This is a genomic window from Eleftheria terrae (assembly GCF_030419005.1).
Taxonomy (GTDB): domain Bacteria; phylum Pseudomonadota; class Gammaproteobacteria; order Burkholderiales; family Burkholderiaceae_C; genus Caldimonas; species Caldimonas terrae.
Genome location: NZ_CP106951.1, coordinates 3,960,387 through 4,018,057, shown reverse-complemented (window position 1 = coordinate 4,018,057; position 57,671 = coordinate 3,960,387). Strand labels below are relative to the sequence as shown.

Below are 57,671 nucleotides of genomic sequence, written 5' to 3'. Positions count from 1 at the left end.
TTGCGGGCCGGGGCCTTGAAGGGGTCGACCTGGATGTTCAGGCCGGTCGAGCGGCCGGCCGAGGAATCGGCCGCGGTCGAGGCGCTGGCGTTTTCCTGGATCACCACGGTCAACAGGTCGCCGGCCTTGAAGGCCTTGTGGTCGGCCACCAGCGGGCGGTAGGTCTTGGGGTCGTACAGCGACTGGCTGTCGTTCGCCGCGGCCGGCCCGGCCAGGCACAGGCCGAGCGCCAGGGCGAGGCCGCTGGCCCGAAGTGTGAAGCCACGTGTCGTCGTCATTGCATCGTTCCTGATTCGAGCACCACGGCCTGCGGCCCGACCACGCGGGCATCCACGGCCTGGCGCGAGATATTGGGCCGCACCCGCACGGTGTCGCCGACTTCGGCGTCGGCCAGCGCCAGGCCGGCGGATTCGAGCACCACCGCGCCGGCCACCACGCGGATGGTCACCGGCTGCATCTGGGCCACCGCCGGCCGCGCGCCGGCATCCGAGCGCCGCAGCACGTCGCCCTCGTTGAGCGGGCGGCGCAGCACGGTGCCGGCCGGCAGGCTGCACGGCAGCGGCCAGAGGTCGGCACGGGCCATCTCGACCGGTCGGCGCTGCACCGACACATCGGCGCAGCCCAGCGCCGCGCCGCGCGCCAGCGGGCGGTTCAGCACCGGCATGTCCTGCTGCAGCCGGCCGTACACCACCGCCTGCATGTCGGGCTGACCGGCAGCGCCACGCAAGGCCAGCCGCAGCGGCAGGCGCAGTGCACCACGCGCGGCCGGCGGAGACCACACCACTTCCACCGGTGCTCCGGTGGCCACCGGCCCGGTGCCGGTGAAGCGCACCGAGCCCTCCTGCAGGGCCAGGCCCTGGCGCGCCAGCAGGTCGCCGGCCAGGCGAAGCACGGCCGCCGCGAGTTCGGGCTCGCCGGCATGGCTTGCCGTGCCGAGCACCACAGGCGCGGCCGCCGCCTCGCTGGCGGCCCCGGCCAGCGGTGCGGTGGCCGGGCCCAGCAGGGCCGCGGCAAGGACAAGGCTCGGCCAGGCCGAGGCGGCAGGCTTCATGGCTGGGTCACCGGCGCAGGGAATTGGTGAGGCCCATCATCTCGTCGGCCGCCTGCGCCACCTTGGCGTTCAGCTCATAGACCCGCTGAGCCAGCATGAGGTGGACCATCTCGTCGACCATGCGCACGTTGGACGCCTCCACCGCACCCACCGACAGCTCGCCCGCCCATTCCTCGCCCGGCCACGCGCGGGCCGGCTCGGTGTTGGCGTCGCGCAGCTCGAAGAGGCCGGCGCCCAGGGGCACCAGCGCGTCGGAGCTGGTGAAGTTGACGAGTTCGATCTGGCCCAGCACCGACGGGGCCGCGTCGCCCTTGAGCTGGGCGCGCACGCTGCCGTCGGGCATCACCTCGACGCCGGTGGCGCCGGTGGGGATGCGGATGTCGGCCTTCAGCACCTGGCCGCTCGGCAGGCTCAGCAGGCCGTCGGCATTGACCTGCAGCGAGCCGCCGCGGGAGTAGCCGATGCGGCCGTCACGCAGGTTCACCTCGATGAAGCCGGGGCCGGTGATGGCAATGTCCAGCGGCCGGCCGGTGGTGCGCACCTCGCCCTGCACCATGTCGACCCGGATGCCGCTCGGGCGCGCGGCCTCGGCCGTCTGGGCCGAGGCGCCGGCCGGCGCGGCAGTGCGGTCGAGCAGGCCGCTGAAGTCCACGGTGCGCCGCTTGTAGGCCACGGTGTTGGTGTTGGCCAGGTTGTTGGCGATGGTGTCGAGCTGGTCCTTCTGCGCCTGCAGGCCGACGGCCGACACCAGGAATGCGTCCAACATGGTTTAGATCTCCCCGAGTTTCTGGATGGCCCTGCCGAGGACCTCGTCATAGCCTTGCGTCACCTTGACCAGGCTTTCGAACTGCCGCGTGAGCGCCATCAGCGCCAGCATGTCCTGCGGGCCACCGGCGTTGGAGCCCTCGAGAAAGCCCGAGCGCACCGCGGCGCGGCCGCTGTCCACCGGTTGCAGCGCGCCGTCCACCGCCAGCAGCGAGCCCTTGTCCGGCGAGAGCTGGGCGCCCTCGGCGAGCGTGAACAGCTGCAGCACGGCCTGCACTTCCTCGCGCTGCACGATCTCGCCGGTTTCGCGCACCGAGACATCGGCGCTGCCCAGGCGGATGTCGCCGTTGCTGCCTTGCACACGCAGGCCGCGCTCGCCGACCAGGTAGCCTTCGGCGTCGACCCGGAAGGACCCGGCACGGGTGAGGAAGGTGCGCTGGCCATCGGACAGCGCGAAAAAGCCCTGGGCACCGTCGATGGCCACGTCCAGCGGCTTGCCGGTGGCCATCATCTGGCCGGCCCGCAGGTCCACGCCGCGGCGCAGCACCGGCTCGGCCGGCGCGGCCGCGGCTTGCGCCGTGGCGGGCGCGAAGTGGCCGGCGAAGCTGTTGAGCGCCGCCACCTGGCGGCGATAGCCCGGCAGCGTGGCACTGGCGGCATTGCCGCTGACGGCGTTCAACCGCTCCTGCCCAGCCAGCAGGCCGACCTGCACGATCGCGAAGACATCGCTCATGGCGTTCGCACTCCCTCAGTTTCTTTCTTGTCTTGGTGTAGTCAGTGGGGGGACTTGGCGCCCTGCCCCGCTGGCGGTGCGGCGGTGATCGCCGCGAACGCCCGCAACTCGTACCCCGGCGGCACCTCGGCCATCGACAGCACCCGCAGGTGCGGCGTGGCGCGCTCGCACAGCGCCCGCAGCTGGCGGCGCAGCTCCGGCGCACACAACACCACCGGGATCAGGTTGGATTTCATCATGCGTTCGGCACTGGCCGCAATGCGCAGGAGCAAGCCATCGATCAGCCGCGGGTCGCTGCCGGTGGCCTGCCCTGCTGCCTGGCGCAGCAGGCCGTCTTCCAGCTCCGGGTCGAGCGTCATCACGTGCAGCGTCTTGCGGTCGGCGCTCAGGCTGTTGCAGATGCTGGTGGCCAGCCGCTGGCGCACCGCCTCGGTGAGCACGGCCGGGTCCTTGCTGGCGCGGCCGGCGTCGATGAGGCATTCGACGATGGCCTGGATGTTGCGGATGGGCACCTTCTCGCGCATGAGGTTCTGCAGCACCTTCTGCACGTCGCTCACGGCCAGCTGGGTGGGTACCAGTTCTTCCACCAGGCCCGGCTGGGCGGTGCGCAGGCGGGCCAGCAGCTTGTCGGTCTCGGTGCGGGTGAGCAGCTCGGCGGCACGCTGGCGCATCACCTCGCACAGATGGGTGAAGAGCACGTTGACCGCATCCACCAGGGTGTAGCGGGCGGCCCGGGCGGCGTCGCGGTCGGCCGGCTCGATCCACAGCGCGGGCAGGCCGTAGGTGGGCTCGCGGGTCTCGATGCCGCGCACCAGCGTCAGGTCGCCGCTGGGGTGGATGGCCAGCGTCTTGCCCACCATCACCTGCCCGGCCGCCACCGGATCGCCAAAGATGGCGATGGCATAGGCCTCGCCACCGATGGCCGAGGACTCGCGGAAGCGCACCTTCGGGATGACAAAGCCCATCTCGCCGGCAAACTGGGTGCGGAAGGCCGCCACCCGTTCCATCAGGATGCCCTGCTCGCCACCCAGGTGCTGCGCCAGGGCCGCGCCCAGCTCGACCTCGACCGGCTCGACGTCGTAGACCGCATAGGGATCGTCGGCGGCAGCTTGCTCCTTGGAGGCCTTGTCGGCTTCGGCCTGCTGCGCCTCGGGCGAGGCGGCCTTGGCCTGGCGCGCCAGGAAGTAGGCCACGCCGACGCCGGCCGCCAGGGCCAGCACCGGCACCAGTGGCATGCCCGGCAGCAGGCCCACGCCGAGCAACACCACGCCAACGATGGCCAGCGTGCGCGGGAAGGCGCTGAGCTGGCGCAGCACCTCGGCGCTGAGCTGGCTGTCGGACGAGGAGCGGGTGACGATGAGGCCGGTGCCCACCGAGATGACCAGCGCCGGGATCTGCGTGACGATGCCGTCGCCGATGGTCAGCAGCGTGAAGTGGCGCAGCGCTTCGCCCCAGGGCATGCCCTGCTGCAGCACGCCGATGACGAGTCCGCCGACGATGTTGATCAGCATGATGACGATGCCCGCGATCGCGTCGCCCTTGACGAACTTGCTGGCGCCGTCCATCGCGCCATAGAAGGCCGCCTCGCGCTCCAGCGTCTTGCGGCGGCGCTTGGCTTCGTCCTGGTCGATGAAGCCCATGTTGAGGTCGGCATCGATGCTCATCTGCTGGCCCGGCATGCTGTCCAGCGTGAAGCGGGCTGCCACTTCCGAGACGCGCTGCGCACCGTTGGTGACCACCACGTACTGCACCACCACCAGGATCAGGAAGACGATCATCCCGATGACGTAGTTGCCGCCGACCACGTAGGTGCCCACCGCACCGATGACGCGGCCGGCCTCCCCGTCCGTCAGGATGAGCCGGGTGGCCGAGACGTTGAGCGCCAGCCGGAACAGCGTGGCAATGAGCAGGATGGCCGGGAAGGTGGAGAACTCCACCGGCCGCGGCGCATAGAACGTCATCAGCAGCACCAGCAGGGCGAGCGAGAAGTTCAGCAGGATGAGGAAGTCCAGCAGCGGCGACGGGATGGGGGCGAACAGGACCAGCAGCACGCCCATGACGAGGGCGATGAGGGCCAGGTCGGTATTGCGGCCGAGGATGGCTTTGAGCGAGTTCACGGGTCAGTGGGCCTTTGCCGGCTGGGGCGCCGAGGGGCGCGCTGCATACACCCAGCGCAGGATGCGGGCGATCTGGGCGAAGTGCTGCTCGGGCACGAAGTGGTCCTGGGCCACTTCGGCGAACAGCGCGCGGGCCAGCGGCCGGTTCTCGACGATGGGCACGCCGCGGCGCGAGGCTTCGCGGCGCATGCGCAGCGCCAGGTCGCCGGCGCCCTTGGCGATGACGCGGGGGGCCGGCATCTCGCCGTGGCGGTATTCGACCGCCACCGCGTAGTGGGTGGGGTTGGTGAGCAGCACATCGGCCTCGCCGACGCGCTTGACCGAGCGGGCGCGCTTGGCCCATTCGGCACGCAGCTCGCGCAGGCGGGCCTTGATGCGGGGGTCGCCTTCGCGCTCCTTGTGTTCTTCCTTGATCTCGCGCTTGGACATGCGCATCTGCCGCATGAAGTCCCAGCGGGTGTAGAGCCAGTCGACATAGGCAAAAGCCACGAACAGCACGGCGACCAGGGCCAGCGCCTCACCCAGCAGGGCGAGCGAGCGGCGCAGGAGGCCGCCGGCCGGCAGCGCGAGCAGGCCCACCACCTCGTCCACCTGCGCCAGGCCCCAGGCCGCGACCACGGCGGCCATGACGGCCAGCTTGAGGCTGGTGCGGCCGGCCTCGAACAGCGTCTTCACCGAGAACAGGCGCTTGAAGTTGGCGGCCGGGTTGATGCGATCGAAGTTGGGCTTGAGCGGCTCGGCGGTGAAGACGCCGCGCGCCTGCGCCGCGCCGAATGCCAGCGCGGTGAGCCACAGCACGAAGAGCACCGCGGCGACGGCCTGCAGCGTGAACAGGCCCAGCTCCGACACCAGCCGCAGCGCAACGGCGTGGTTGAGCGCGGCATGCTGCGAATGGGCGAAGGCACGCGGGATGAGCGTGGCCAGCTCGCGCAGCGTGGCTTCGCCCAGGCCCCAGAGGCAGGCGGTGGCGGCGAGCAACACGCAGGCGAAGGTGACTTCCTGGCTCTTGGCAATGGAGCCACGGCGATGGGCTTTTTCCAGCTTGAAGCTGGTGGCCTGCTCGTTGCGGTCGAGGTCTTGCTGCTGGCTCACGGGCGGGCTCCGAGCACGTCGGCGCTGAGGCCGAAGAGCCGCTCGATGAGCGGCGCCCAGGCCGGGATGGAGAGCGTGAGCACCAGCAGGCCGACCAGGATCTTGACCGGGATGGCGAGCAGCAGCACGTTGATCTGCGGCGAGTTGCGCGAGATCAGGCCCAGGGTGAGGTCGGTGACAAGCAGCGCCAGCACGGCCGGCGCGGCGAGCGCAAGGCCAAAGCTGAACAGCGCGCCGGCCGCGGAGGCCACGCGCATCGGGTCGGCCACTTGCGGGAAGGCACCGAGCGGAAAGACCGAGAAGGAGCTGGCCAGCATGGAGGCCAGGGCCAGGTGGGCATCGGCCAGCACGAAGAGCGCGACGCCGAGCAGGCTGAGCAGCGACGTCAGCACGTTGGCGCTGGCGCGGGTGACGGGGTCGAACACCGAGCCGATGCCGAAGCCGATCTGCACATCGAGCAGCCGGCCGGCGACGGCGAAGGCGGCGAGGACGACGTGGACGCCCAGGCCGAGCAAGGCGCCGGAGACGCCCTCGGCGGCGACGGCGAGCATCAGGCGGCCCCCGTCGTCGATGAGTTCAGGCGGGGCGGTGATGCCGCCGGCGGCGCAAACGAGGGCCGACAGCGCGACGACCAGGGCCAGCCGCACGAGGCCGGGCAGGCCGAAGGCGGTGAAGACCGGGGAGAGGCCGAGCGCGATGGAGAAGCGCACCGAGACGAGCATCACGGCGGTTCCCCAGGTGATGAGGGCGTCGGGAGACATGGTCTGGTCGCTGGCTTACTGACTTGCTTGTCTGCTCGGGACGACCGATCAGCCGAGTTGGGCGAGGCGGCCGTAGAGCTCGGTGGCGTAGGCGGTGAGCTTGCCGAGCATCCAGGGCGCCATGAGGATAAGCGCGATGACGAAGATGATCAGCTTGGGCACGAAGGCCAACGACGGGTCCTGCACCTGGGTGACGACCTGCAGCACGCTGATGACCACGCCCGTCACCAGGATGACGACCAGGAGCGGGCTGCACAGGAGCAGGCCGATCTTGAGGAGGTCGCTGGTGAGGTGGAGGGCGAGAGCGGGGGTCATGGGTGGCGCGGTGGGACGGGGCGAGGGCTGGCAGGGGTCTTAATTTGCACACTGCCCAGCCAGTGACGGGTGGTTGTGAGTGCACACCCTCGGGAGAAGGCCGAAGAACAGGACCGTTTGCTTGCCCTGGACTGGGCCTTCTCAGAGGCTGCCGCTTATGTTAAGCGGGCAACGTACTGTAACTTGGAGGGAGAGCAGGCGGCACCCCCTGGGAGGGGGAAACGGGGGGAGAAGAGTGATGTGGTACGCAGGGGCGGGGGAAGTTACACCTGAGTGGGGGCGTGGGAATTGGGCCTTGTGGCTGCACACCATTCCTGGGCGGCGCGGCCCCAGCATGAATGCCAAGCAAGACCAGGTTGAAGAACGCGGCGATTGCCGCTAAGACTGAATCGCCCCGGGATTTGTGGAGGCTCCAACTCTTGAGAAGATGGAGCCATGAAGAAGTCGAACAAGTTCTCACCTGAGGTTCGCGAGCGCGCAGTGCGGATGGTGCAGGAAGCGCGCGGGGAGTACCCGTCGCTATGGGGCGCAGTCGAATCGATCGCGCCGAAGATCGGCTGCGTGCCGCAGACGCTGCTGGATTGGGTCAAGCAGTCAGAGGTAGAGGCCGGTACGCGCGCGGGCACGACGACCGCGGAGGCGCAACGCGTGAGAGAGCTGGAGCGCGAGGTCAAGGAGCTGCGCCGGGCCAACGAGATCCTGAAGCTGGCCAGCGCGTTTTTCGCCCAGGCGGAGCTCGACCGCCGTACGAAGTCTTGAAGGCGTTCGTCGACGCGCATCGGAATGACTTCGGGGTCGAGCCGATCTGCCGGGTGCTGCAGATCGCCCCGTCGGGATACCGACGCCATGCGATGCGCCGGCGCGAGCCGGGCCGCTGCTGCGCACGCACGCAGCGCGATGCGCAGTTGATGTCGGAGATCGATCGGGTCTGGCAATCCAACCGGCAGGTCTACGGTGCCGACAAGGTCTGGCGCCAGCTCGGGCGTGAAGGCATGAAGGTGGCGCGCTGCACCGTCGAGCGCCTGATGCGCAGGCTGGGTCTTCGCGGCGTGATTCGAGGCAAGCGCGTTCGCACCACGGCGGCCGATGCCAAGGCGCCGTGCCCGTTCGACAAGGTCAACAGGGTGTTCCGGGCGGACCGGCCCAACCAGCTGTGGGTGAGCGACTTCACCTACGTGTCGACCTGGCAGGGCTTCGCCTACGTCGCCTTCGTCGTCGATGTCTTCGCACGGCGCATCGTGGGCTGGCGCGTGAGCCACTCGATGCGCACCGACTTCGTCCTGGATGCGCTGGAGCAGGCGCTGTACGCCCGCCAGCCCGAAGCCGAAGACGGGTTGATCTGCCACTCGGACAGGGGCTCGCAATACGTCAGCATTCGCTACACCGAGCGGCTTGCCGAGGCCGGGATCGAGCCCTCGGTTGGCAGCAAGGGCGACAGCTATGACAACGCCCTGGCCGAGACCATCAACGGGCTGTACAAGGCCGAGGTGATCCACCGGCGCACTTGGAAGACCCGCGAGGCCGTCGAGCTTGCCACGCTCGAATGGGTCGCCTGGTTCAACCATCATCGATTGATGGCACCGCTGGGCTACATCCCGCCGGCCGAGGCCGAGGCAAACTACCACCGCCAACTCGCCGAGCGATCGGCCGTGACGGCGTGACCACTTAAACCAGCCAGCCTCCACGAAACCCGGGGCGATTCAGGGCTCTAGTGACCCACCGAATCAGGTTGCACGGATGGCCTCGCGTTGCTGCGGAGGTGTCCTGCGAGGTATAGGCACCGCTTTTTTAAACGCGGGCGCCGAGGCTGAGCGGTGTTTCGGTGCAGCCACGCCACACCAGCGGCAGGCCGATGTCGGCGGCGGCCAGCGTCACGCACGAGGCCAGCAGCGCCTGGTCGGCCGCGCTTAAGCTGTCCTAGTCGAGACTTGATCTGACAGACAAGCCGTCAAGCGACGGCCGTATCGGTGTGAGGTGTCTGCTTGATCTGATCCAGCTGTTTATCGTACGCCAGCGTTGCACTCTCGATAAAGGTCTGCAGCGGCGTTTTACCGTAGCAGTACTTGCCCGAGTGCGTCCGCTCGGCGTTGTAGCTCTGCATCCACTCGTCAACGTCCACCTGCAGTTCGTCCAGCGAGTTGTACAGCTTGCGCCGGAAGGCGCTGGCGTAGAACTCGTTCTGGATGGTCTGATGGAAGCGCTCGCAGATCCCGTTGGTCTGAGGCCTCTTCGTGCGCGTGCGCGTGTGCTCGATGTTCTCCAGGTCCAGATACAGCGCGAACTCGTGCGTCTCCCGGTTGCCGCAGTACTCGCTGCCACGGTCGGTCAGGATGCGCAGCAGCGGCACCCCGTGTTCCTCGAAGAACGGCAGCACCCGGTCGTTGAGCATATCCGCCGCCGTGATCGCATGCTTGCGGTCGTAGAGTTTGACGAACGCGAGCTTGCTGTACGTGTCGATGAAGGTCTGCTGGTAGATGCGCCCTACGCCTTTGAGATTGCCCACGTAGTAGGTGTCCTGCGAGCCGAGGTAGCCCGGGTGCTCGGTCTCGATCTCGCCGTCTCGCCGTGCGCTTCCTTCTCCTGCTTGGCCTTCTCCAGCGCACGGACCTGATCCTCTGTGAGAATCACGCCCTCCTGCGCCACCTTGGCCGACAGCGCCTTCAGGCGCAGTTGGAAGGTCTGCAAGTCATGGCGCAGCCAGATAGTGCGCACGCCGGCGGGCGATACGCTGATGGCGCGCTTTCTCAACTCGTTGGCAACGCGCACCTGGCCGTATGCCGGCTGCTCCAGCGCGAAGTCGATCACCGCTCGCTCGATGATGGGGTCCGCCCGGTTCTTCAGGTTGGGCTTCTTGCGGGAGATCTCTGCGAGCGCCGTTTCTCCGCCCGTCTCGTACAGTTCCTTGAAGCGGTAGAAGCTGTCTCGGCTGAAACCCAGCACCTTGCATGCTTCTGATACGCTGCCCAGCGTCTGCGCCAGCTTCAATAGCCCGATCTTGTTGCGAATGATCTTCTGATCTTGTGTCATCTGACTTCCTTGAACGCCCTGTCGGGCAAGGGTAATGTCAGATCAAGTCGTAGCTATGACACTTAAGCTGCCCCAGCGTTCGCGCGCCGCCTTCGACACCCTCGCCGCGTGGTTCAGCGTCGCGTCGAACAACACGACGACGCCGGCCAGCGTGTAGGGCAGCTCGGGGTGGACCTTGCGGCCGACGTGCTCGGCCAGGCTCACGATGCGCACGAGTTCAGCCGTTGCCTTCGGTGCGGACTCGGTTTCGACGAGCCACAGCCGCGTGCCCTTCACGAGCACGGCGTCGGGCATCTTGCGCAGGCGCGAGCGCAGCTGCTGCGCGCTCACGGGCGCCTGGCCCGTGAGCAAGGCGTACTCGCTCCAGGCTTCGAAGCCCTGCGCTTGCTTGTGGATGCACCACCTTGCCGTGAGCGCGAAGTGCGCGTGGGTTGGGCCACTCACGCTCGCCAAGTCGAGCCCGTGCCGCGCGGCCACGCCGTGCAGCTCCAGTGCCGCCACACCCTTGCGGGTGAGCACCACGCTGGTTCCGCCGTGGCAGTTCCGCCTGGCCAGCAGCTCCCCGGTCTGCTCGACCAGCACGCGCACGGTCCTCTGCGCCATCTGCAGGCCGTAGTGCGCGCCCGGCCAGCAGGCCGCCGCCAGGTCGGCGCAGCGCAGGTGGCCGTGCGCGGCGACCGCACGCAGCACCGCCAGGCGGTTGGCCGCCGCGCGTTCGCGCGAGGTGGGCTGCTTGGGCTTCGGGGGCGGCGGGCGCAGCAGGCCCGCCAGGGCATCAGGGGACAGTCGCATGGTCTACACCTCGCATCGGGGATGCGACGTGTAGCGATGACGCATCTGCGGATGCGTCTGCAGCCCCAGCACGCTCGCAGCAGACGCTGCCAGCGCGCAGGGACTGCGGGCGGTCGAACAGGTGCTCTTCGGCGGCTAGGGCCGCACGCACCTTCTGCGGGCTGGACGCCCTTCGTCTCCCGTCATGGGCGCCGCTGCCTGCCCTCCACACCGCCTGTCGTCGGCGTTCCGCGCAGGAAGCCACCCCGCGATGCGAGCAGCGTTCTCCGTGGCCGTCGTTCGCTTCGAGGCTGGACGCCTCGTCGCACCCCAGGGTGGCTTCCTGCGCTTGCGCTTCGTCAGCGTCGGGCTTCGGTCGCTGCTCGCTTCCTGCACCCCAACCTCATGCGTCCGCGTGGGCGCGGACCCGGCGCTTGGACCGCGCCTGCACGAGGTCGGCCCCCGCAGCGCTGCGGCAACCCGCCTGGGGGCGAGTGCGCCTTCGCGTCAGCACCGGCGCCAGCCGGTGCTGCCCGCTGTCCTCTCGGCAGCGGCCCCAACCCATCCCCCCGCCCTTCCCAAGAAGAGCGCGAGTCGCCCTCGGCCGTCAGCGGTGCTAGGCCATCAACGGCCAGGCACCGCACACGGCGAGCGTCGGGTGGCGCGCCATCGCGTCAAGGCCATGCCCTCACGGGCGGCCGGTGGCCGGCCTGGACTCGGATGCTTGCCGTAGGGTCAGTCATGCGTAGTCAATGCGCTGCTCGTCACGCTTGCCGAAGTTCACCATGCGCGCCACGCGGAAGCCCGCAGCGAGAAGCCGCTCTCGAACTACACGGCTCAATGCATCATCCAAGGCACCGTCCGCGTCCAGATTGGCAGCGACTTGCACCCACACGGGCAAGTCCTCGTTGCCTTCCTCGTCCGACAGCGACACCGTGAACTCGGCTCCATCGCGAGAACCCTTGAAGTAGCGACCCTCAACGTAGTTCGAACTCTCCCGCTCCTGGCCATCCACGATGCCTGCGGCATCGAAGAAGGCCTCCGCGAACTCGCGCAGGCTCGGCTTGGCGGCGTGCGCGCATAGCAAGTTGACGTACTGCAAGTCTTTATCCCCCAGTGGTAGGCGTGACGGGGCCAATCGGCCTCACCACGATGGACGGCTGCGAAGGCAACGTTCCCGGCACAAACGCCCCCGGCGTCACGTCGCGACCCAGCGTGTTCGTCCAGGTCGTTGACCAGTCCTGAAGCAGCGGGTAGTCGGGCAGTATCTTGCCCGGGTGAACGAAGCCAGGGATGTTCTTCGAGGTCTTGTAGCCCTCCGTGAGCTGTCCGCTTTCAATGAAGAAGTCGATGTCGCTCTGTGGGCCGAATGGAGTGCACTTGGTGAGGCTCACCCCAGTGACCGAGCTTCCACGTACACCCACGCTCGCATCCGTGACACCGCTTCGGACCAGCGCGTCTTGAAGCTGCTGGGCAGCGGTCGTGAACTGCTCTGGAGGATTGAAGCCGAGCGGTACTGTGCGAGTCGCCCCGTTAATCGGCACGCCCTCAAGGCCTGCATTTCCTACATTGCCAAATTAAATCGCCCGCAGCAGCGGGCGACTGTCAGTCATTCTGTTAGCTCACGACTTCTGATAGAACGAGTCGCGATACTGCGCCATTCCCTTCTGAATGTAGCTTGAGAATGTCTCAGCCACCATTTCGGGGGCGCCACCACCATCATCCATTTGATAGACCGCCGGGTCGGTGTGACCGTCGCAAATGAAGTAGTGGAACTGAAAGCCTTGGTAAGCACCAAAAACAAAGGCATTTTCGGGTACGGTAAATTCGATGTCTTCGTCCTCGAGCATCTCTAGAAGGCGGCGCTTTAGGTCTTTGACTTCGGGAAAGAAAAAGGCAGCATCGCGCTGAAACAGCCCAGCACTTTTCCCGCAGTCTTCTAGAAATTCCTCATAAACCGAAGGAAATACTATTTTCCCTTGTGCAGCAGCCAGCTCGTCGATTTCTTTTTTCGAAATTCCGGCGATAGGCCGCTCTTCGTCCAGCTTAGCGGCTTTCAGCCAATCAAAGAATTTGCCCACAATAGCTCCTCAGCGAAAAAATGGCTTGCTAGCATTCGCCCCAGATTGAACGCCCAACCTCACATTCGGGAACATTTCTTGGAACTGCCCGATGACGCGGGAGCATGAGTAGCACACCGTAAGCTCCGAATACAAATTTACAGAACCGGAGAGGCCTGGAACCACATCAAGGCGTTGCGGATTATATCGTTGGGCGATAGATTCCAAAAGCTTAACCTCTGTGTCATAAGCCCTGCTCCAGCCGACATCCATCGTACTGAACATTCGATTCTCCGGAACTCCAACGGTTCCGGCCGGCGAGTTTTTCCCGCTCAACGCAAAATCTTTACCCAATTCGCCGTTAAGTTGATATTCGCTGTAGGCGAAGTTTCTCTGCATTTTAGCGTTAGACGTCAAGCCTAGGTCGATACGCTTGTTGAGCAGGTCTTCGACAGTCGAATGGAGTTCGAATTGACTGGAAGCGTTGCCGACTCTGGTTGCTTCGATATTCGCCAAGACCCGCTCTCGCATCGACAACTGAGAGATGCTGGCCGCCGACGTGTCGACATTGCCAAATACTATTCCTGGCTGCGAATACCTCTTCTAATGAAGTCGCCTGTACTAATTGGACAGGTGCCGCCTCTGTGATAAAGGCGGTGCTCTGCACAGAACGGTGTTTTTGGGCCGGGGAAAAGGTCCGTCTCGGAGACTTTTTCGCTGCCAGGCTCTACAAAGGTAGGCAATGACTCCAACAGCGGAGCCACCTCTTCCCACCCGATTCCCGAATACAACTGAACTGGTTCGCGCATCTTCAGAGCTTGACCGTATATCTGATGGATGGAAAGTTCGGTTGTTTTCTTTCGCAAAGCCATCCAGCGCCGAAATTCACCAACCTTTCCGGAAGAAATTACAGCCCAAACCGCGAATTCTGCAGGGTCATCGAGTTTCATAGTTTTTCCTTTCCATGCAACTCAGGGTAGATAACCACGAGGGCCGGCACTCATATCATATCGAGAGCTATGCGGAAGCACCCTGCCGCCTACGACGGAATAGTCCAGGTTCTTACTATCCACGGAGAATCTGAAAGGTGGCTGATAGAGTCCTTCGGGACTTGCGGCGGGCACAATGCGTGAAACCCGTTGCGGAGACCCCGCATCTATCAAAGCTTGAAGCGCTGCTTGGTCGCCGCGAAACGACAAGGCACCGGATTCGATGTCCCGTGCAGCCCAATTGATGACCTCCTTCCCGGTAGTAGAGTTAACGTAGTATCCGCTCGCGTTGGGTGTGCCACGCGGGTGCACATGGTCCAGCAAAATGGTGTTCGAGGATACCTCCCCGAAGCTCACCCTGCCGGCGTCTCCAGAGTAGAGGGTGATGTGGCCTCCTCCGCCATTCTTTCCTGCACCCAGCGTATATGTTGTTGAGAATTCAACGCGATGCTTTTCACTAAGGTTCAACAGTTCGTTAGCGGTGGGGCGATACGGAACAACGACACCTTGAGCTCCTGGCAAACCCTCGCCTGACCTAGCACCGTAGAGCAAATCAGCAACAACGCCTTGAGGCTCTTGTAGTAGAGGGGTTTTAGTATTGCCAAAATTTTTAACATCCTGACCAACTTCCCCCGCAACTCTCGCACCTCTGCGCACGCCCCCAACTATTCCAAGCCCCGGAATGGCCCCTGCAAGAGAGTAGGTCGCCTCCTGCTTCTTCCCCTCATAGAAATAATAAATTCCAGCATCCACACCGCTCGCGACAGCACCGATTAGAGCGAACGGCCCATCAGCGGCCGTATTGACCACATCGAGCAGCAAGTGTACTTTCTCGATCTTCGTCATGCGAGGCTGCTGAGCGGGAGCAGAATCCTCTGCCTCCCATTTCTGACGCATCATTGCTTCAGCGGTAAGGCCGCTCATGATGCGCTCTCTCGCTGCCGCATTTTGCCGGGCGGCTCCCTGTTTCAGTGCCTGATCGAAGGCCTCATCCTCAGCCAAGTCGCGCTCGGGAGCAGCGCCTCCTCCCCCGCTCAGACTCAACTGGCCAGTCTGCTCGTCATAGCTGCCGCCAAACGCCCCGTTTTTCATTCTACGGAGGTTTTCAAGTGCCCTTCGCTTGCTTTCAGCGTTTGGCACCCCCGGTTCATCGACTTCAGCGGCTGCCACGGTGAATGAAGGATATGCCACCCGGTGCTCATCGCTTCGACCAAATGCATCGAGCAACTGCGAGAGCGCGTCATTTGATAGGCTCTCACCTGCCTCTTCGCCTCTTACTCGAAGATCGAGGCCACCTACCCCGTTCCCGAATGGTGCCCTCGCTCCAACTAGACCGAACGTCTTCTCCTTGTTGCGCTCGGATTCAAGCACGGCTCCAGTTAGAGAGTCCCCGATCGCGCTCCCGAAACTTTGAGCAGCAATGGACACCCAGTTTGGCTTTTCGCCAAGGGCAAGAGTGCGCGCACCGCCTCCAGCGACGCGGCTGACGGTGTCACGGAATAGCTTCCCTGCGAAATCGGCTTGCACGGCTTGCTTCGCGGCTTCGAGAGGAAGACCTGAGGCTCGAGCAAGCGCTAACTGCTCGTCAGCAATCGCTGACGCAACGCCGTAGCTCGCAACACTCCCCGCGGCGGCGGCGGCCACTCCTCGCCAATCAAACTTCTTTTGTAGGCCGGCAGCGACGGACACTCCCTGCGTCAACGCGCTGCCCACCGCGCCGCGAAGAGCTGCCCCTTGCCATCCGCCGATGCCGCCGAGAGCCGAAGTCCCAATGGCGGCCCCAACGCCAGCCCCAATAGCGCCCATGGCCACATCAGACCAAGAGAAGTGGTCCACCGTCCCCATCGCCATGCCGACGGCCTGGCTGGCCACGGACCCGACTGCACCACCGACGACGAGGGCTGTCGACAACCCACCGGTCATGGCGCCTGTACCGGCCGTCCACATCGCTTGCAGCCCGGCGTTGGCGGGAGCGGTCATCGCCCCTGCCGTCATCACGGACGCCACCACCGCGACGACGATCATCACGATGATCCCCAGCGCTCCACACCCCCCGCCCGGCGGCTTCGGCGCCGCCGGCAAGGTGGGCTGGATGTTCCCCATCGCCTCGCCCGGGTCGTACACCCGGAAGGTGCCGCTGTTGTTGTGGATGTTGGTGATCTTGGGCGGGATGGTGAGGCGCTGGTCCTCCACCAGGGTCTCGGCACCGCTCAGGCCGTTGGCCTCGGCAATGAGGTACCACATCGCGCGGTCGCCCCACACCGTCTGTGCGATGCTCTGCAACGTGTCGCCCGACTGCACCTTGTAGGTGTACGGGACCACGGACGGATAGTCGGCGCTGACCGGCTCGTAGTTCTGGTCGAAGTCGGCGCTGGCGATCGGCTTCCAGTTCTTGTAGCTTGCCTGCGGCTTGCCGCGCGCAGCCAGCGACTGGGCATAGTCGGTGCGCGTCGGGCCGTCGTTGCCGACATCGCCCACCCGCACGCCATTCGCGTAGTAGTAGCGGTGCACGCGGTTCACCCGGCCATGGTCCAGCTCGTCGCGGAGCATGATCAGGCCTTGCGCGTCCGTCACGTAGCGGAAGCTGCGTTCCCCCGCCACATCGATCGCCGTCTTGATGTGGCCGTTCACGTCGTACTCCAGGTTGGAGTAGCCGGGCTTCCACGCGCTGTTGCGGCCCTTCAGCGTGGGGTTGTAGGCCTGGTTGGTGATGGCGAACTGCTTGGCTTCGTCCCAGTATTCGTAGGCGTAGTAGGTGTTGACCTTCGTTGCGTCCTTGCCGCTGCCGATGTTCTCGGTGCGGGCCAGCTCGCCGGCCCCCCAATTCTGGGCTGTGGCAGCGTTATCGGTGGTGTCGGTGTAGTAGTAGTAATTGGTTGTGCCGTCCCCGTCCACCTGCTTCAGGACCCGGTGGTCGTTGTTGTAGGTGGTCACCCGGTGGTACGTGACGGTCTTGCCGTCCTTGTCGTACTCGGTGTAGGTGCCAACCCGGCCGGCGACGTCGACCTCGCGGTGCGCGCGCAGCGCGCCGTTGATGCTGGTGTCAACCAGGAAGCCATCGGCGGTGTAGCTGTAGCGCTCGGTGGTGCCGTCCACGCCGTTGATGGCTTCAGTCCGCCGGCTGCTGGCGTCATAAGCGACCGAGACGCCGTCCTTGCCACGCACCACCGTGACGGTGTTGTCGTCGGCTGATGTTGCGCGCGCGCCGGACAAGGCACCCTTCGTCACGACAAACCGGTTGAGCTTGTCATAGTCGTACCAATAGTCCTGCGTGCGCTTGGCCCCGTTCACCCCGTCGTGATAGACGCTGTACACACGGCGGCGGTTGCCGGCCTCGTCGTACTCGTACTCGATGGTGGCCTTGGGATCGACGATGGACTTCACCCGGTTCAGCTCGTCGTAGGTGATCCTGGCGTACTGGTAGTAGTCGCGAACGCCGCCGCTCGGGTTGAGCGGGTCCTTCAGGATCACATAGCCTTCGAAGGTCCGGTTGCCTTCCTTGTCGTACTCGTAGCTGGTGAACGAGCCGGTGGCCTTGTCCCAGATGCTCTCGATATAGCCGTTGGCGTAGTAGCTGAAAGCGATGTTCTGGCCGCTGGTGCCGGTCTGGCCGGTGAGCCAACCGGAGGCGTTGTACGAGTAGGTGAACTGGTGGCCACCCAGGTCCTGCTTCCACGTCATTCGGCCGAACACGTCGGAGCGTTCGATGGACGTGCGCTTGGCCGTGCCCTTGGTGGTTTTCTCCCAACCGCCCACCTGGAGGCCTGCGTTGCCGAGGATGTCGCTTCTGTAGACGTAGGCGTATTCGGTGACCACGCCCTGGAAGCTGGTGGCCTTCGTCACGCGCCCCAGGCTGTCATAGGCCATCTTCTCGGTATGACCCAGTGCGTTGGTGTGCGAGATGCGCTGGCCCGCCTCGTCATAGTCGTAGCGATCCACCGCGCGGACAGGCGCCGAACCGCCGTTGCCTGGGGTGCCGGCAGCGCGCTCGGGCTGGGCGGTTTCCACCAACCGGCCCATGGCGTCATAGCGGTAGTCGGTACGGTTGCCGATCTCGTCGACGGTGTAGCGCTTGTCGCCGAAGATGTCGTAGCCGTGCTGCTTCTGGCCATAGGCGTGGGCTTCGGCAAGCAGCAGGTTGCTGCCGGCGGCCCAACGTTGCGTCTGGACGTTGCGGTTGGCGTCCGTCGTTGCGATGGCGCGGCCCGCGAGGTCGTAGGTGGTCGTGGTCGTGGGACGTACCGACGCCACGAAGCCGTTGCTCAAGGTCGCCTGGGTCCTGGGGGCCACCTGGGTGGTGAGCAGGCCGGCGTTGTTGCGGGCGAAGGAGGTCGTGCGACCGAGGCCATCGGTTTCGCTGATGACTTCGCCGAAGGCGTTGTAGGTCTGGGTGCGAACGATCTGGTTGGGGTTGTCGACGCTGGTGATCACCCAGTCGAGGCGGGCGGCGCTGGAGCCGGTGGGTTGCAGGGTGAAGGTGCCGTTGTTGCGGCCGAGGACCTTGCCGTTGGCGTCAAGGGCGTCGTACACGTACTCGTACAACACCGCACCAGTGGCCGGCAGTGCGATGCTGCCGAGGCTCACATGGAACTCAGACCCGACGGCCTGCGCTTCCAACGGCTTGTAGTCGTCAGACGAGCCATGTACCCGATAGCCGATGGCGAGGCTGCGCGCACCGTTCTGCTCCGGTGCCAGCCGGAGCGTCAAAGGCAAGGTATCAGCCTCTGCTGCAAGCACGACGGGATTGGGGCCGATCTGCAGCGTTGCTCGTGTCTGGTTGTTGATCAGGTTTGCGTCGCTGTAGGCGGTGATCAGTACTTCAAAGGTATAGTCAGTTCGGGCATCAGGCGCAATGTCCGAGGCGTCCCACACAAAGCGCCCCTCCGCGTCTCGAATCGTCACCTCGACGGGGCTGCTGTAGGTTTGAGAACCAGGAGAGCGATATCTCACCTCTACACGCTTAGTATCTACGCTCTCCGCAAAACGGACCAGGGCAGGGTGTTTGTCATACGCGATGAAGTTGCTGATCAGCGGCGTGCCATCCGCAGCACGAGAGAATACGGCTCGTGCGCGATTGACAACGTTATTTGCTGAATCAAGGGCCTCGACATCCAATTCAAAGGAGGCGCCTGCAGCAAATCGATCCCATCGCAAGGCAAACCACCCTTGGGTAGGGCCACCATTGTCAGCAATACTGGACTGGTGCAATTCGTGGCTTGCGTTGGTAACCGTATTCCACTCGCCGCCAGCAATGTTCCTGTAACGCAATCTAAGACTTGCGGCAGAGCTTCCTTGCTCGACGATGTTGAGCCAGCCGTCTTTCAGTGCATAGCCTCTCCCAGGCCCACCATCCCCACCAAGCAAACCATTCTGCTGGCCACTGTCCAGGACCCCTTCTCCATTCACGAGGTAACCACGCTGACGGTTCACAACTCTGTCGTCGGAAGCCATCACCAAATAGTCGAACTCCAACTCACCCTTTGGGAGACCGGCCAACCCTTGCGCAAACCGCCCAGAGATCGGATCGCCCTTTTGGTTATGAACTCGAGGAACCCACAGACAGGAGTAGGGCTCGCTCGAGCCCCTAGGACGATAGAAGAGAATAAGGCGAGTTGCGTCGGTACGTTGGCCGCTGAAAAGCAAAACATCCGGGGTAGAAAATCCTCCTGAGGTTTGCCAATCGTAAATTAATTGGCTGCCATCCCTCCAGGTTTGAGGAGCGGACCAGTGATCCACCGAAGTTTCGGTCGGAACCGTCACTTCCCCGAGGCTCACGGAACCTTGCTCAGTATTCTTGGAGAGGCGGTAGGTAATATGATCAACGACCTTGTCCCACTGCATCTCTTGGCCGAGCCTTAGCTTGAACTGCCTGCTCCCGCCTTCCGCACCGATGATTTCTGGAACAACAACTTCACCAAAGGAAGCAGTCTTCGATGGAACAGTCTTTAAAGGGATACTGACCCAAGCGCCACTGGTTACATCGACATACCAACCCAAAAGCTCCAACGTGACGTTACCCGCCCCCCATGCCGTCGTGTTGGGGACCTGCACATTGATTTCTGCATCGTAGATGAAGATTTCAGTGCCGTTCGGGCGTGAATAATCGCCCTTATGGATATTCTGACTTACGCTAACCTGCCCAGACCCTACTGCGACTGCGCCTGCGAGAACCTGGTTTCCAGAGCGCTGCACATCAGAAATTGTGGCATCAGAACCCACACTGATTGCCGACTTGGATCCTACGTACACGGAGTGCCCGGTCGTGTTGCCCTGAATCACCGCGGATGCCCTACGTCCCTCCATATTGGCCTCGAACGACTTCACCACCTGATTCCGCGCATCAAACACGCTGATGTGCTTATCCGTGTCCTTCCGCCCCAGCACCTGCCCCAGCGTCAACCCCGACACATCACTCCTCGAAGTGATCGTCAGCGTCGCATTCCCCGCTGCGTCATGCACGTGGACCTTGGTGATGCCATCCCCGGAGTTCGTCTTCCACACCCGCCCTGCCCGATCGAACGCAGCAAACTCCTGCCACGGCGCCGACGACTCCTTCGTGTAGCTGCGCTTCCCGACCACCTCTCCGAAAGCGTTGTAGAGCACGTCATACACCACCTTCGTGGCAACGTCGGTCTTCTTCACCTCCCGGTTGAGCCCGTCGTACTGGTACCAGGTCACGTCGTCGACCGTGAGCCCTTCTGCATCGCGGCGCCCCTTCAGCGTCTTGCGCGTGACATTGCCAGCGGCGTCATGCCGGAACTCAGTGACGGCGCCCGCAGCATCCGTCTGCGAGGTCATCCAGCCGTTCTTGCCATAAGCGAAGCGCGTGATGCGATCGTCGGACTCCGACTGCTGGTCCTTACCCCGCTTGATCTCGCGCAGCACATTGCCCAGCGCGTCGTATTCCCGGTCCGTCGTCGGGCGCACCAGGGCCCCTTCGAAGTCCTGGAACTCCGGCTTTTCCTCCCGCACCTGGCGGCCCACCAGGTCGAATTTCCAATCGGTGGTGGAGTCCACCACCGTCGACGTTCCCTGCGTCTTGCGAGTGACGTTGTTCAACCCGTCATAGACATAGCGGGTATATGCGTCGGCCGACGTGTTCGTCACTGCGCCTGCAGCGTCCAAGGTGCCATAAGCCACCCGACGAAGGACTTCCGTCACCACCCGGTTGAGCTTGTCGTACACATACACCTTGGTCCGGTCGACAGAACTGCTCGCGGTCAGGTTCGCCGGATCCGTCAGTTCAGCCAAGGTGGTGTCGTCCGTGACCGGCAGCGCTGCATTCACCGCGTAGAAGTGCCGCGTCTCGGTGGTCATGTTCCCGAGCCCGTCGTACTGCCAGCGGGTCAGGTAACGCAGCGCATCCAGCTGTCCCACCTTCCGGCCCAGGGCGTCGTAGTACAGCCGCGTGACGTTGCCGTTGGCATCCACCTGCTTCACGACATTGCCCATCGCGTCGTAGACCACCTGGGTCTCGATGGCTCCGGTCCATGCCCGGTACTGGTTGCCGTTCACCGATGTGTCGTAAGCCGCGAACTGCATGTCCTCGATGCGGGTGCCGGTCTGCCGGCCGGCCGCGTCATAGCTGTAGAACACGGTCCGGTCGTTCGCCTTGTCGGCCACCACATACATGGCGGTCACACCAGCCGCCGGCGCAGCGTCCAGCACCTTCACCGGAACCGTTGCGGTCAACACAGCGCCGTTCGAGAACTCGACCGTGTTCGCAAAGGTCTTCTCGGCGATCTTGTTGCCCGCTTCGTCGTAGGTGTACACCGTGAGCGCCAGGGCGGGCGACACCCGGGCCACCTCGCGTCCCAGAGCATCGTAGTAGTGCAGGGTGCGGCCGCCGCGCGGGTTCCTTTCCTCGATGAGGTTGCCGCGCGCGTCATAGGTCTTGAGCACCGTGGGCGTCACCGTCACGTCGGTGCCATTCACGGGGTCGAAGGTCGCCGTCGGTTCGCCGTTCTGCTGGATCAATCGCCCCAGCCGGTCATACGCGAAATTCGTGCGCCGCTGCTCGAACAAGCCGGTCGCCTCGGTTTTCCCCTTCAGGTTGCCCATCGGGTCGTAGGCAAACGTGGTCACCACGTCCACCATCACCGGCAAGCCGTCAGCGCCCAGCACCGGCAGGCCGTCGCTGCCGAGCTTGCGGGTCTTCTCCGGCGAGGTTTCGGTCAGCACCCGGCCATTGCGGTCGTGCGTGTAGCGGTACACGCCGCCCACCTTGTTGGTGTAGCTGACCTTGTTGCCAAGGCCGTCATAGCCCATGCGCTCGACATACCCGGCGGCGTCGGTGATCACCGTCTGCCGGTTCAGCTTGTCATGCTCGATGCGCGTAATCTGGTCGCTGCTGCCTTTGAGGAGGTAGACGCCTTCGGTCGGTGCAGCGGTCACCACCACCGGGCGGTTCGTTTCGCTCAGGCGATGCACGGCGGCATCGCCTGCCACGGCGACGGCCTTGAAGTACCGCGTCACCGCGTCAACCGTGCCGAACGCGTTGTAGGTGGTCTCCACCGCGCTGCCGACGGGGTCCACATGCAGCACGGCGCGGTTGAGGCGGTCAAAGTAGAAGTAGCCGGTGTTGCCGTTGGGGTCCGTCACCTTCACCGCATTGCCGAAGACGTCGTAGGCGGTGCGGGTCACGCCGCCCAGCGGGTCGGTGACAGTGGTCACCCGGCCCTGTGCGTCGAAGGTCTGCAGGGTGGTGTACTTGGCATACAGAGCCGCCTGCTGGGCGCTGGTCAGCGCGGCCTCCAGTTGCGGCAGGCCCAGCGCCACACGGGTCTTCTGGGCCCATTCGCTGTCGGTCTCGGCCAATTCCACACCACGCGCCTCGATGATGCGGACGCGATTGCCCACGCCGTCAAGGGCATAGCGGGTCACTGCCATCTCGGCCGTCTTGTAGCCGCGGACCTCCTTGCCGAGTCGGCCCGCATGGTCGTAGCCGAAGAGCGTCCAGCTCTGCGCAGATGTGCCCTCAGCTTCAATGGTCTGGATGCGCCGGCCCACCGCGTCATAGACATGCCGCGTCGCCACCCCTTCGGGATCGGTCTCCTTCACCAGGCGACCGGCCGCGTCGTATTCATTGCGGGTGGTCGCATCCCGCGTCACCCAATTGCTGGACGCTTGCGTCACCGGCGCCACCGTGGGCACCTGGCCGTCTGCCAGCGTGCCCAGGAAGGCCGTGGCATAGCGGGTGGTGCTGGTCACGCGGCCCAGCGCGTCGTACTCGCGCTGCGTGACGAATCCCAGCGCATCCACGCTGTGTGTCGCCCGGTTGGCCTTGTCATACACGGTGCGCGTCACCTGGTCCCGCGCGTTGTCGGCCGCCACGGTGACACGGGTCACGCCATCCACCACCGTGGTGCCCGTCATGGGGTTGGCGTAGCGGCGGGTCTCCACCACGTTGCCATTGGCGTCGTAGCGGCGTTGCGTCACGCCGTTCAAGGCATCGACGCTGTAGGCAGCGCGCCCTGCCGCGTCGTAGAAAGTTTGCTCGACCTGGTCCGCCGCCGGGCTCTCCACCAGATAGGAGCCGGTCGCCGGCGGCGTGGCGCCCACCGCCACCAGCACCGGCGGGGCCACCCGCAAGAGGCTGGTGGGAATGGTCGCGGCATTCGTGTAGATGCCGATCCTGCGCTGTACCACGTTGGCAAAGCGCGTGAGCTTCACGACGTTGCCGCTCGCGTCGTACTCGCGCTTCACCACAAAACCAAGCGCGTCGACCGTGTGCGTGAGGCGACCGTCCTTGTCGTAGGTCCGGTATTCCACCTGGTTGCCGGCGTTGTTCGCGTAGTCGGCATTGGCAGCGGCCAGGGCCGCCGCCACCGCTTCGGAGGTGGCGGCCAGTCCTAGCGCCGCCAGGCTCGCCGCGTCGATACGGTCCGCATAGGCAATGGTGCGGCTGATGCGGCCATTGGCGTCGTAACCGGTGTTCCTCACCGCGCCGGTGCCGTCGACCAGCCACACCAGCCGGTCTTCGGCGTCATACACATAGCGCGTCACCGCGCCATTGGCATCGGTCTTCACCGTGACGTTGTCATTGGCGTCGTAGGTGTAAACCGTGCGCACGTTCACCACGCCGGGCGACACGATCTCTTCCACACGCCGGCCCAGTTCGTCATAGACGTAGCGGGTCACCTTCGGCTGGGTGGATCCTGCGCCCTCGGTGAGAGTCACCACCCGGCCGCCCAGGTCGTAGGCGTATTCGGTGCGGATGCCGAGCCCGGACGGGTTGTCGTCCGCGGCGCCCACCATCGCGTCCGGACCTCGCCTGGGGTCCGTGGTGACGGCCGCGACACGGCCGTGCACGTCGTACTCGGTCAAGGTCCACACGCCATTGGCGTCCTGCACCCAGCTGGCCTGACCCTTCGCGTCATAGCGATAGCGGGTGGTCAGCTTCAGGCCATCCGGGTCCACCACGCGGGTCAGCACCCGGCCGGCTGGGTCGTAGCTGGTGCGGGTGAGCGTGCCTCGGGCGTCGCGCGTCTCGAAGGCGCGGCCGGCTTCGTCGTAGCGGGCGGTGGCCTCCGCCATCACTGCGCCGGTGGCGGGCACCTCCTTGCGCGTAGCCACCAGCTGACCGTCGCGGTTGTACTCGTACTCGGTGCGGTACTGCCCGTTGCTGACGCTGACCACCTCGCCGAACTGGTTGTAGTCGGTGGTCGTGCTCACGCCTTCCGGCGTCTTGACGGTCAGGCGGCCCTTCGCCGGGTCGTACGTAGAGATGGTCGTGAAGCCCCATCCGTCCTTCGAGGTGTACACCCGAGAGAACGCGTCATACGTCGTGGCACGCGCCACACCGGTGGCGTCCTTCACCTCGATCTCGCGGCCCATGCGGTCGTACTGGCGCGTCACCACACCGCCACGCCCATCGATGCTCTCGACCACACGGCCGAAGGCGTCATGCGTTAGCTGTGTCGTGCGCTGAGCAGCGGTGCCGGTGGCTTCGGTCCTGCTCTTCAGCAGGCCCCGGCGGTCGTACACCAACTGCGAGGTCAGCGTGGTCGCGGCCGCGCCGCGCACCTGCACCTGGTCGTAGCGTTGTGCCGCCTCGCCGAAGGCGGTATAGCTCTGCTTGCTCAGCACCTGGCCTTGCGCGTCGTACCACGCCCAGACCCGGCCGAGCTGGTCAATGTCGGTCCTGCGAGTGGTCTCGCCGCCCGCCAGCGCCGCCACGGCGGCGCTGATGGCCGTGTTCAAGCCGCCGGCGCCGGGTGCGGCCAGCGTCTTGGCATAGCGCGTCTCGCGCACCCGGTCGCCAAAGGCGTTGTAGCCGTACTCGGTCACCTCGCCCAGGGCGTTGATGCTGTGCGTCAGGCGGTCTTCGCCGTCGTAGTAGAAGACCGTCTTGTCGCCACCAGTGGCGGCGTTCGGCGTCACCGTCGAAATGCGGCGGCCCGCCTTGTCATAGCTGTGCTGGGTGCCCCATCGCTGCCAGACGGCGTCTACCTGGGCCGCAGTGGCGCCGGTGCCCAGGGCCAGCAGCTGCTGGTGGCCTTCTGCGCCGAGCTCCGCCACCAGGCGGCCCTGCACGTCGTAGCGCTTCTGTTGGGTACGCGCCTCCGCGGTCTCTGCGCCGCGGATGGTGCGCACCACGTTGCCGGCCAGGTCGTACTCCAGCAGGGTCACCAGCGCCAGCGGCTGTCCGCTCTCGCGCTTGTCCTGCCGCACCAGGCGGTTGGCCGCGTCGTACTGGAAGGTCGTGCGCTCGTCCAGCGAATGGGCGCCCGTCGGCACCGTGGGCAGCACGGCCGGCGTGGCCTCGTTGTAGGTGACGCGAATCGCCTCACGCACTTCCTCGATCTTGTTGCCGGCCGCGTCATAACGCGCCCAGCTGAGGTAGCCACGGTGCAGGGCGGTGGCGCTGTCGTAGCTCTCGGCCACGAAGCAGCCGGTCACCTGGCCCTTGGCATCATGGAAGTAGGCGGTCAGCGTGTCGTTGGCGGGATCGGCGGCCGGCGTCAATTCCGCGAGCGTGCCGCTGGCCCGCAAGGCTTCCGTAGTCACCGTCGCATGGCGCACGGTGCGGCTCAGGCGGCCGGCGTCGTCATAGATGTTCCTCGTCAGGTAGCCTTCGGCGTCCAGGGTGCCCAGGGCCAGGCCGGCATCACTGAAGAAATACCGCGTGCGGCGGTCATTGGCGGCATCGGCCACCGGCACCGCGCTGGGTGATGTGGGCGGGATGTCGAGGCCGGCGGAGGTGGTCAGTGCCGTGAGCGCCGACAGCTGCGCCGGGGTCAGGCGATTGGCGTAGGCAACGGTTTCCACCACACGGTCTGCGCCGTCGTACCTGTACTCCACCACCGAACCGGTGGCGTCGATGGTCTTCGCCAGGCGGCCGGCCTTGTCGTAGATGTTGCGGCTGACGCGGTCGTGGGCGTGCGCGGCTGGGCGGACATTGATCGGCGTCGCATTGACCTGGGTCGCCGACACTTCGCCCACGTGTACATGGGTCGCAAAGGCAAACGAGTAAGGCTCGCCTTCAATCGTCGGCGTCTTGCGCACCACCACCCGGGCAGAATCCGCGCCGGTCGGCGCCGTCACAAAGCCCCACAGGCGCTTGTAGGTGGCGAGCGTCGCCCCGGCCCGCTTCTCGGCGTTGTTGAGCAAGTCCCCACCGGTGGGCACCTGCGAGGTATCGCCCGCCGCAGGCAGGATCCGCTTACCGTCCTTGTCGTAGAAGAAGACCTCCAGCGACACGCCGGCGGCCCTTTGCACGCCCGTGTAGGCCGACACTTCATACCGCCGGCCTGCCACCACCTTGGCCGCCGCCGACTCGATGTAGGAAGTCAGCGGCTCCGTGCCCGTCTGCTTCAACCACAAGGTGACGTCGCCAGGCAGGCTGTAGGTCGCATTCAGGTTCTGCCCACTCGTGACGTTCGCACTCGCCGGCTCGCTCCCCTGCCGCCACCCCGCCATCCCGTTGTCCAGTAAGGACTGCGGCAAGGCCGCGCCCGCCGGGTCGGCCGCCAGGCTGGCCAGCATTGCCGCCGACACCGCGTTCCCATACCGCTTGGTCGCCGCGACCTGGTTCTCCGGGGTGTACAGGTACTCCGTCAAGCCCCCCTCGGCATCCACCTCCCCCACCTTGCGGCTGGCCGCGTCGTAGATCAGGTAGCTGCTGCGCCCGGTGGCATCCGTCGTCTTCACCAGGCGGCCCAGCTTGTCGTACTGGTACGTCGCCACGCCCAATGACGCATTGGCCTGGGTGCCGTCCAGCTGCTCCAGCTTCACCACCCGGCCAGTCGCATCGAACGTGCTCACCGTGACCAGGCCATTGGCCATCGTCACGGTGGTCTGCCGCAGCGCGTCGTTGTAGACCGTGGTGGTCACCCGCCCCAGCCCATCGGTCTGGCTCACCAGCCGGTTCAGGCCATCCTGCTTATAGGTGGTGACTGCGCCGCGTGCATCGATGGTCTGCAGCAATTGCCCGGCCGGGTCGTACACGTACTGCGTCACACCCTGCTCACCGTTGAGCATGCCCGCCCCGGCGGCGGTCAACTGGCTGTACGTCGTGGCCTTGCTCAGTTGGCCACGGGTGTCGTAGGCGAAGTCGCTGCGCTGGCCCTTGCTCTTGTCCAGGCCCGCGGCCCAGCCCTCCAGTTCGGCCAGTGCCGGCTGGGCGGCCGCGGCATTGCCATACAGGCCGCCGCCATGGCGCAACGTGGCGCTGCGCTGGCCCAGGCTGTTGTACTGGTGCTCGGTGACCCGCCCATCCGCATCCACCACAAAACGCAGGTGCAGCTTCGCGTCGTACACATAGCGAGTGGTCGCGCCCTGGCCCGGCAGCGCCGCGCCTTCGCCGTCCGGGTCAGGCAGGCGGTAGACCGTCTCGCTCAGCAACTCGTTGCGGCTGCCGTAGCTGCGCTCCACCACGTTGCCCAGCATGTCCCGTTCATAGATGCGGTTGCCGTTGCCGTCGTAGCGGTAGCGCGTGCTGTTGCCGCGGGCGTCGATGGTCTCGTACACGTCACCGTTGGCGTCGTAGCCAAAGCGCGGCAGCTGCGTGCCGTTGCCCACCATCGGCGCCTTGATGCTGCGCAGCAGCTTGGTGCTCGCGTCGTAGGCCAGCTCCGTCACCTGCCCCAGCGCATCGGTGACCTTCGTCACGCCCGCCACCGAGTAGTCGAAGCTCGTCGTGCGCACCTGCCCGTCGACGGTTTCCTTCACCGCCGTGATGCGGCCACTGGCGTCGTAGTCGAAGTCCAGCTTGCTGCCGTCGGTCTGCGTCAGCGTATCGAGCCGGTCCGAGGTGGCGTCGACATAGGTGTAGGTGGTCACATAGGTCTTGCCGTCGGCCACCGAGTTGTCCTCGGGGTTCAGGTCCACCGTCACGCTCGTCAGGCGGTTGGCACTGTCGTAGCCGTAACGCACGCGCGTCCGCACGCTGGCATCGGCCTTCACCGTGCGGATCTGCAGGATGTTGGCCGTCTTGCCGGCGCTGCTGTCGTAGTCGATGTAGACGGTCTCGCCGCCCGCGGTCTTGATCTCGGTGACCAGCCCGGCGGCGTTGTAGCCCAGGGTCAGCGTCTTGCCGTCGAGGTCGGTCACGCTCTTCAGGCGTGCCTCGCGGGTGGTGGCGTTCACCACCTCATAGACCTCGCGCACCTGCGTGTCGCCGTCGGTGAAGGTCCAGACGCTGCCATCCCACGCCAGCGTGTCGTAGCTGCCACCGCCCTGCTTGCTGACGTAGGCGGCACGTCCGGCGTCGTAGGTGAACAGCTGCTCGGCACCGTCTTCGCCCAGGCGGCTCACGGTACTGCCGGCGGTGTTGATGGTGCCGCTGGCGCCCAGCACCCGGCGGCTCAGGCCCAGGCGCCAGTTGTCGCCATTGTCGTCATTGGAGGTGCCGAGGCTGTTGTAGGTCCTCAGCAGGGCCACATCCGGCCCCGTGCCCATCAGCCATTCATCCTGCTGCTGCACCACCAGGTTGCCGGTGCCGGCGTTCACATACACCCGCTCGCCCGAGCGCCCCTGCGTCGCCTGGCCCAGTTGCCCGGACGCGCCGAGCTGGCCCAAAGACGTGTTGATCAAACCCAGGCCCTGGCCCGCGACGATTGCCGACATGCTGCGATTCCCTCACCGCCGCGCGCTGGAGGACGGACCCCGGCCAGCGAGCGGCTCGAACTGTTGTTTGGTTTCCATGTGTGCCGGACGGGGCCGCGCTAAGTCCTTGCGCGCGATGCCACAGCCGCCCGGGCGGGACACCTTCGGCATCCCGCGCTTGCAGTGGTTATCCAGAGATTTGCCGAATGGTTTAGCGCCTCCCCCCGGATCACGGGGGATTCGTGAAATGCGCCGCACCGACTGGCACGGGGCGGCGGCGCTGCAACACTGCAGAGCCGGGCTCCACCGTCAGGCGGCCGTCACGGCGGGCAGGGTGATACCACTTCGTTGCGGCGGGCAGCCGGTCGGGCCCCCGCAGGCAGCGGTGGCGCCCGCTTTTCCGAGACACCGCTCGCGAATCAGATACCACCTGCATACCAATCGTTGCACCTGGTATACCAAGCAGCCTGCATGATTCCCCAGTCGGATGCAGGCGCTTTTCGTGATACCGGCTCCTCTCCGATGCCCAGGGCGCCCGACAGCAGGCGCTTGCTGACTTCAGAGGAACAAGCCATGACATCTCCCCAGCTTTCCCGACTCACCCGGCTGTTCGCCGTGGCTGCGCTGGCCGGCGGCGTGCTCGCCGCCCACGCGGCGCCGCTCTGGCAGGAAGGGGCCACCTACAACGCGGGCACCGTCGTCACCTACAACGGCCACGACTACCAGGCCCATGTGACCCACACCGCCCACCCGGGCACGGGCTGGAACCCCGCCGACACGCCCAGCCTGTGGAAGGACCTGGGCCCGACCTCCGGCGCACCGACTCCGACGCCAACCCCCACGCCGACGCCGACCCCAACGCCAACACCCACCCCCACGCCCTCTCCAACCCCCACGCCCACCCCGGCCCCGCCGGGTCCGGCCCTGCCCGCGCATGTGGTCGTCGGCTACTGGCACAACTTCGACAACGGCACCGGCACCATCCGCCTGCGTGACGTGCCGGACGAGTACGACATCATCAACGTCTCCTTCGTCGAGGGCGATCCCTTCGCCCCCAACGGCACCGCCAAGTTCGAGCTCGACAAGGCCTTCAACGAGGCCGAGTTCATCGCCGACATCAAGGCCAAGCAGGCCAAGGGCAAGCGGGTGCAGGTGTCGCTCGGCGGTGCCAACGGCGTGATCATTCTCGACACGCCCTCGGCACGCGACATCTTCATTCGCACGATGGGCGACATCATCGCCAAGTACGGCTTCAATGGCATCGACGTCGACATCGAGAACAACCTGTCGATCGGCGCTGGCGAAGACTTCCGCAACCCGCAGACACCGCAGGCCGTCAACCTCATTGCCGGCGTCAAGGCGCTCAAGGCCCGCTTCGGCAAGGACTTCAGCGTCACCATGGCGCCGGAGACCGCCTATGTGCAAGGCGGCTACTCGGTGTCCGGAAGCATCTGGGGCGCCTACCTGCCCATCATCCACGGCCTGCGCAACGAGCTGACCATGCTGCATGTGCAGCACTACAACACCGGCAGCATCACCGGCCTCGACGACCGGGCCTACAGCCAGGGCACGGTGGACTTCCAGGTGGCGATGACCGACATGCTGCTCACCGGCTTCAACGTCGGCCGCGACCCCAACAAGTTCTTCCCGCCGTTGCGCGCGGACCAGGTCGGCTTCGGCGTGCCGGCCACCAGCGGCGCGGCCCCCTCGGGCGGCTACCTCTCGGTGGCGCAGACGCAGCAGGCGCTCGACTGCCTGATGAAGCTGCTCAATTGCGGCAGCTACGTGCCCAAGACGGCCCAGCCCAAGCTGCGCGGCATCATGACCTGGTCGATCAACTGGGACAAGACGGCCGGCTACGCCTTTGCCAAGGGCCACCGCGCCTACTTCGACCGACAGCGCTGAGGCCACCCACCGGCCACCGCGCCCGACCGACAACACCCACTTCCCTTCCTCCGCTTCACGCCGCGTCGCCGCCAGGCCACGCGGCGTTTTCTTGCCTGCACCTCGTCGCCCGGGCTGGCCACCGCGGCATGACTTTCGGCACGCGGGCCAGGGCAGCACCTCGGCCACACTCGCTGGCGCGGCGCCGCTTCCCTTCCCTGACGATCCATCGAGGTGTTTCATGACCCACAACCCGTGGCATGCGCGGTGGCGGCGCCTGGCTTCGCCCCTCGTGCTCGGCAGCTGCATCGCCACCCTGGCGGCCTGCGGCGGCCACGACCGGCGCGACCCCGAGCCGCCGGCCGATCCCTATGCAGCACTGCGCCGCGAGCTGCCGGCACAGATCCTCGCCGCCATGCAGAAAAACGAGGTGCGCGGACTCAGCATCGCGCTGGTGGACGACCAGCAGGTGGTCTGGTCGCAAGGCTTCGGTGTGGCCGACGCCGCCACCGGCACGCCTGCACGCGACACCACCGTCTACGAAGCCGGCTCCATCGCCAAGGTCTTCACCAGCGCCGGCTTCATGCGGCTGGTCGAGCAAGGCCGGCTCGCGCTGGACCAGCCGCTGGCCGATGCCCTGCCCGGCTTCAGCCTGCACAGCGACGACGCCGGCGCCGCCCCCGTGCGCCTGCGGCACCTGCTGAGCCACCATGCCGGCATTCCCAACCTCTATGCCGGCCAGATGCTGGCGCAGCCCATCTCCAACGCCGACCGCGTGGCCGCCCTGCGTGCGGAATACGCAAGCGCTCCCCCCGGCCTGGTGGCCGCCTACTCCAACACCGGCTACACCGTGCTGGGCCATGTGATGGAACTCGCCGCCGGCCGCGAATTCACGGCCTACATGGACGAGGCCCTGCTGGCCCCGCTGGGCATGCAGGACTCCTCGTTCCGCCCCGACGCCCGCCTGCAGCCCCGCATGGCACAAGGCCATGCCACCGGCAACGGCCCCCACATGCCGCCCTGGAACCTGCAGACCGAGGCGCCCGCCGGCGCACTGCGCACCACGGTGCTCGACCTGTCGCGCTTCATGCAGATGCTGCTGGCCGAGGGCCGCACGCCGCAGGGCACACACCTGCTCACCCCGGCCTCGGTGCGCGCCCTGTGGACGCCGCAAAACGCAGCGGTGCCGCTCGACCTGGGCCACCGCATCGGCCTCGCCTGGCAGCTCGGCGACCTGCCGCTGGCCGCCGGCGGCAGCACGCCCATGGTGAGCCACGACGGTGGGACGGCGCGCTTTCGCAGCACCCTGGCGCTGCTGCCACAGCACAAGCTGGGCGTGGTGATCCTCAGCAACAGCACCAGCGCCGAAGCCCTGATCGACGACCTGCAACGCGACATCCTGAGCCGCGCCCTGCACGCCAAGACCGGCCTGCAGGCCGCGCCGCCCCCCGAGCCGGCCGTGCCGGCACCGGTGGGCCAGGTGCCGTCAGGCATCGGCCGCTTCCAGGGGCACTACCTGCTGCCGCTGGCCGGCTGGGCACGGGTGGCCCTGGAGGGCGGCCGCCTGCTGGTCCATGCCGACGGCGCACAGCTGGAGCTGCAGCCGCATGCCGGAGGTCTCTACAAGTTCGATCCGGGCCTGGGCGAGCCGCTGTGGTTCCGCTTCGACGAACTGGCCGGCCGGGCGGTGCTGATCCGTGAGCAACCGGGCCTCGGCCTGCGCCAGCTGCAATCCGAGCGCGTCCAGGCCGCCCCGCCCAGCACGGCGTGGCAGCAACGCCTGGGCCACTACCGGCTGCCCGATGGCCTGCCGCCGGAGCTGATCGCCAGCGCCGACCTAAGCCTGGCCGAAGGCCTGCTGCAATTGCGCGTCTGCCTGCTCGGCGAACAGGACGACTGCAGCCTGGTGATGGGCCTGCTGCCGCGCAGCGACGACCGCGCGGTGGTGGCCGGCCTGGGCCGCGACCAGGGCCAGAGCGTGCGCCATGAACGCCGCCCCGATGGCGACTACCTCATCATCAACGGCGTCGCGCTGCGCCGCGCCAGCTCCGCCGACGAGCGGCCGGCGCTGGAGCAGGCCGCGCTGCGCGCTGACCTGGCGATCGATCCGATGCCCGGCATGCCGGCCAAGCGGCTGCACTCGCTCGATCCGGCCGCCGAACTCGAAGTGGCCCTGCTCGGCAGCGCCAGCCTCGACATCGCCAGCCTCGACCGCGCCACCGTGCGCCTGGCGGGCGACGCCGGCCCCGGCGTGGCCGCCGCCGGGCTCTCCGAGAGCGACTTCAACGGCGACGGCCGGCCCGACCTGCTCGCCCGCTTCGCCATCGGCGCCCTGCTGCAAGCCGGCGTGCTGGCTCCCGACACCCGCCGCGTGCTGCTGCATGCCGCGGAGCACAGCGGCACGCCGCATCTCGGCTGGAGCCCCCTGGCGGTCGGCGATACACCGGTGGCCACCCTGCCGGCGCCCACCGGCCCGCATGCCGTCGGCACCGCCGCCTACGCCTGGATCGATACCAGCCGCGCCGAGGACTTTTCCAGCCGCACCGACGACCGCCGCCGCGTGCTGGTGCGCGCCTGGTATCCGGCCGCCCGGCCGGCGCAGGGCAGCACGGCCCTTGCGCCCTACTTCCTGCAGCCGGAACAGGGTCCGCGCCTGGCACTGGCCACCGGCTGGCCCGAGCAGCTGTTCGATCGTGTCCAGACCCACTCGCAGCTGGGCGCACCACTGGCCGGCGGCACCGAACGCTACCCGGTGATCCTGATGTCGCACGGCTATGGGTATCCAGCCGAGACCTACACCGCGCTGGCCGAGGAACTGGCCAGCCAGGGCCATGTGGTGCTGGGCCTGAGCCATGCCTACTCCAGCGGCCCGTTGGTCTATCCGGACGGCAGCGTGCTGCAGGCCCAGGTGGAGCCGCGCCGTGTCTTCGGTGAGCAGGCGGTGCACGCGGCCTGGGTGGCCGATGCCCGCTTCGTGCTCGACCAGCTGGCCGCACTGCAGCAACAGGACCGCCAGCACGGGCTGCTGACCGGCCGGCTCGACCTGGCCCGTGTGGGCATGTTCGGCCATTCCTACGGCGGCTCGGCCTCGGCCGCGCTGAGCCGGGTCGACACGCGGGTGAGGGCCGCTGCCAACCTCGATGGCACGTTCCAGGACCTGCTGTACGGCGAGCCGGCAGCTTTTACCCAACCCTTCCTGCTGGCCAGCGCCGGCACCCTGCGCGAGGCCGACCCGACCCGCAGCGCCTTCCTGCAGGCGCATGCCGGCATCGCCTACGACCTGAGCCTGCCGGGCGCCGGCCACCAGAGCTTCGCCGATGTCCCGCTGATTGCCGCCCAACTGGGCCTGCCGCTGCCGAGCGACGGTGGCCAGCCGCCCACCATCGATCCGGTGCGTGCGCTGGCGGTGACGCGCAGCTACCTGGTGGCCTTCTTCGAGCAGCACCTGCGCGGCCGGCCACAGGCGCTGCTGGCAGGGGGGCCGACGGGCAGTGCAGACGTGCTGTTCTCGGTGCGACGGCCGGGGGACGCCTTGGCAGTCCGCCGCTGAAGCGGGCAGCAGGGTGGGCAGCGGCCCGCGATGCGCGGGCCGCACCGCACCGCACCGCACCGCACCGCACCGCACCGCACCGCACCGCACCGCACCTGGCACCTGGCACCTGGCACCTGGCACCTGGCGTCCGGCACGAGCACGAGCACGAGCACGAGCACGTAGCGCCTTGACCCGCCCTAGCTTCCGCCATCGGGTGAGGCGCGAGGCGCGAGGCGCGAGGCGCGAGGTGCGAGGCGCGAGGTGCGAGGTGCGAGGTGCGAGGTGCGAGGTGCGAGCGTGAAGTACCGGGTACCCGTCCCTCGTACAACCGATCCGAACCCACACTCCGCCCGCCGCGTCTGCCTCAAGCGCCCAGCGGGCACATCATCCGCACCTCCAGCCCCGGAGCACCGGGCAGCACCGCCAACCGTCCGCCCAGCTCGTGCAGGCGCTCCTGCATGCCCGACAGGCCGTTGCCGAACACGAGGGCCGGGGCCCCGCGGCCATCGTCTGCGACGCTGGCCACCAGCTCGCCGCCATGCCGGGTGATGCTCACCCGCACCTGCGCGGCCGATGCATGGCGCACGCTGTTGGTGACCGCCTCCTGCACGCAGCGCAGCAGCACATGTGCCACCCGGGGCGGCAGGTCGCTGGCGATCTCGTCCACCTGCAGCAGCACCCGCGGTCGCTCGATGCGCGAGGCCAGCTCCTGCAACGCGGCCGACAGGTCGATGCGGCGGCTTCCGCGCACGGTGGATACCGTCTCGCGCACCTCGGCGAGCAGGCGCTGGGCCGCCAGGCTGGCACTGTCCAGCGGCGCCTGCAGGCCGGCCTGGCCGGATCGCTGGGCCAGCTCGCGGCTGAGCTGCAGGCTGATGCTCAGCGCGGCCAAGTGGTGGCCCATCAGGTCATGCAGCTCGCGGCCCAACTCCAGCCGCTCGGCGAAGCGCACCTGCTCCAGCTGCAGCCGCTCCTGGCTGGCCAGCTCGGCCGCCATCAGCTGCTGCATCAGGCGCCGCTCGCGCTCGCGTGCCACCAGCCGGCCCAGGCCCAGGGCAAAACCGTGCAGCGACAGATAGACCAGCAGCACCAGCAGATAGACCCCCCATGGCGACAGCGCCGCCTTCAACGTCTGCAGCTGCGCTTCCTCGCCGGCCGTCATGCTGTTGCACAAGGCGTTGATCAGCACCTGCACCAGGGTGAACAGGAGGGCCGCCCGCGGACGCCACGAGGCGCCCACCAGCGCGGTGAGGATGAAGGTCAGCCCGTTGGCGGTGGTGAGCGCCACCATGTCCAGCAGCACCAGCACGGCGAGGGCGCGGCGCGGGTGGCGCTCGGGCCAGTGCTCGTCGGTGGCGAACCAGAAACCGATACCGTAGACGACGGTCAGCAGCAGCTCGAGCACGGCATAGGGCCGTGCGTCGGGCAGCCGCCCCGTCCACATCTGGAAGCTGGCGGCGATCAGCCCGTCGTCGGCGCTGGGCGGCAGCAGGCCCCGCCAATGCAGCAGCGCGGTGGCCACCAGCACCACCAGCACGGCCGAGCCGGACAGGCGCAACAGGGTCAGCGGATGGCCAAGGGAATGAAACAGTCGGTCAAGCACGTCACGGGTCCTGGGAGTCAGGCGCGCAGGTCGCGGCGACCCGCGCGCGGCGCATCAGTCTGCCCGAGCAGGCCGCCGCCGGCCCGTGCCATCCGTCATGCCGGCTTCATGCGGTCCAGCGGTTGGGCCCCAGGGACAGGAACTCGAAGCCGCATTCAAAGCCCTCGCCCACCGGGCTGCAGGCGTAGACGCCCGCCGCCAGCCGCGCCGGGCAGTCGTGCCAGTGCGTGATGCGCAGCTGCCGCCAGTGCAGGGCGTCGGCCGACACCTCCAGCAGGAAGTCGTCGCCGCGCCGGCTGATGCGCCAGGACATCGCCTGCACGGCCGAATCGATGTCCTGCGTCGCCCAGTCCGAATAGCCGTGCTGCGTCACCACCGAGCCAAGCCGGCTGAGCTGCGCATCCTCGTATTCCACCGAGCACTTGATCCAGCTCATCGCATCCGCGCGCACCATCAGGCCACACTGGTCGTACTGCGTCAGCGGTGCGAAGCGGCAACGCGTCTCCATCGAGAAATCGCCCTCCAGCTCGCTCAGCAGGCAATGGCCGTCGTCGCGCTGGAAGCCGTAGTGGGTGCGCTGCCAGAAATCGGTGCGCGGCCGCGTGCGCAAGCTCAGGCCGTTGCCCAGGCTGACTTCGGCGGGTTCGTTGAACCAATGGAAACCTTCGGGCAACGCCGCCCCGAGAAAATCGATGTGTCGCATCTACCACCCGTTGTCGAGGAACCGTCCGCAAGGCCGCCAGCTTAACGGCCCGACGTTCCAGCATCGGACGCAGGTGCCCGGCCACGCGCCCGGCACCCCGGCACGTGGGCACAACAATTGCTGCCAATCGGCCGCGCCCTCGCGGAGTCGGTGGGCAGCGGAGCCCGGCCCGCGCCCCTCGGCGCCCGGCCGGCCGCCACACAGAACAGGGAAGAACACAAGATGATGAATTTCGAACAGGCCCTCGACTACATCGAGTCCACCGGTGCTGCGGTGCACGGCTGGCTGCCGTGGGTCCACCACGACCGCTGGATCGGGCTGCAGTACTGCGCCTTCTGGGAGCTGGGCGACTCCTGCGAAGCCGGCTACGCCGTGCATCTCGAACAGCTGGCCTTCGACGGCGAGACGCCGCCGCCCGGCCCGCAGCAGCAGCAACTGGTGGTGAGCCACCTGCTGGCGCCCGAAGTGCTGCAAGCGCTCGGCGCCGATCCCCGCCGGCTGCGCTATGCGGGCTGCGAAGCCCCGGTGCCGCCGGGCGTCGCGCAGCGGCATTTCTTGCAGGCTCGCTCGGCAAAGCAGGCCGGCGGGCCGGCGGCACGCACGCCGCGCCTCGGGCGGCAGCAGGCGCTGCGGCTGTGCCAGGCGCACAGCTCGGCGCCCGGCTGGCCGTGCTCGGTGGACGTCGCTCCGGCGGTCGCCGCGGCCGCCTGAGGGCCCGGCTTACCTCGGCTCGGCGAGCACCCGCAGCAGCGCCTCCAGCGTGTCCACCGGCGGCAGGCATTGCGGCCCCCGGCAGATCCAGGCCTGTGCCCGCTGGGCCGCCGGCTTGACCAGCACCTCCGGCAGGCCGGTGGTGTCGGCCGGCAGCTGCACGCAGCACAGGCCCGGCGCATGCCGGCGCGCCAGTGCGGCGGCCCAGGCGGCCAGCTCCTGCGGTGGGCCGGTCAGCACCACCAGTGGCGGGGGCTCGGCCGCTTCCCCCATCGCCAGCGCCAGGCTGCAAAAGGCCTGTGGCGACTGCCCGGCATCGACCGCGAAGCGCCGTATCGTGCCGGCAGCCGCCGCCAGGTAGCGCGGCTCGCCGAGCAGGTGGCCCAGCCGCTGCAGTTGCAGCGCGGCCACGCCGTTGCCGGAGGGAATGGCGCCGTCGTGGCCAGCCTGCGGCCGCAGCACCAGCGACTCGTGATCGTGGCTGGTGAAGAAGAAGCCGCCCTCGTGGCGGTCCTCGAAGCGCGCCAGCAGGGCCTCTGCCAGGGCGCGGGCGAACGCCACTTCCTCGTGCCGCAGCGGCCCGAGTTGCACCACCTCCAGCGTCGCGCCGAGCAGGAAGGCATGGTCGTCCAGATAGGCATTGAGGTGGGCGTGGCCGTCCTTCACCGTGGCCATGAGTCGCCCGTCGCGCCATAGCGTCTCGCGCAGGAAAGCCAGCGCGTCCCTCGCTGCAGCGGCCCAGCGCGGCTCGGCGAACACCCGCGCCGCGAAGGCCAGCCCTTCGATGGCCAGCGCATTCCAGCTCGTCAACACCTTGTCGTCGCGGGCCGGCCGCACGCGGGCTTCGCGGGCCTGCAAGAGGCGTTGCCGGCACTGCCGCAGCCGGCCCGGCAAGCCAGCGGAATCGGCGCCAGTGCCGGCGGCCACGTCGGGCAGCGTCTGCGCCACATGCAGGTGCCAGGCATGGCCTTCGAAGTTGGGCGGCTCGTCCAGCCCGTAGCGGGCGGCAAACACGGCAGCGTCGGCACCCGGCGCGCCCAGCAGCGCCAGCACCTCGTCGCGTTGCCAGACGTAGAAGCGCCCTTCCTCGCCTTCGGCGTCGGCGTCGATGCTGGAACACCAGCCGCCGCCTGCGGCCGGCATCTCACGCAGCAGCCAGTCCGCCGTGCCCCCGCAGACCTCGCGCCATAGCGGCTCGTCGGTCAACTGCCCGGCCTCCGCATACAGGCGCAGCAACAGGCCGTTGTCGTAGAGCATCTTCTCGAAGTGCGGTATCAGCCATTCGGCATCGGTGCTGTAGCGGAAGAAGCCGCCGCCCAGCTGGTCATACAGGCCGCCCTCCGCCATGCGGCGCAGGCTCAGCAGCGCCGCCTGCACCTCGGCCTGGCCGGGCTGCCTCAGCAGCAGCGTCAGCCCGGGCACATGCGGGAACTTGGGGGCGTGGCCGAATCCGCCGTGCTCGGCATCGAAGCTGTCCATCAAGCCCTGTGCCGCCGCCTGTCCACGGTCTTCCACGGAGGGCGGCTCGCCGGCCGGTGGCGGCGCCTGGGAGGCCAGCAGGTAGTTCACCACCTGCCGGCCCTGCGCCTTCAGCTGGGGCTGCTGGTGGTGCCAGGCGTCGGCCACGCCCTGCAGCACCTGGTCAAAACCGGGCAGGTTCCAGCGCGGCTGCTTGGGGAAGTAGGTGCCGCCGAAGAAGGGCTCGCCCTCGGGCGTGAGGAACATCGTCAGCGGCCATCCGCCGCCGCGGCGCACGATCAGCTGGTGCGCCGCCTGGTAGATGTGGTCGAGGTCGGGCCGCTCCTCCCGGTCGACCTTGATGTTGACGAAATGCCGGTTCATCAGCGCGGCGGTATCCTCGTCCTCGAAGCAGTCGTGCGCCATCACATGGCACCAGTGGCAGGCCGAATAGCCGATCGACAGCAGGATGGGCCGGCCACTCTCGCGCGCCAGGGCAAGGGCTTGCGGGCCCCAGGGATACCAGTCGACCGGGTTGCCGGCATGCTGCCGCAGGTAGGGGCTGGTTTCCAGGGCAAGGCGGTGGCTCATGGCGGTTCCGTGGCGGTGACGAGGGTGGCAGGCGAGCCCTTGACACGGGCAAGGGCAAGTCCCGCGGCGCCCCGTGTCCGCCGTGTCCGCCGTGTCGCCGTGTCGCCCTGACGCCGTGACGGCCGGCTGTCGCGGCGGTCCTGACGGGCGACGATCGCACAGCATGACCGCCGGTCTTGCCGGCAGCGCCGGCAGCCGGGCGAGGGGTCCCCGGGCACGCACCGCAGGTAACATCTGTGGCGCATGAGACGTTGCATGCCCTTCCCGTTCGATGCTGCCTCCTGCAGCGGGCCGCCGGCCCCCGGCTGCAGTGCCAGCGGGTCGCAGGCGGCGCCCGGGGTGTGGCCTTGAGTGCCGCCGTTTCAGCGACCCGCTCGCGCAAGTTCGAGCAAAACCGGGAGCTGATGCTGACCGGGGCGGCCACCCTCTTCAATCGCGTGGGGGTCAAGGGCGGCACGCTGGCCGACGTGGCAGAGTTCGCCGGCCTCAGCCTGAAGAGCGTGCGCTACTACTTCCGACGCAAGGAAGACCTGGTCGTCGAGTGCTTCCAGCGCGCCTTCGTGGTCTACGACCGCATCATCAGCCAGGCCGCGCAAGCGGCCAGCCCGCGCGACCGGGTGCGGGTGGTCCTGGAGGAGTGGATGGCCCTGTCGGCCCGCGTGCGCAAGGGCGAGGCGCCGCCGTTCCTGCATTTCGGCGACCTGCGTGCGCTCGACGACGTGGCCGACCTCCCGATCGGCCGCGCCTACCTCGACATGTTCCGCCGCTTCCGCCGCCTGCTGCTGGAGGACGGCCACCCTCCACCGGAGCGCGACACGCTGAACGCCCGCGCGCACTTCCTGATCTCGCAAGTGCTGTGGGCCGTGGTGTGGACCGGCCGCTATGAAAGCGAACTCCTGCCCCGGCTGGCGCGCCACATGTACCAGGTGCTGTCGCAGGGCCTGCTGCACGACCCGGCCGACTGGGCCCCTCAGCCGCTGGCCGGCCAGGCCCTCGTCGGCAGCGGCGATCCGCATCGCGAGGCCTTCCTGCGCGCGGCCACCGACCTGCTCAACGAGCAAGGCTACCGGGGCGCCTCGGTCGACAGGATCTCGGCCCGGCTGCGCGTCACCAAGGGCGCCTTCTACCACCACAACGAGGCCAAGGACGACTTGGTCAGCGACTGCTTCGGCCGCAGCTTCGATGTCATGTGCGCGGCGCAGCTGGCCGCCGAGCAGGCCGGAGGGCGCGCCGCCACACGGCTGGCGAGTGCCGCCGCCCACCTCGCGCAATGCCAGCTGGGGCCGCAAGGGCCGCTGCTGCGCCCGGTGTTGCTGTCCGGCATGCCGCCGGCCCTGCGCGGGCCGCTGGCGCAGCGCCTGGACAGCGTCAGCCTGCGCTTCTACAACTGCCTGGCCGACGGCATGCTCGAAGGCTCGGTGCGCCCGGTGGACCCCTGGGTCGCCACCCAGATGATCATTGGCATGGTGAGCTCCGTCGCCGGGCTGCCACGCTGGGCCGGCGGCGTCAGGGCGGCCAACGTTGCACAGCTGTACGCCAGGCCCTTGTTCACCGGCCTGTTCGCGGCCTGAAGCGGCCCCGGCACCGACGCAGCGTGCCGGCGGCTCGCGGCCTTTCGGGGGCGTTTCCACGCACGGTTCTTGCCAGGTGAGAGACACCTTGATGATGCAAGGCATGTCGGTGCGATATGAATGACTTCCTGCCGAGCGAGTTGCAAGCGCTGCGAGCCACCGCCCAGGCGGTGGTGGAGGAAGCCATCCTGCCCGAGGCCGATCGCATCGACCAGGAGTGCCTCTGGCCCGCCACCGGGCTGCAGGCGCTGGCGCGGGCCGGCCTGTGCGGCCTCACCGTGCCCAGCCGGCTGGGCGGCCACGGCCAGGGCCTGCTGGGCCTGGCGGCGCTGACCGAGGTGCTGGGGCAGGCCTGCGCCTCCACCGCCATGTGCTACGGCATGCACTGCGTGGCCACCGCCGTGATCGCCGCCAAGGCCACGCCCTTCCACGACGACAAGTACCTGCGCCCGATCGCTGCCGGCCGGCACCTGACGACGCTGGCGCTCTCCGAAGGCGGCAGCGGCGCCTACTTCTTCCTGCCGCAGGCCAGCCTGTTGCGCCAGGGCGAGCGCTTCATCGTGGAGGGGACCAAGCAGTTCGTCACCAACGGCAGCCATGCCGATTCCTATGTCGTGTCCACGGCGGCGTGCGAGGAGCCGGTCGGTGGCGACTTCAGCTGCCTGGTGGTCGACGCCGGCACCCGCGGCCTGCACTGGGGCGAGCCATGGCGCGGTTTCGGCATGCGCGGCAACGCTTCCCGGGCGCTTCGGCTGGAGCAGGTCAGCGTGCCGCTGCAGCACTTGCTGGGCCGCGAGGGCGACCAGGCCTGGTATGTGTTCGAGGTGGTGACCCCGTTCTTCCTGACGGCGATGGCCGGCACCTACCTGGGCGTGGCACGTGCCGCGCTGGAGTGCGCCGTGCAGTACCTGAAGTCGCGCCGCTATGCGCATTCCGGGCAGGCGGCCAGCGAGGTCGAGGTGCTGCAGTACCGGGTCGGCCAGCTGTGGGCCAGCGTCGAGAAGTCGCGCCTGCTGCTGCACCACGCCGCGCTGCTGGGCGACACCGGCAGCCCCGATGCACTTCCCGCCATCCTCGCCTGCAAGGCCGACGCCGCCACCACCGCCGTGACGGTCGCCAACGAAGCCATGACGCTGTGCGGTGGCAGCGGCTATCGTGACCACGGCCTCCTGTCGCGCCTGCTGCGCGACGCCCGGGCCGGCCATGTGATGGCGCCCACCACCGACATGCTGACGGTATGGACCGGCCGCACGGTGCTTGGCCTGCCACTCGTCTGAGGCCGCCGATGGACACCCAGCTCCTGGTGCTGACCGGCGAACGCAGTGACGCGCTGGCGCTGGCCCTGCGCGAGCGGGTGATGCACCACGCTGCCGCGCTGAACGTGACGGCCCACCATGCGGCCTCGCCCGAGGCTGCCTCCGCGCTGGTGCAGCGCGCGCAGGAGCAGGGCCTGCCCACCGTGGTGGTGGTCGGCCCCTGCGTCGAGCATCCGTCGCGGGTGGCACGCCGCCTGGGCGCGCAGCATCCGGAGCTGCGCTATGTGTTCGCGCTCGATCCGGCGCGTGAGGCGCAGGTGCGGCGCGAGCTGCTGTTTGCCGCGCCGCCCGGCGGCCGCTGGTCCGCCCTGTCGGCCGACAGCGAGGAGCTGCACCACCACCTGGAAGCCGCCGTGTCGGCCAGCGCGCAACAACACCGCACGCGGACCACCCTGGACCGCATGCGCGAGCAGCTGGCGGGCTACCAGCCGCTGAGCCGCGCCGAGCACCGACGACTCCTCGTCTCGGACCACTACCTCGCCGGCGTGCTGGAATGCGCGCACGACGCCATCGTCTCGCTCGACCTGGTGGGCGCGATCGTCTCCTGCAACGCGGCGGCCGAGCGTCTCTTCCAGCTGCGTCAACACGAGACGGTGGGCCTGACGCTGGCACAGCTGTTCGAAGCGCCGGCCATCGTGGCACAGGTGGCCGGCGAAGCCGCCCGCGGCCTGCCGGCGCAGGGCGAGTTCAGGCTCGACGCGGCCCGCGGCAGCCGTATCGTCGACGCCGCCTTCACCGCTATCCGCGACGAGCGCGAGCAGATCATCGGCGTGGTGGCCATCCTGCGCGACATCACCGCACAGCGCCAGGCCGAAGCGCACAACCGCGAGCTCAACGAGCGCCTGGTCGCCACGCTGGAGAGCATCACCGACGGCCTCTACACCCTCGACTGCGACTGGCGCTTCACCTATGTGAACCGGCGTGCCGAGGAGCTGCTGCGGCGTGAGCGCACCACCTTGCTGGGCCGCGACATCTGGGAGGCGTTTCCCGAGACGGTGGGAACCGCCTTCCAGGTCGAGTTCGAACGCGCCCGCGATGAGAACCGGGCCATCCACTTCCGCGCCTACTCAGAGCCGCTGGAGAGCTGGTACGACATCACCGCCTACCCCTCGCGGCAAGGCCTGGCGGTCTACTTCCGCGACATCACCGAGCAGTTGCAGATGGAGCGCGCGCAACGGGCCCAGCAGGCAGCCGAAGCAGCCAGCCGCACCAAGACGCAGTTCCTTTCCCGTCTGAGCCACGAGATGCGCACCCCGCTGAATGCGGTGCTCGGCTTCGCGCAGCTGCTGGCCTTGCAAGCCGGCGAGCCGGCGTCGCTCGATGCGCGGGCCCAGCTGAGCTACGCCAACCAGATCCGCCGTGCCGGGCTGCACCTGCTGGCGCTGGTGAACGACGTGCTCGACATCCAGCAGGTCGAGGAGGGCCGCCTGTCGCTGAGCCCGGAGCCCATCGATCTCGCCGATGCCGTCGACAGCACCATCGAGCTGCTGCAACCCATGGCGGTGGCCCGCCAGATCGTTGGCATCAACGAGGTGCCGCCCGGCGTGGTGGTGGTGGCCGACCGGGTGCGGCTGCGCCAGGTGATGCTGAATGTCGGCAGCAACGCGGTGAAGTACAACCGCGACCAGGGCAGCGTGCACTGGTCGGTCGACCGCAGCGACGCCGGCCGTGCGGTGCTGTGCGTGGCCGACGACGGCCCCGGCATGAGCAGCGAGCAGCTGGCCCGGCTGTTCCAGCCCTTCGAGCGGCTGGGCAAGGAGGCCTCCGACATCGAGGGGACCGGCCTGGGCCTGTTCGTTTCCCGCGCCATCATCGAACAGATGGGCGGCCGCCTGCACATCGAGAGCGGTGTGGGCCACGGCACCCGGGCGCTCATCGAGTTGCCGCTCTACAGCGGCAGCGACGATGTCTCCCCTGCCGCCTTCAGCACCGCGCCGGGCGAGCTGCTGCCGTTCCGGCCGGCCGCCGGCACGCACAGCGGTGAGCACCAGGTGCGCAAGCGGCTGCTGTATGTCGAGGACAACCGCGTCAATGCGATGCTGTTCGAAGCCGCCATGCGGCTGCAAAGCGATGTGGAGCTGCAGGTGGCCGAGGACGGCGCGCAGGGCCTTGCGCTGGCCGTGCGCTGGGCGCCCGACGTGATCGCGCTGGACGCCAACCTGCCCGACACCACCGGCTACGAGCTGCTGCAGCGGCTGCGCGCCCTGCCCGCGCTGCGCGACACGCCGGCCTTCATGTGCTCGGCCGACGCGATGCCCGAGGACCTGCAGCGCGCCCGCCAGGCCGGCTTCGTCGGCTACTGGACGAAGCCGATCGACATCGAGCAGGTGCTGGCCGACATCGAGAAGGTCTGCGGCGAGTCCTGAGCCCCCTCACACCCGCGGCAGGCGCACGGTGAAGGTCGTGCCCTGCCGGGGGCAGGACGCGACCTGCACCTCGCCCCGGTGCGCCATGGCGATCTGCTTCACGACGAACAGGCCCAGGCCGATGTGGTCGGGCACCGCCGGCGTGCCCTCCTGGCGCAAGGGCTCGAACAGCCCGTCCATCAAGCCGGCCGCGATGGGCTCGCCCTGGTTGTGCACCGCCAGGCAGACCTGCTCGGCCTCGCCCCGCACCTCCAGCTCGATGGGCGTGCCGGGGGCACCATGCGTCACTGCGTTGAGCAGCAGGTTGCACACCACCTGCGCGACACGGCCCGGGTCCCAGATGCCGCTGCCCTCGCCGGAGCAGGCCACCCGGATGTCGCTGCCCGGATGGCTTTGCCTCACCTCGTCGGCCATCTGCTGCGCGATCTGGTGCACATCGGCCGGCACCGGCGTCACACGGATGCCACGGCCCAGGCGCACCTGGGTGAAGTCGAGCAGGTCGTTGATCAGCTGCATCGCACGCTTGCCGCTGCGGCGGATGCGGTCGAGGTTCTGGCGCGCCGGGCCCGGCAGGTCGGGCATGCGCTCCAGCAGCGCGGCATTGAGCATCACCACGTTGAGCGGATTGCGCAGGTCGTGCGAGACGATGCCCATCAGCATCTGCGCCAGCTCGACCTGCTGGCGCGAGGCTTCGCCGGCCTCACGCGCAGCCTCCCTCGCCTGCTTGAGCTGCGCCGCTGCAAGGACCGCCTGGGCCAGCCGCAGCGGGGTGAGCGCCGGCTTGACGACGCAATCCGCGGCGCCGGCTTGCATCAGCTCGACCACCCGCGGCTCGTCGCCCGCGCCGACGAGCATCACGGCCGGCGCCGCGATGTCCAGCGAGCGCATGTTCTGCAGCACCGCCGTCCCGTCCAGCCGCGGCAGGCGCAGCTCCAGCAACACACAGTCGAAGGAGCGCTGCAGCATGCGGTCGAGGGCGACAGCGGGATCGGCCTCGCGCGTCAGCACCACCTGCAGCGGTGCACCGCGCAAGGCCTGTTCGATGGCCTGACAGTCCAGCGGATCGTCGTCGACCAGCAGTAGTTGAAGCGCTCGCATCTGCTCTCCTGCCGAAGGCGGCCCTGCGCTCGGAGGCCCGGGTCCATGGCGGCCCCTGCAAGCGACAGCACCCGCCGGGCACGGCAGGAGCGGTGCGCACGGGCATCGCAGGCCGCGCCTCGCTTCGGCGTGCCAGGCGGCGGCTGCGGCCATTGTGCTGGAAAAGTGCGGCCGCCTCCGCAGGGTTGCGGCTCATGCGGCCGCGCACCGCCGCCGGCCGGCAGCAGCGGCCCTCGCGAGCTGCCCCGCCACCAGACGACCACGAGTCCTTGACGGCGGAAGATGAACGTGCCGGGACGGGACGCGCCGCTCACAATCGGGGCGGGGCCGTGCCTGCCGCCGCGGTGGCCGGCCTGCGCCGTCGGCATCCTCCACGGCCGCTGCCTGCCGCGGACGAGGAAGGAGACCAGCATGAGCAGCTTGCGCATCGGCTTCCTGCCGGCCTCGCTCAGCGGGGCCTCGCACACCGCCTTGAGGATCGCTCTGCTGTATGCATCGGTGGGCAGCGCCTGGATCGTGGTGTCCGACGCGGCGCTGTGGCAGACCGGCGCCGCCGCACCCGGCACCGCCCTGCAGACCATCAAGGGCCTGGCTTATGTCGCGGCCACCGGCGTGGCGCTGTTCTGGCTGGTGCGGCACGGCTGCCTCGGCGAGGAAAGGCGGACCGAGCGCCTGTTCCTCGGCAATCCCAGCCCGATGTGGATCATCGACCTCGACGACCTGCGTTTCCTCGCGGTGAACGAGGCTGCCTGCCGCGTCTACGGCTATGCCGAGGCCGAATTCCTGACGATGACGCTGACCGACCTGCGCGCCGCGACCGACCGCACCGAGCTGCGCGCCCTGCTGGCGCCCTTGCGCACCGGCGGCAGCCATGTCGGTACCTGGCAGCATCTGGCGCGCGACGGGCGGCTGGTGGCCACCCGGGTCAGCGGCCACCGGATCGACCACGACGGCCATTGCGCCGCTCTCGTGCTGGCACAGGACATCAGCGCCGAGGTGGCGGCACGAACGGCGGTGGAGCGCAGCGAGGCCCGCTTCCACCAGCTGCTCGACAGCCTGGACGAGGTGCTCTGGCTGGCCGACCTGGAGGGCCGCTCGCTCTACCGCAGCCGAGCCCATGCCGAAGTCTACGGGCGCCCCCTGGCCGAGTTCGAGTCGGATGCCCTGCACTGGCTGCGCTGCGTCCACGCCGACGACCGGGAGCGAGCCCTGCAGGCCGCCGACCGACTGCGCCGCGATGGGCAGTGCGAGAGCGAATACCGCATCGTGCGCCCCGACGGCTCGGTGCGCTGGCTGCGCGACCGCAAGCGCTTGATCTACGAAGACGGCAAGCCGGTGATGCAAGGCGGCATCGCCTATGACGTCACCCAGCGCAAGGCGGCAAGTGAAGCGCTCAAGCGGCTGAACGAGACCCTGGAGGCCCGGGTGCGCGAGCGCACCGCCGAGCTGGAGGCCGTGAACGACGACCTGGAGGCCTTCAGCTACAGCGCAGCGCACGATCTCAAGACCCCGCTCGCCGCGATCCGCGGCGTCGGCCAGCTGCTGGCGCTGAAGCACGGCGGCGCGCTTGGTGACACCGGCCGGGAGCTGCTCGGCTATATCGAAAAGGGCGCTGTCGAGATGGAGGCGCTGATCGACGCGCTGCTGGCCCTGGCCAAGGTCAGCCGTCGCGAGCTGCGCTGCTGCGCCAACGACGCCAGCGCGCTGGCGCGCGCGGTGCTCGGCGAGCTGTCGACCCGCTACCCGGGCACCGCGCTTCACTGCGAGGTCGAAGACGGCCTGGTGATCCATGCGGACCCGGACCTGCTGCGCTCCCTGCTGTCCAACCTGCTGGGCAACGCGGTGAAGTACTCGTCGCGGGTGGCACAACCGCGGGTCAGTTTCGGGCGGCAGCCGGACAGCGCCGACAGCTATTTCGTGCGGGACAACGGCGCCGGCTTCGAGGTGCAGGATCCCGAGAAGCTGTTCCGCCCCTTCCAGCGTTTCCATTCGGAACGCGAGTTCGCCGGCAGCGGCGTCGGCCTCGCCACCTGCCGCCGCATTGTGCTGCGCCACGGTGGCGACATCTGGCTCACGTCAACGCCCGGCGAGGGCACCACCGTGTACTTCCGCCTGCCGGGCTGCTCCGCAGCCGCCGAGCCTGCCGAAGCGACGCGCGGCCCGTGGAGTGAAGGCCGGCAGTGAATACCGGCGGCCGGCGGGACGGACGCCGGGGAACCAGGGGCAGCTGCGGCCGATCGACGCCACCGGCCGGTGGCAATCGTGGCGTCTGGACAGCGGCCAATCTGGGCGGGACGCACCAAGCCGCTGCACAGCCGAAATAATTTGTTAACCTAACGGGCTTTCCAACCCGTCCCTGTGATCGATTTCACACATCATGCACGCCGACGTCCTTGCCCCGAACGTTGATGAAGCGGTGTTTCGCCGCACCGACCTCGGCCAGCGCGAAGTGCTGGCCGCCTCCTTGCCGCTCGAGCCTGTCGCGCGGCGCTTCCTCGCCGTGGTGAACGGCCACACGCCGGTGCGGGTGCTGCTCGCGCTGGGCTTCGGTGGGCTGGACATGCAAGCGCACATCGAGGCCTTGAGCCGAGCCGGCCTCATCACGCTGGTGTCGGCCGACTGACAATCCCACCCGCGCGGCCGCGCGCCGGGCAGCTCAACGCCCGGCCGCCGCGCCGTCCGGCGCGCCTTCCACCCAGGCCGGATCGATGCCGGCCGGCGGGTGCTGGCAATCCGCCCCCAGCCACTTGCCGACCCATTGCTGCTCGTAGCGCAGCGGCCGGCCCTGATGCACCAGGCTCACGCGCAGCACGCCGCGTGATTCGCTGCCCTGGCGCACCGTCACCTCGCCCTGCCCATTGCCCGAGCTGTCCGGGCCTTTGCAACGCACCGCGTACTTCAGCGCCTCGCGACCCGGCTGCAGTGCTTCCGCGTGGCAGCCGTGCGGGCCGAGCTCCCTGAGCGCCGCCTGGGGATCGAGGCCGCCCGCCTTCACGCAGGTGAGCTGTGGCTCCCAGCCCTCAGGCAAGCCAGCCTCACGCATCGCCGCCCGGACCTCGCGCACTTCGCTCGCCGAGAGGCCGCTGTCGCGCTCGAAGGAGGACGGCTGCGGCTTGCCATCCACCGTCGTCGAAGACGCCGAGGCCCAGAGGCCGGACTTCACGTCGAGCGCCCGGGCCGGGCCGGCGGCCACCCACAGGCCGGTGAGCAGTGCCGGCACGACGGCCGCGCGGGCACAGGAAAGCAGGACTTTGAACATGTGCATCCTCCTGGTGAAAGCAGGCTGCGGCCGATGGTAAGCGGCAGGCGGAGCGCCGCAAGCGCCGCCCGGCGGGGGCCAGGGGCAAACGCAGAAAGGCCGCCAGAGGCAGCAACCTGCGGCAAGTTACGGCTTGATAAAACCCCAGGTCCGGTGTGCAGGGAACCTGCTGCGGTCCATCCCACAACCGCTCGATGCCCCACAAGGGCGGAGCACCGGACCCGAGGAGCACCTTCATGTTGCAGACCCTTTCCTCCCCCCTGCCTGCCCGCAGGCTCCTGCTTTCGGCCTCGATCTCGATGGCCTTGTTGTCGCTGGGCGCCTGTGGCGGTGGCGGCGACGCGGACGACGGTGGGGCGCAGGCCGACATCGCGGCGGTCGCCGAGCCAGCGGTCGCTCCCTGCCGAGCCAGTGGCAACAACGTCTTCGACCAACTGCTCGGTTGCGTCACCGTCGACGGTGTGCGCCGCCACCTGGCCGCGCTGCAGCGCATCGCCAACGCCCACCACGGCACCCGTGTGTCGGGCACGCCGGGCTTCAATCAGTCCGCCGACTATGCCGAGAAGGTGCTGCGCCGGGCCGGCTACCAGGTGACGCGGCAGGAATTCCAGTTCCAGACCTTCCTGTCGCGCTCGCCGAGCCAGCTCGAGCAGGTGGCCCCGCGACCGGTGCAGTCGATCGAGAACCGCATCATGAGCTACTCCGGCAGCGGTCAGGTGCGCGCCGCAGTCGCGCGCCCCTCGGGCGCCGCCACCGGTTGCAGCAGCGCCGACTTCGCCGGCTTTCCGGCCGGCAGCATCGCCCTGCTACGGCGCGGTGACTGCACCTTCGCCGTGAAGGCCACCAACGCGAGCGCCGCTGGCGCGGTGGGTGCGGTGATCTACAACAACATCCCCGGCGACCTGAACGGCACGCTGGGGGCCGACTTCACCCTCGACCTGCCGGTGACTTCGGTCTCGCAGGCCACCGGCGAGCGGCTGGCAGCCACTGCCGGCCTGGTGCTGAGGCTGAAGACCGACACCTTCCGCGGCCAGGCCACCACCAGCAACGTGATTGCAGAAACGGCCGGCGGTGACGCCAACCATGTGGTGGTGGTCGGCGCCCACCTCGACTCGGTGGACGCCGGGCCCGGCATCAACGACAACGGCTCGGGCTCGGCTGCCATCCTCGAGACCGCGGTGCAGATGGCCGGCATGAGGGTACGCAACAAGGTGCGCTTCACGCTCTGGGGCGCGGAAGAGTCCGGCCTGGTCGGCTCGACCCGCTATGTGGAGCAGCTCACGCAGGCCGAGCGCGACCGCATCGCGCTGTACCTGAACTTCGACATGATCGCCTCGCCCAACGCCGGCTACTTCATCTATGACGGCGACGACTCCGACCAGGTGGGAGCCGGCCCCGGCCCGAGCGGGTCGGCCGCCATCGAGAAGACGCTGCAGGGCTTCTACAGCCGCCGCGGCGTCGCCTTCCGGGGAACCGACTTCTCCGGCCGCTCCGACTACGGTCCCTTCATCGCGCAGGGCATTCCTTCGGGCGGCATCTTCACCGGTGCCGAGGAAGTGAAGACCGCAGAGGCCGCCGCGCTGTGGGGCGGCCGCGCCGGCGAAGCGTACGACCGGTGCTACCACCAAGCCTGCGACACCTACGACAACATCAACCTGCGCGCGCTGGACGTGAATTCCGATGCCGTGGCGTACGCGACGCTGTACTACGCGATGAGCGCCCGGCCGCTGGCCGACCTGCGCAAGAAGGCGAGCCAGTACACCGCCCCGGTGGTCACCTGGCCGGAGCATCCGCCGGTGCGCCAGTGATGTCGTGAGCCGCGGGCCGGACGCCTTCCACGCCCGGCCCACGCGGGCCCGCAAGCCGCTGCCCCGCCCGCCATGGGGCAGCGCCCTCGGCAGGGCGCGCGCCTTGCTGCTCATCAGGTTCAGTCACCCTGACCCCAGCGCCGATGAACCGCAAGAAGCAAACGCCGCCCCCCCTGCATGCCGGCGACAAGGTGTCGTGGCAGACCCCACAGGGCCGCACGGCCGGCACGGTGGTGAAACGCGTCACCCGCCCGGCCCAGGCCGGTGGCCACACCGCACAGGCCTCCTCGGAGGACCCGCAATACGAAGTGCGCAGCGAGAAGTCCGGCAAGACCGCCATCCACCGCCCGCAAGCCCTGCACAAGCGCTGATGCCGGAGGCCGCCGCGGCACCTGCTGCGTCGGCGGCAGCGTGCTACCGCCCGTGCAGGCGAAGCGAATCGGACACGGCCTGCTCAGCCGGCGCTGCCGCGATGCCCAGCTCGCTGCACAAGGCCAGCAGCCGGGGCAGGTCTGCCAGGTCCACCAGCACCAGCTGCCACGCGGTGGACGACACCACCGGGCCGAAGTCGAGCAGCACAAGGCCCAGGCCGGCGAGCTGCGCCTGCACTGCATCAAGGGCCTGCAGCGTGTCGGCATAGCCGCCCACGTCCTCTGGCGTGAGGTCGACACCCAGGCCCCCGTCCGGCAGGCGATCGATTACCTGCTCGTAGAGCTGGTCGAGCTGGTCGCCCTGCAGCAGCACGTCTTCAGCGAGGTGCTCGCACAGCACCCATTGCCACAACGGCGTCGCGGCACTGTCGCTCCAGCGCAGGTCGGTGTGCTTGCGCCGGTAGGCGTCGGGCCGCGCTCGGGCAGCCAGCACCTCCTCCGCCATCACACGCGCCCGATCCGGCGGCAGGCGGCCAGCGCCGAGGCGATAGATCAGTTCCAGCAGTTCTTCTTCCAAGCTTGTCTTTCCCGGTGAGTGGCGCACGCGCATGGCGTGCCATTGCGGCATGTTGGCCTTCGATGATCCCAGCAATGCGGCCGGTGTGCGCGTTGCCGCCGCTGCGCAGGCCGTCGAAGCGCTCCCCCAGGGGCGCTTCTTCCGATCCCCGCCGCTGGGCCGGCGATCGATCGCGCCCACGGCACGCCAGCTACGGCCCATGGGCCTCAGCACCCTGGCCTGTCTCGCTGGAATAAATCTCCAAAGCCTCCTTGGCCGGCCATCGATCTACCCCCTCAAACGAAGGGATGGCGAACGTTTCACTAGTAAAACTTTTATCAACGCTCTGAATATTCTGCCGCGACGCCTATGATGCCGCCCTTTCCTGACCCGGCAGGCCGCCTCATGAGGGCGGCCCTGCCGCACGCAACTCGAAGAAAGAACAGCGCATGAAAGCTTCTACCTGGGGGCGCCAGCTGGCTGGCGCGATGCTCACCGTCCTGGCCGTCTGCAGCGCCCAGGCGCAGGCCAGCACCGACACCTTGTCGCGCATCCGCGATCGCCGCAGCATTTCGCTGGGCGTGAGCGATGTCGACCGGCCGTTCTCCTACCTCGACGCGTCCAAGCAGCACACCGGCTATTCCGTGGAGCTGTGCCTCGCTGCGGTGGAAGAGATCAAGCGCGAACTGAAGCTGCCCGACCTGAAGGTGAACTTCGTGCCGGTCACCACCGCAGAGCGGCTGCCACGACTGCAGTCCGGCGAGATCGACCTGGAGTGCGGCTCTTCCACCAACACCAAGGCACGCCAGGCGCAAGCCGACTTCAGCTACACCATCTTCGTGGCGGGCATGCGGGTGCTGGTGCCCAAGGGCACGAAGATCGAGACGGTGAAGGACTTCGACGGCCTGCCGGTGGCCGTGAGCAAGGGCACGACCTCCGAGAAGCTGTTCAACCAGCTGCAAGGCTCCGGCGAGGCGCGCATGCAGCTGCAGCAGTACGCCAGCAACCGGGAAGCCTTCCAGGCCCTGCGCCAGGGCAAGGCCCGCGCCTTCCCGCAGGACGATGCGCTGCTGCTGGCCCTGGCCTCCGGCGACAAGGCACTCGACGCGCTGGGGCTGAGCAGCATCACGCTGTCCGTCGAACCCTACGGCATCATGATGCGCAAGGGCGACGCCAAGCTCGGCGAGCTGGTCGACCGCACCCTGGCACGGCTCTATGCAAGCGGCGACATCCAGAAGCTCTACAAGAAGTGGTTCACCACCGACGAGCTGAACATTCCGATGAACCGCCTGACCCGCGACAGCTTCATGCGGCCGAACAAGGAAGCCGGCGTGGCGATGCTGCTGGGTTACTCGATCTGAGCGCAGCGCCTTGCGCTGGTTCTGCCAAAGGCCGCAGCTGCGGCCTTTTTGCCGTCTGGCCGCAACTGCGGCCTTTTTGCCGTCTGGCCGCCAGGGCCTGTGCTGCCGGGCGTGACGGCACGGCCGCTGGCCTGCCGTCGCAGCCACAGCCACAGCCACAGCCGATCCATGTTCGCCGCTCATGATCTCGTCATGCCGCGGCACACGCGGTGTTTCCTGGCCGATGCACCACGATGCCATGGCCCAGAAGCAAAAAAGCCAACCTTTCGGTTGGCTTTTTCACTGCGGCCAGTGCCGCTGTATTTGGTTGCGGGGGCAGGATTTGAACCTACGACCTTTGGGTTATGAGCCCAACGAGCTACCAGACTGCTCCACCCCGCGACAGAGATGAGACTATAGCATATGTTCTTTATCTCGCGCTAGTGCTTCGTCCCAAAAAATAGAAATAGCGTCCGACGGGCCCGTGTTCCGTCCTCGTGCCTCGATCAGAGCCCGGCAGCGGCCAGCGTTTCGACAAAGCGGTCTGCCGACTGGAAGCCGATCACCCGTGCCTCGCGCAGCTCGCGGCCTTGCGCATCGAAGAAAAGCGTGCCGGGCGGCCCGAACAGCCCGAAGCGCTTCAGCAAGGCGCGATCGGCCTCATTGTTGGCGGTGACGTCCGCCTTGAGCAGCAGCGCACCTGCCAGCTTGTCCCGCACCCGCGGGTCGGTGAAGGTGAAGCGCTCCATCTCCTTGCAGGAAACGCACCAGTCAGCATAGAAGTCGAGCATGACCGGCCGCCCTGCGCTGGCCAGCGCCTGGTCCAGCTCTGCCACGCTGCTGACCTTGCCAAAGACCGGGCCGGCCGAGGCGGCCGTGGCGGCGCCTGCCGACGGCACCCGTGCCGCCAGATGGCCCAGCGGCTGCAGCGGATCGCGCCCGCCCGAGGCCGCGCCGACGAGCTGCATGGCCCCCAGGACCGCCAGCACCACGCCCAGGCCTTTCAGCAGCTTGTCGGTGCCACGTGCGCCGCCGTGCAGCGGATCGAACACCCGCAGGTAGACCGCGCCGATCAACAGGAAGCTGCCCCACGACACCATGGCCGCCCAGCCCGGCAGCACCGGCTGCACGATCCACAAGGCCACCGCGATCAACAACGCGCCGAAGAAATGCTTCACGTGCTCCATCCAGGCGCCCCCCCGTGGCAGCCAACGACCCGAGGATGCGCCAATCAGCAACAGGGGCACGCTCATGCCGGCAGCCAGCATGAACAGGGCCAGACCGCCCATCAGCACGTCGCGAGTCTGGCTGATGTAGACCAGCGCACCGGCCAGCGGTGCCGCCACGCAGGGGCTGACGATCAAGGCCGACAGGCCCCCCATCAGGAACACGCCGCCCATGCTGCCGCCGGGCAGGCGCCCCGACACCTTGGAAAGCCGCTCGCGCCAGGCGGTGGGCAGCTGCAACTCATAGAAGCCGAACATCGACAGCGACAGCAGCACCAGCAACGCCGCGAAGACAATCAGCACCGGCGGCGTCTGCAGATGGGCAGCCAGCCCCTCCCCGGCCAAGGCCGCGGCAATGCCGAAGGCGGTGTAGACGAGCGCCATGCCGAGCGAGTAGCTGGCCGCCAGCAGCAGGCCGCGGCCTCGCCGGGAACTGCCGCGCTTGCGATCCGCCTGCCCGACGATGATGGAGGAAAGGATGGGCAGCATCGGCCACACGCAGGGCGTCAGCGACAAGCCCAGCCCGGCAACGAAGAAGGCCAGTGCCACGGTGGAGAGGCGGCCCGAGCGCAAGACGCGCTCGATCGCGCCGGCCTCGTCCGCCGGACGGGCGCCGGCGGCCCCTGCACCGGCGGTGGCCGCCGGCGTTGTTCCCGGTGCCGTCGCTGCCGATGCCGCAGGCTGCGCCTCGGATGCCGGCAGCGCCGAAACGCGGGCACCGCCCGTGCTGGCCGCGGGGCTGCGGCCCAGCATGCCCCCCAACAGGGCACCGACCCCGGGGGCGGCCTTGCCGCCGGCGCGTGGCGACGCCCCGTCGCTCACCACGCTGACGGCATTCACGCCGCCGCCGAAGGCCAGCAACCGCACTTCGGCATGGTGCTGCATCGGCGGATAGCACAGCCCCTTGTCGGCGCAGCCCTGGCTGGTGACGCTCAGCAGGAAGGGCCCTTTCGCCTGCTCCACCGGCAGCTTGATCAGCAAGCGGCCCCGGTGCGTCTCGACGTCCTTCTTGAAGGTGTCGTCGTATTTCACCTTGCCCGCCGGCATCTGCGCCGGTGCCAGCGTGGCGGCCGGTGCCGCTTCGAACTTGAATTGCTCGTGGTAGAGGTAGTAGCCCTCGGCGATCTCGAAGATCAGCTCGACGCTGCGGTCGTCGAGCGCACGCGCGGAAAACTGGAAGGCCTGGTCCGGCTCCAGGAATTCCTCCTCTGCACGCACCTGCCCCGTGGCACCGAGCAACAGGGCCACCAAACCCAGCAGCGCGGCAAGATACCTCCAACGACCCGTCATCCGACTCACTCCTGTTCTGTTTCTCTGACCATCCACCGCAGATAGGGTTCCAGGCCATCGGCGATGCCGGTGGCGATGAGCTCCGGCACTTCATAAGGATGCAATTCCGGCAGCCGCGCCTTGAGCTGCGGCCAACGCTGCCCGGTGGTCTTCAGCAGCAGCAACCATTCGGCGCTTTCCTGCAGCTGGCCTTGCCACCAGTAGAGCGAGCGCACACCCGGCACCACGTTCACGCAAGCCACCAGGCGCTCTTGCAGGAGCTGGCGGGCCAGGTGCCGCGCAGCATCCTCGCTGTCGATGGTGGTGAAGGCCAGCAGGCTGGCATCGGCGCAGGGCGAGTTCATGCCTGCCTCACTTGAAGAATCGACGCCGCGTCAGCACCAGCGCCAGGTAGTAGCCCACCACCGCGTAGCCCAGCATCAGGGCCAGCGGCCGCAGCCAGTGGGCCGGCATCTCGCCGATGACGAGCGGTCGCACCAGTTCCACTGCGGCCGCCAGCGGCAGCAGGCGGGCCAGCGTTTCGAGCCAGTCGGGCAGCTGCTCCAGCGGGAAGTAGATGCCGGACAGGAAGGTCATCGGCGTCAGCACCAGCGTGAAGTAGTAGGTGAAGAAGTCATAGCCCTTGGCCAGCGCATTGAAGACCAGCGCGATCGAGGAGAAGGTGATCCCCACCAGGAACAGCACTGGCAAGGCCAGCAACAGCGTCGGCTGGCGGCTGATGCCCAGCAGCACGAGCACCAGGGCGATCGCCACCGCCGAGAACAGCGACTTCATGGCCGCCCACAGCATCTCGGCCAGCACGATGTCGTCGAGGGCCACCGGCGCGTTCATGATGCCGTCCCACGTCTTCTGCACGTGCATGCGCGAAAAGGCGGAGTACAAGGCCTCGAACGAGGCGGCATTCATCGCACTCATGCAGATGCTGCCCGAAGCAAGGAAGAGGATGTAGGGCAGCCCCTGCACCTCGCCCACCAGGGCACCCAGGCCATAGCCGAACGCCACCAGGATGATGAGCGGCTCGGCGATGTTGCCGATCAGGCTGGGAATGGCCAGCTTGCGCCAGACCAGCAGGTTGCGCTTGACCACCGGCCAGACACGGGGCGACAGGCGGGGCACGGCATAGAACGAAGTCAGCATCGCGAACTCCCGATGGGGTCAGGCTTCCTCACGGATCTGCCGGCCCGTGAGCTTGAGGAACAGGTCTTCCAGGTTCGCCGGCCGGTGCAGGTAGCGCACGGTGTGGTCGCCAGCAAGCGCCTCCAGCAGCCGCTTGGGCTCGCTGAGGTAGAAGAAGAAGGTCTCGCCGCTCGCCTCCACGCGCTGCGCCAGCCCACGGTGGCGCTCGGCCAGGGCGGCGGCGCCGTCGCCATACACCTCGATCACGTCGCTTTCGAGGTGCTCCGCAATCAGGCCGCGCGGCGTGCCCTCGGCAATCTTGCGCCCATGGTCGAGCACCAGCAGCCGGTCACACAGCCGTTCTGCCTCGTCCATGAAATGCGTCGTCAGCAGGATCGATTTGCCCTGCTGCAGCAGCAGCTTCAGCCGCTCCCACATCAGGTGCCGGGCCTGCGGGTCCAGCCCGGTGGTCGGCTCGTCGAGCAGCAACAGGTCGGGGTTGTTCACCAGCGCCCGCGCCAAGCTGAGTCGCCGCCGCATGCCACCGGACAATTCGCCCGGCCGTGCATGCGCTTTGGACTGCAGCGATGCGAACTCCAGCAGCTGCGGCACCCGCTCGTCCACCTCTCGCCGTGACAGGCCGAAGTAGCTGCCGTAGACCCGCAGGTTCTCGGCGCAGGTGAAGTCGGGGTCCAGGCTGTCGAACTGCGTCACCACCCCCAGGCGCGCCTTCGCCTCACGCGCCTGGGCCGGGATCGGCAGGCCGAAGGCCCGCAATTCCCCGCCGTCCGGTGCCGCCAGCCCCAGGCAGATGCGGATGGTGGTGGTCTTGCCCGCCCCGTTGGGGCCGATCACGCCCAGGCATTCGCCGGACCGGATCTCGAAGGACAGGTCGTCGACCACCGTGCTGGCGCCGAAGCGCTTGGTCAGGTGATCGACACGGAAGAGCACTTGTGCGGAAGATGACATGCCAAGCAGTGTGCCAAACGGGCGTCGGGTTTGTCGTGTCCGGGTTTCCGCAGTGGCTCGCAACGCGCTCCTTGAGCAACCGGCCTCGGGCGACGCCCCAAAGACAAAGGCCAGCGCAAGGCTGGCCTTTGTGAGGATGCCGGCCCGTGATCAGGGCCTGCGCCGCGTCGCCTT

At 67.8% G+C, this 57,671-nt stretch carries 38 protein-coding genes, 1 tRNA gene, 1 pseudogene and 1 other annotated feature (2 of these 41 cut by a window edge); of the genes and pseudogenes, 12 read left to right on the top strand and 28 right to left on the bottom strand.

All coding sequences use genetic code 11. The features are described from left to right. The 8 genes in view from N7L95_RS17820 to N7L95_RS17785 are tightly spaced (at most 48 nt apart) and all read right to left on the bottom strand, a layout consistent with a single transcriptional unit that may run on beyond the window. Positions 1–278 carry the 5' end (the start) of a flagellar basal body L-ring protein FlgH gene (locus tag N7L95_RS17820; protein ID WP_301256590.1) on the bottom strand. It extends 328 nt beyond the left edge of the window, so only the first 278 of its 606 coding nucleotides appear in the window; it begins with the start codon at positions 276–278; the stop codon falls past the left edge of the window. After that, complete coding sequence (gene flgA, locus N7L95_RS17815) at positions 275–1,051, bottom strand: flagellar basal body P-ring formation chaperone FlgA (protein WP_301256589.1); 777 nt, start codon at positions 1,049–1,051, stop codon at positions 275–277. Before flgA ends, N7L95_RS17820 begins: the two co-directional genes overlap by 4 nt. 7 nt (positions 1,052–1,058) lie before the next feature. Next, positions 1,059–1,817: a flagellar hook-basal body protein gene (locus N7L95_RS17810; RefSeq protein ID WP_301256588.1), complete on the bottom strand. Its 759-nt coding sequence runs from the start codon at positions 1,815–1,817 to the stop codon at positions 1,059–1,061. Positions 1,818–1,820: 3 nt separating this feature from the next. Next, entirely contained in the window at positions 1,821–2,549 is a 729-nt protein-coding gene (locus N7L95_RS17805; protein ID WP_301256587.1) for a flagellar hook-basal body complex protein, read from the bottom strand. Between the two features lie 41 nt (positions 2,550–2,590). Then, the gene (locus tag N7L95_RS17800; RefSeq protein WP_301256586.1) at positions 2,591–4,666 is read right to left on the bottom strand and encodes a flagellar biosynthesis protein FlhA; all 2,076 of its coding nucleotides are present in this window, start codon (positions 4,664–4,666) and stop codon (positions 2,591–2,593) included. Positions 4,667–4,669: 3 nt separating this feature from the next. Next, the gene (locus tag N7L95_RS17795; protein WP_301256585.1) at positions 4,670–5,758 is read right to left on the bottom strand and encodes an EscU/YscU/HrcU family type III secretion system export apparatus switch protein; all 1,089 of its coding nucleotides are present in this window, start codon (positions 5,756–5,758) and stop codon (positions 4,670–4,672) included. Next, a complete protein-coding gene (locus tag N7L95_RS17790) occupies positions 5,755–6,519 on the bottom strand; it encodes a flagellar biosynthetic protein FliR (RefSeq protein WP_301256584.1) in 765 nt (254 codons plus the stop codon). The genes N7L95_RS17795 and N7L95_RS17790 overlap by 4 nt, the downstream gene beginning before the upstream one ends. A gap of 48 nt (positions 6,520–6,567) precedes the next feature. Further along, the gene (locus tag N7L95_RS17785) at positions 6,568–6,834 is read right to left on the bottom strand and encodes a flagellar biosynthetic protein FliQ (RefSeq protein ID WP_301256583.1); all 267 of its coding nucleotides are present in this window, start codon (positions 6,832–6,834) and stop codon (positions 6,568–6,570) included. A 435-nt stretch (positions 6,835–7,269) separates the two neighbouring features. Between N7L95_RS17785 and N7L95_RS17780 the strand changes: the two genes are divergently transcribed. Next, positions 7,270–8,495, top strand: a protein-coding gene (locus N7L95_RS17780) for an IS3 family transposase (protein ID WP_301256582.1) whose coding sequence is annotated in 2 segments (ribosomal slippage) — positions 7,270–7,558 and positions 7,558–8,495 — 1,227 coding nt in all. Because the reading frame shifts where the segments join, the coding sequence is not laid out codon by codon here. Continuing rightward, positions 7,548–7,664 (top strand) — a sequence feature (AL1L pseudoknot). It overlaps the preceding gene by 117 nt. 287 nt (positions 8,496–8,782) lie before the next feature. Here the strand turns inward: N7L95_RS17780 and N7L95_RS17775 are convergent. From N7L95_RS17775 to N7L95_RS17740, 8 genes and pseudogenes are all read right to left on the bottom strand, one after another. Then, positions 8,783–9,861 (bottom strand): annotated as a pseudogene (locus N7L95_RS17775) (IS481 family transposase). Between the two features lie 42 nt (positions 9,862–9,903). Next, complete coding sequence (locus N7L95_RS17770) at positions 9,904–10,653, bottom strand: hypothetical protein (protein WP_301256581.1); 750 nt, start codon at positions 10,651–10,653, stop codon at positions 9,904–9,906. Between the two features lie 718 nt (positions 10,654–11,371). Further along, on the bottom strand, positions 11,372–11,734 hold the full coding sequence (locus N7L95_RS17765) for a hypothetical protein (protein WP_301256580.1): 363 nt from the start codon (positions 11,732–11,734) through the stop codon (positions 11,372–11,374). Between the two features lie 4 nt (positions 11,735–11,738). Then, on the bottom strand, positions 11,739–12,026 hold the full coding sequence (locus N7L95_RS17760) for a hypothetical protein (protein ID WP_301256579.1): 288 nt from the start codon (positions 12,024–12,026) through the stop codon (positions 11,739–11,741). Between the two features lie 228 nt (positions 12,027–12,254). Continuing rightward, entirely contained in the window at positions 12,255–12,713 is a 459-nt protein-coding gene (locus N7L95_RS17755) for an SMI1/KNR4 family protein (RefSeq protein ID WP_301256578.1), read from the bottom strand. Between the two features lie 9 nt (positions 12,714–12,722). Then, a complete protein-coding gene (locus tag N7L95_RS17750) occupies positions 12,723–13,208 on the bottom strand; it encodes a deaminase domain-containing protein (RefSeq protein WP_301256577.1) in 486 nt (161 codons plus the stop codon). Between the two features lie 62 nt (positions 13,209–13,270). Next, positions 13,271–13,642, bottom strand: coding sequence for a hypothetical protein (locus tag N7L95_RS17745; protein WP_301256576.1), 372 nt, complete (start codon positions 13,640–13,642; stop codon positions 13,271–13,273). 21 nt (positions 13,643–13,663) lie between these two features. After that, positions 13,664–28,750, bottom strand: a complete 15,087-nt coding sequence (locus N7L95_RS17740; RefSeq protein WP_301256575.1) for a LysM peptidoglycan-binding domain-containing protein — start codon at positions 28,748–28,750, stop codon at positions 13,664–13,666. Between the two features lie 552 nt (positions 28,751–29,302). Here N7L95_RS17740 and N7L95_RS17735 point away from each other — a divergent pair. Together N7L95_RS17735 and N7L95_RS17730 are read left to right on the top strand one after the other, a co-directional pair. Continuing rightward, the gene (locus N7L95_RS17735) at positions 29,303–30,634 is read left to right on the top strand and encodes a carbohydrate-binding protein (protein ID WP_301256574.1); all 1,332 of its coding nucleotides are present in this window, start codon (positions 29,303–29,305) and stop codon (positions 30,632–30,634) included. Positions 30,635–30,854: 220 nt separating this feature from the next. After that, positions 30,855–34,163 carry a serine hydrolase gene (locus N7L95_RS17730; RefSeq protein WP_301256573.1) on the top strand — a complete coding sequence of 1,103 codons (3,309 nt, stop codon included), beginning with the start codon at positions 30,855–30,857 and terminating at the stop codon, positions 34,161–34,163. Positions 34,164–34,509: 346 nt separating this feature from the next. On the opposite strand, the gene N7L95_RS17725 is transcribed toward N7L95_RS17730, so the two are convergent. After that, positions 34,510–35,748 carry a sensor histidine kinase gene (locus N7L95_RS17725; RefSeq protein ID WP_301256572.1) on the bottom strand — a complete coding sequence of 413 codons (1,239 nt, stop codon included), beginning with the start codon at positions 35,746–35,748 and terminating at the stop codon, positions 34,510–34,512. Between the two features lie 106 nt (positions 35,749–35,854). Next, the gene (locus N7L95_RS17720) at positions 35,855–36,451 is read right to left on the bottom strand and encodes a DUF1349 domain-containing protein (protein WP_301256571.1); all 597 of its coding nucleotides are present in this window, start codon (positions 36,449–36,451) and stop codon (positions 35,855–35,857) included. Positions 36,452–36,673: 222 nt separating this feature from the next. Between N7L95_RS17720 and N7L95_RS17715 the strand changes: the two genes are divergently transcribed. Then, positions 36,674–37,162, top strand: coding sequence for a hypothetical protein (locus tag N7L95_RS17715; RefSeq protein WP_301256570.1), 489 nt, complete (start codon positions 36,674–36,676; stop codon positions 37,160–37,162). A gap of 9 nt (positions 37,163–37,171) precedes the next feature. On the opposite strand, the gene N7L95_RS17710 is transcribed toward N7L95_RS17715, so the two are convergent. Then, complete coding sequence (locus N7L95_RS17710; protein WP_301256569.1) at positions 37,172–39,211, bottom strand: thioredoxin domain-containing protein; 2,040 nt, start codon at positions 39,209–39,211, stop codon at positions 37,172–37,174. Positions 39,212–39,558: 347 nt separating this feature from the next. On the opposite strand from N7L95_RS17710, the gene N7L95_RS17705 reads away from it, so the two are divergent. The 3 genes from N7L95_RS17705 to N7L95_RS17695 all read left to right on the top strand — a co-directional run bounded on the left by N7L95_RS17705 (position 39,559) and on the right by N7L95_RS17695 (position 44,464). Then, positions 39,559–40,782 (top strand): TetR/AcrR family transcriptional regulator, encoded by a 1,224-nt coding sequence (locus N7L95_RS17705; protein ID WP_301256568.1) that lies wholly within the window; start codon positions 39,559–39,561, stop codon positions 40,780–40,782. A 116-nt stretch (positions 40,783–40,898) separates the two neighbouring features. Then, entirely contained in the window at positions 40,899–42,059 is a 1,161-nt protein-coding gene (locus tag N7L95_RS17700) for an acyl-CoA dehydrogenase family protein (RefSeq protein ID WP_301256567.1), read from the top strand. Between the two features lie 8 nt (positions 42,060–42,067). Beyond that, positions 42,068–44,464, top strand: coding sequence for a hybrid sensor histidine kinase/response regulator (locus tag N7L95_RS17695; RefSeq protein ID WP_301256566.1), 2,397 nt, complete (start codon positions 42,068–42,070; stop codon positions 44,462–44,464). Positions 44,465–44,470: 6 nt separating this feature from the next. Here the strand turns inward: N7L95_RS17695 and N7L95_RS17690 are convergent, their stop codons facing one another. Continuing rightward, a complete protein-coding gene (locus tag N7L95_RS17690; RefSeq protein ID WP_301256565.1) occupies positions 44,471–45,562 on the bottom strand; it encodes a hybrid sensor histidine kinase/response regulator in 1,092 nt (363 codons plus the stop codon). Between the two features lie 411 nt (positions 45,563–45,973). Between N7L95_RS17690 and N7L95_RS17685 the strand changes: the two genes are divergently transcribed. Further along, positions 45,974–47,746, top strand: a complete 1,773-nt coding sequence (locus N7L95_RS17685) for a sensor histidine kinase (RefSeq protein ID WP_301256564.1) — start codon at positions 45,974–45,976, stop codon at positions 47,744–47,746. 193 nt (positions 47,747–47,939) lie between these two features. Continuing rightward, a complete protein-coding gene (locus N7L95_RS17680; RefSeq protein WP_301256563.1) occupies positions 47,940–48,185 on the top strand; it encodes a hypothetical protein in 246 nt (81 codons plus the stop codon). A gap of 33 nt (positions 48,186–48,218) precedes the next feature. Here the strand turns inward: N7L95_RS17680 and N7L95_RS17675 are convergent, their stop codons facing one another. Further along, complete coding sequence (locus N7L95_RS17675) at positions 48,219–48,821, bottom strand: DUF3617 family protein (RefSeq protein WP_301256562.1); 603 nt, start codon at positions 48,819–48,821, stop codon at positions 48,219–48,221. A 236-nt stretch (positions 48,822–49,057) separates the two neighbouring features. On the opposite strand from N7L95_RS17675, the gene N7L95_RS17670 reads away from it, so the two are divergent. Next, positions 49,058–50,629 carry a M28 family metallopeptidase gene (locus N7L95_RS17670; RefSeq protein WP_301256561.1) on the top strand — a complete coding sequence of 524 codons (1,572 nt, stop codon included), beginning with the start codon at positions 49,058–49,060 and terminating at the stop codon, positions 50,627–50,629. Positions 50,630–50,772: 143 nt separating this feature from the next. After that, a complete protein-coding gene (locus N7L95_RS17665; RefSeq protein WP_301256560.1) occupies positions 50,773–51,000 on the top strand; it encodes a hypervirulence associated TUDOR domain-containing protein in 228 nt (75 codons plus the stop codon). 43 nt (positions 51,001–51,043) lie between these two features. On the opposite strand, the gene N7L95_RS17660 is transcribed toward N7L95_RS17665, so the two are convergent. Continuing rightward, complete coding sequence (locus N7L95_RS17660) at positions 51,044–51,577, bottom strand: DUF6630 family protein (RefSeq protein WP_301256559.1); 534 nt, start codon at positions 51,575–51,577, stop codon at positions 51,044–51,046. Between the two features lie 428 nt (positions 51,578–52,005). Here N7L95_RS17660 and N7L95_RS17655 point away from each other — a divergent pair, with 428 nt between their 5' ends. Continuing rightward, positions 52,006–52,917 (top strand): amino acid ABC transporter substrate-binding protein, encoded by a 912-nt coding sequence (locus tag N7L95_RS17655; RefSeq protein WP_301256558.1) that lies wholly within the window; start codon positions 52,006–52,008, stop codon positions 52,915–52,917. 304 nt (positions 52,918–53,221) lie between these two features. Here the strand turns inward: N7L95_RS17655 and N7L95_RS17650 are convergent. From N7L95_RS17650 to rplQ, 6 genes are all read right to left on the bottom strand, one after another. Further along, positions 53,222–53,298: transfer RNA gene (locus N7L95_RS17650), tRNA-Met, on the bottom strand. A gap of 104 nt (positions 53,299–53,402) precedes the next feature. Then, on the bottom strand, positions 53,403–55,412 hold the full coding sequence (gene dsbD / locus N7L95_RS17645) for a protein-disulfide reductase DsbD (protein WP_301256557.1): 2,010 nt from the start codon (positions 55,410–55,412) through the stop codon (positions 53,403–53,405). 5 nt (positions 55,413–55,417) lie between these two features. Further along, positions 55,418–55,756: a divalent-cation tolerance protein CutA gene (gene cutA, locus N7L95_RS17640; protein ID WP_301256556.1), complete on the bottom strand. Its 339-nt coding sequence runs from the start codon at positions 55,754–55,756 to the stop codon at positions 55,418–55,420. Between the two features lie 7 nt (positions 55,757–55,763). Further along, on the bottom strand, positions 55,764–56,549 hold the full coding sequence (locus N7L95_RS17635) for an ABC transporter permease (RefSeq protein WP_301256555.1): 786 nt from the start codon (positions 56,547–56,549) through the stop codon (positions 55,764–55,766). Positions 56,550–56,567: 18 nt separating this feature from the next. Next, on the bottom strand, positions 56,568–57,497 hold the full coding sequence (locus N7L95_RS17630; protein ID WP_301256554.1) for an ATP-binding cassette domain-containing protein: 930 nt from the start codon (positions 57,495–57,497) through the stop codon (positions 56,568–56,570). Positions 57,498–57,669: 172 nt separating this feature from the next. Further along, a protein-coding gene (gene rplQ, locus N7L95_RS17625) for a 50S ribosomal protein L17 (protein ID WP_301256553.1) crosses the window boundary here: on the bottom strand, positions 57,670–57,671 show a 2-nt sliver of it. It continues 397 nt past the right edge of the window; only 2 of the gene's 399 nt are visible here; its start codon lies beyond the right edge, outside the window; its stop codon straddles the right edge of the window (only 2 of its three bases are visible, at positions 57,670–57,671).

Bases quoted from the DNA above. Each gene is read 5' to 3' on its own strand.
- flgA (WP_301256589.1), bottom strand. From the start codon at position 1,051: ATGAAGCCTGCCGCCTCGGCCTGGCCGAGCCTTGTCCTTGCCGCGGCC.
- N7L95_RS17810 (WP_301256588.1), bottom strand. From the start codon at position 1,817: ATGTTGGACGCATTCCTGGTGTCGGCCGTCGGCCTGCAGGCGCAGAAG.
- N7L95_RS17805 (WP_301256587.1), bottom strand. From the start codon at position 2,549: ATGAGCGATGTCTTCGCGATCGTGCAGGTCGGCCTGCTGGCTGGGCAG.
- N7L95_RS17790 (WP_301256584.1), bottom strand. From the start codon at position 6,519: ATGTCTCCCGACGCCCTCATCACCTGGGGAACCGCCGTGATGCTCGTC.
- N7L95_RS17785 (WP_301256583.1), bottom strand. From the start codon at position 6,834: ATGACCCCCGCTCTCGCCCTCCACCTCACCAGCGACCTCCTCAAGATC.
- N7L95_RS17770 (WP_301256581.1), bottom strand. From the start codon at position 10,653: ATGCGACTGTCCCCTGATGCCCTGGCGGGCCTGCTGCGCCCGCCGCCC.
- N7L95_RS17745 (WP_301256576.1), bottom strand. From the start codon at position 13,642: ATGAAACTCGATGACCCTGCAGAATTCGCGGTTTGGGCTGTAATTTCT.
- N7L95_RS17740 (WP_301256575.1), bottom strand. From the start codon at position 28,750: ATGTCGGCAATCGTCGCGGGCCAGGGCCTGGGTTTGATCAACACGTCT.
- N7L95_RS17735 (WP_301256574.1), top strand. From the start codon at position 29,303: ATGACATCTCCCCAGCTTTCCCGACTCACCCGGCTGTTCGCCGTGGCT.
- N7L95_RS17730 (WP_301256573.1), top strand. From the start codon at position 30,855: ATGACCCACAACCCGTGGCATGCGCGGTGGCGGCGCCTGGCTTCGCCC.
- N7L95_RS17720 (WP_301256571.1), bottom strand. From the start codon at position 36,451: ATGCGACACATCGATTTTCTCGGGGCGGCGTTGCCCGAAGGTTTCCAT.
- N7L95_RS17715 (WP_301256570.1), top strand. From the start codon at position 36,674: ATGATGAATTTCGAACAGGCCCTCGACTACATCGAGTCCACCGGTGCT.
- N7L95_RS17710 (WP_301256569.1), bottom strand. From the start codon at position 39,211: ATGAGCCACCGCCTTGCCCTGGAAACCAGCCCCTACCTGCGGCAGCAT.
- N7L95_RS17700 (WP_301256567.1), top strand. From the start codon at position 40,899: ATGAATGACTTCCTGCCGAGCGAGTTGCAAGCGCTGCGAGCCACCGCC.
- N7L95_RS17695 (WP_301256566.1), top strand. From the start codon at position 42,068: ATGGACACCCAGCTCCTGGTGCTGACCGGCGAACGCAGTGACGCGCTG.
- N7L95_RS17690 (WP_301256565.1), bottom strand. From the start codon at position 45,562: ATGCGAGCGCTTCAACTACTGCTGGTCGACGACGATCCGCTGGACTGT.
- N7L95_RS17685 (WP_301256564.1), top strand. From the start codon at position 45,974: ATGAGCAGCTTGCGCATCGGCTTCCTGCCGGCCTCGCTCAGCGGGGCC.
- N7L95_RS17680 (WP_301256563.1), top strand. From the start codon at position 47,940: ATGCACGCCGACGTCCTTGCCCCGAACGTTGATGAAGCGGTGTTTCGC.
- N7L95_RS17675 (WP_301256562.1), bottom strand. From the start codon at position 48,821: ATGTTCAAAGTCCTGCTTTCCTGTGCCCGCGCGGCCGTCGTGCCGGCA.
- N7L95_RS17670 (WP_301256561.1), top strand. From the start codon at position 49,058: ATGTTGCAGACCCTTTCCTCCCCCCTGCCTGCCCGCAGGCTCCTGCTT.
- N7L95_RS17665 (WP_301256560.1), top strand. From the start codon at position 50,773: ATGAACCGCAAGAAGCAAACGCCGCCCCCCCTGCATGCCGGCGACAAG.
- N7L95_RS17655 (WP_301256558.1), top strand. From the start codon at position 52,006: ATGAAAGCTTCTACCTGGGGGCGCCAGCTGGCTGGCGCGATGCTCACC.
- dsbD (WP_301256557.1), bottom strand. From the start codon at position 55,412: ATGACGGGTCGTTGGAGGTATCTTGCCGCGCTGCTGGGTTTGGTGGCC.
- cutA (WP_301256556.1), bottom strand. From the start codon at position 55,756: ATGAACTCGCCCTGCGCCGATGCCAGCCTGCTGGCCTTCACCACCATC.
- N7L95_RS17635 (WP_301256555.1), bottom strand. From the start codon at position 56,549: ATGCTGACTTCGTTCTATGCCGTGCCCCGCCTGTCGCCCCGTGTCTGG.
- N7L95_RS17630 (WP_301256554.1), bottom strand. From the start codon at position 57,497: ATGTCATCTTCCGCACAAGTGCTCTTCCGTGTCGATCACCTGACCAAG.